The sequence below is a fragment of the Blastococcus tunisiensis genome, from assembly GCF_900112815.1.
In the GTDB taxonomy this organism is placed as follows: domain Bacteria; phylum Actinomycetota; class Actinomycetes; order Mycobacteriales; family Geodermatophilaceae; genus Blastococcus_B; species Blastococcus_B tunisiensis.
The window spans coordinates 178,596-235,507 of record NZ_FOND01000006.1 but is presented as its reverse complement, the minus strand read 5'-3'; the positions used below and the strand labels follow the sequence as shown (position 1 = coordinate 235,507).

Sequence of the window (56,912 nt, the reverse complement as noted above, 5' to 3'; positions counted from 1 at the left end):
GGCGTCGACCTCGATCCCGGCGAGCGGGGTGGCCGCGCTCTGCACCGCCTCGAGCGACAGCAGCTCGGTGGAGTCGGCGATGTCGGTGAAGGAGTGCCGCGAGCCCAGGACGCGGATGCGCTCCGCCGCCGACACGATCTCCTGCACCTGCTCCAGGGACGTCGGCCGGTGCAGCCGTTCGGCCCGGTACACGTGGTTGCCGGCCCAGTTCGTTCCCACGGTCATCGCTCAGGTCCCGCAGTAGGTCCGGTAGGCGCCGAAGTCCGCCGGCGCCGGCGCGGCGTACCGCTCGAGGCCGGGCCGCTCGTCGTACGGCGCGGTCACCGCGTCGAGCAGCCGGCCGAGCGGGCCGAGGTCCCCGCCGGTGGCCGCGTCGAGCGCCTCCTCGACCAGGTGGTTGCGCGGGATGTAGACGGGGTTGACGCGGTCCATCGCCGCGGCGTCCGGCTCCAGCGCGAGCCACCGCTGCAGCCAGCCGTCGAACGCGGCGAGGTCGAGCACCAGGTTGCGCGCGGGTTCGGCCTCGCCGCGCGCGGCCCGGCCGAGGGCGCGGAAGAACGAGGTCAGGTCGACGTGGCCCAGCTGGAGCTGGGCGAGCAGGTCATCGACCAGCGGGGCGGCGACGTCGTCGGCCAGGCCCTCGGGCAGCCCCAGCTTGGCCCGCATGCCGGCCGACCAGGCGGCGTCGTAGGCCGGCCGGAAGGTTCTCAGCGACTCCACGGCGAGCGCGACCGCGCGGTCCTGGTCGTCGGAGATCAGCGGGAGCAGCGTCTCGGCGAACCGCGCGAGGTTCCACTCGGCGGCCAGGGGCTGGTTGCGGTAGCGGTAGCGCCCGCCGGAGTCGATCGAGCTGTAGACCGCGTCGGCGTCGTAGGCGTCGACGAACGCGCAGGGCCCGTAGTCGATCGTCTCCCCGGAGATCGTCATGTTGTCGGTGTTCATGACGCCGTGCACGAACCCCACCGTCATCCACCGGGCGACCAGCGACGCCTGGGCGGCGGCGACCCCCTCGAAGAGGGCCAGGTAGGGCTGCTCGGCGGCCGCGGCGGCCGGGTGGTGCCGGGCGATGGCGTGGTCGGCCAGGCGCCGCAGCAGGTCGGCGTCGCCGGTCGCCCGGGCGTACTGGAAGCTCCCCACCCGCAGGTGGCTGCTCGCGACCCGGGCGAGGACGGCGCCGGGCAGCAGGGTCTCGCGGCGGACGGGGCGGCCGGTCGCCACCACGGCCAGCGCGCGGGTCGTCGGGATGCCGAGGGCGTGCATCGCCTGGCTGAGCACGTACTCGCGCAGCATCGGGCCGACGGCGGCCAGCCCGTCGCCACCGCGGGCGAACGGGGTGCGCCCCGACCCCTTGAGGTGCAGGTCGCGCAGCTGCCCGTCGGCGGTGAGCTCGCCGAGCAGCAGCGCCCGGCCGTCGCCGAGGCGGGGGGAGTACCCGCCGAACTGGTGCCCGGCGTAGGCCTGGGCCACCGGGGTGGCGCCGTCGGGGACGAGATCGCCGACCAGGAACCGCACCCCGTCGGTCCCGCGCAGCCATGCGGGGTCCAGCCCCAGCTCGGCGGCCAGGGACTCGTCGAGGACGAGCAGCCGCGGATCGGGTGCCGGCTCCGCCCGCCAGGGGAGCGCCAGTTCCGGCAGCTCGCGGGCGAAGCGGTCGTCCAGGGCGACGGGGGACGGCGGGGCGATGCTCACCCCGTCCAGGCTACGAGGGCGGCGGCGACCGGGCAGCTCAGCCGGTGCCCTCCTGGTCGGCCCAGCCCTCCATGGCCTCGGCCCGGAACTGGGCGAGGAACTGGTCGCGGGTGATGCCCCGCCGCTCGGCCTCCCGCTCGCAGAGCATCGCGATGACCAGCGACGACTGACGGACGACGTCGGCCCGCGTGTCCTCGTCCAGGGCGGCGAGCACCCGGGTCCAGGCGGCCCAGTCGCCGTCGCCGGCGGCCTCGGCCATCTCCAGCACGATGCCGAACCGGCGCAGCGACTCCAGGTTCGCCATCAGAGCTCGGCACGGAGGATCGCGGCCGCCTCGGCCAGCGCGCGCATCTTGCCCGCCGCCGACGCCCTGGGGAGGTACTTCAGCCCGCAGTCGCTGGAGAGCATCAGGTGCTCCACGTCGACGGAGTCGAGGGCCCGCCGCACCCGGTCGGCGATCGTCCCCGGCGACTCCACCTCCGGCGTCGACAGGTCGAGTACCCCCAGCGCGATGCCCTTCCCCCGCAGGGGCCGGAGCGTCGCCGGGTCCAGGTGCGACTGCGCCGTCTCGACCGAGACCGCGTCGGCCGGGGTGTCGGCCAGCTCCGGGAGGAACGAGTAGCCCTCCGGGCGCTCGGCCACCATGGCGGCGTAGCCGAAGCAGAGGTGCACGTGCACCGGTCCGGCGGCGCCGGTGAGCGCCCGCGTCACCGCCTCGGCCCCGTACTTCCGGGCGACGTCCGGGCGGGCCTGCAGCCACGGCTCGTCGATCTGCACGATGTCGGCCCCCGCGGCGAACAGGTCGGCGATCTCCTCGCGCACGACGTCGGCGTAGGCCAGCGCGAGCTCCCGGTCGTCGGCGTAGTGGTCGTTCTGCGCCTGCTGGGCCATGGTGAACGGCCCGGGGACGGTGATCTTGACGGCGCGGTCGGTGTGCCCGCGGAGGAACCGGACGTCGTCGGCCTGCACCGGCGCCGGCCGGCGGATCACACCGGTCACCCGCGGCACCGGGATGTCGATGCCCGAGCGGTTGCGCACGGTGCCCGGGGAGTCGAGGTCGAGGCCCTCGAGCGCGGTGGCGAAGTGGTTGGAGTAGGACTCCCGGCGGATCTCGCCGTCGGTGACGACGTCCAGCCCGGCCTCCTCCTGGCTGCGCAGGGCCACCAGCGTGGCGTCGTCCTGGGCTTCGCGCAGCAGTTCCGCCGGGACGCGCCACAGCTCCGCGGCGCGCACGCGCGGCGGGAACTGGTGGCCGAGCCGGTCGCGATCGATCAGCCAGTTGGGCTGGGGGAGGCTCCCGACGACCATCGTGGGCAGCGGCGGCAGCGACGTCATCGGCCTGGGCATGCCCGCAAGGTAGCGCGCCGCGCCGAGGGCCGATCCGGGTGGCTCAGCGTCCGGCGGGCACGTCGAGGGCCAGGTCGGCGAGCCTCAGCTCGGCGTACCGGAACTCGCCGTCCGGGAGGTGCCAGACGGCCGCGCCGGCGGTGGGGCGGGGACGCCCGTCGACGACGTCCCAGGCCGGCACCGGCGTGCTCCACGGGGCGCGGACGAGCCCGCCGGGCAGGTCGGCGTAGCGGTCGTCGGTGCGGAAGTCCCGCGGCCTGCCGACGTCGTCCAGCACGACGTCGGCGCCCACCGTGCGTCCGGCGTCGGACACCGAGACGCGGAAGCCGTCGTCGCCCGCCGGCTCCCACGCGACCCGCGGGGTCAGGAGCATGCCGGGAGCCAGCAGGACGGCGTCGTTCAACCAGGTGACCAGCTCACTGGTGTCGAACTCCGGACCGGAGCCGTCGGCGACGGTCACCAGGTTGAGCAGTTTGCCGAGCATCCGCCCGGTGCCGTACCGGTAGGTGTCCCATCCCCACATGGGCACGACCCGGGCGAACACCAGCCGCATGCGGAACAGGCGGGCCACCTCGATCGCGGAGTTGTACTGCCAGGCGTCGCACGGCATCCAGGGCTGGTCCGGGCCGCGGCGGAACCGGCCGGTGAAGTGCGCCCGGAGCGACCAGGTGCGCGGGCGGCCCACGACGCCCATCGCCCGCAGGTAGCGGGCGGCCGCCGGGGGCAGCCCCGCGAGATCGGCCTCGGTGACCGATGCAGTACCGACGGGCGCGGCCGGCAGCCGGGCGTTCCCGATCGTGCGGGTGAAGGCCCTCGGCGGCCGGACGGCCGCTCTGCGCTCAGGCACCGGCGGGCCCGGCGGCGCCGGCGACCGCGAGCCGCGCATCGGGGAGGGCGCGCAGCAGGCGGGCGAGCAGCCGCCCGCCGATCACACCGAGCACCCCGAAGCCGGCGATCGGCCCGACGACCTGGGGCGCCGTGAAGGAGACCCCCGCCGCGGCCTGCAGCGCGGTGCCCAGCGTGATCGTGGGCAGCAGCAGCACGATGGTCACCAGCAGCGGTGCCGCCAGCAGGTAGCCGAGCGGCTCCCGCCGGTGCACCAGGAGCCCGGCGAGCGCGGCTGCGGGGGCGACCACGCCGAGGTCGAGGGTGTAGGTGACCGGAGTCGTGTAGACGTCGAGCAGGTCGGGGGTGGTGTTCCGCAGCAGCGCGGTGAGCACCGGCTGCAGCCAGACGACGGCGGTCACGGCCGCGGAGACGAACAGGAACCGGCAGAGCGTCCGGTGCGGCACGTCCGGGTCGGCGACGACGGCGGCCAGCGCGGTGCGATCGACCGCGGCCAGGGCGGCGACGAAGCCGAACAGCGTCGTCGACAGCAGCGTCACGTAGGCCAGGTACAGCGGGTTGTAGGCCACCCCGAACGCGTAGCTGGCGTAGACGTAGAGGAGGTAGCCGAGCGTTCCGGCGAGCAGCACCGAGCCGCGCGGCGACCCCCGGCGGTGGCTCACCCAGGCCGCGACGAGCAGCGGTACGCCGAACGCGGCCACCACCGCGTCCACCGCGGTGTTGCCGGCGGCGGTGAACACGGTGTCGTACCGGTACAGGCCGTCCCCGGCCAGCTGCGCGGTCTGACCGCGCGGGGTCACGACCGGCACCGGGCGCCCCGCCGGACGCCACGCCAGGCCCACGGCGGCGACACCTGCCGAGACCGCGGCGATCAGGCCGGGTAGCCGGTGCAGTGTCCCGCGCACGTGTGCCTCCCTCGTCGTCGGGCTGCGGTCGGGGACAACAGCATCGCCGGGCCCCAGCCCGAGGACCCCGGTCGGAGGGCCGTCGGACGAGGGACCTCCGACCCCGGTGGGGCGGAGGGCTCTGCGGCGACGCTGGAAGCCCACGTCGAGCGGAACCGGGGGGCACCATGCGCGAGACAGCACCGTTCCCGGAGGCGGGAGGGCAACGGGCTGAGGTCCTGGCCTTCGCGCCGCCCTACGAGCGGGACGGGGCGGCGGTCATCACCGCCACGGCCGCGCGCAGTCACACGGCCACGAACGGCAGCGCTGACGGGTTCGACGCCCGGATGGCCGGGGCCCGCCCGATGGGCGCCTTCGTCGTCCGGGACGGCCGCGTCCGGTGGCACCCGGTGATCGACCTGACGAGGGTGATCACCACCGCCGAGCTCGTCGTGGGCGGCGTGCTCGTCGCCCGGCGGCTCGCGGCCCGGCCGAGCGCCGCGAAGGCACGGGTGACGATGGGACCTGGCGGCTGGGTGAGCATGAAGGGCGGCGTCATGGCCGTGCGCCCCGCGGAGCGCGGCTGGCGGAGGAAGCGGTCAGCCGCGGCGCCGGCCGGTGCGCCGGCCCGCCGCCCGTGGTGGGCCCGACTGCTCGCCGCCACCACCCTGGAGTCGATCCTCGGCTGATCCTCCGGCGACGCGCACGGGATCCACGCCGTCGAGGGTGCCGCGCGTCGAGAGCACCGCGAAGCGGGCGAAGAGCTCCTCGGCGTACCAGCCCTCCCGCCCGGTGCGCGCGAGGACCGCCGCATGGGGGGCGCGGTCGTAGGCGAACCGGTTCAGCGCGGCCGAGGAGTCCCAGACGCTGAAGGTGCCCTGCAGGCCGATCGGCGCCTCGCCGATGCCCAGTGCCAGGCGCAGCCCCGGTGCCCGGTGGAGGTCTGCCGAGACGGGCGGGACCGCCGCCCAGAACCGCGCCGCCCGGTGGAGCACCAGGCGGGCCCGGGTCACCGCCGCGACCGGGCCCTCGTGGGTGGCCGGTGCGGGACGGCCGAAGGGTTCCTGCCCCGACCACCGGCCGCGGGCCGAGAGCGGGCGCAGCCGGGCCGTCCACTCCTCATCGGCGAATCGCCGCCATCCGCCCACGACGGCACCCCCGTCGAAGGCCGCTGCGGCGGCGTCCTCCTCCCAGGTGGCCAGGAGGCCCCAGCGCCGCGGATCGGCGTCCAGCGGTGTGAAGGTGCGGCCGCTGCCCGTCCCCAGCAGCTTGGCGAAGCGCAGCCCCGGGGTGCGCCACAGTCGCCTGCGGTCGGCGGCCATGTGCCAGACCGCCCGCGGGACGGTGGCGCCCCGGACGCCCCAGAGGTGCACGGTGACGATCACGACGGCGATGCTCCCGGACCGGGGCGCCCCCGGGGCTCAGGAGGGGCGCCGGCCCCAGCGGAAGTAGGCCAGGGGCCCGAAGAAGTTGATCGCGATCAGGAGCGCCCAGCGGGTCTTGCTGCCGTTCACCTGCGCGGCCGGCCGCGTCGCCAGGTCCGCCCAGGCCGTCGCGGCGAGGGACAGCTGGACCGAGGCCAGCGTGAGGACGGCCGTCTGCTGGCGCCCGGTCAGGTCGCTCCATCGTCGTCGCGTCATGCGCTCATCCTCCGTGTCCTCCCCGGAACCGGCGTGCCAGGCCTGCGTAGAGCACGGCCTGGGGCACGTTGGCGAACCAGTAGGGCGGGGCGATCGCCGGGCTGATGCCGACGACGAACACGGTGGCCGCCCACAGGCCCGCCTCCTGGTGTCGCCGGCTCAGCAGCAGGGTCGCCACGCCCGCTTCCGCGACGGCGGTTCCGCCGACCACCCACGGGGCCACCGGCACGAGGCGGCGCAGCACCGCGCGATAGGGCGGGAGCCACGCGCCGTCGCGGCACCACTCCAGGAAGGGCGTCGCGTGGCGCAGCGTCCCGACGGCGTTCCCGGCCGCGCAGGCGACGAAGAAGACGCCGGCCGCCCGGGTGCCGAACCGGACGGCCCGGGGGACCGGCGCGGCCCGGGGGACCGGCGCGGCCCGGGGGACCGGCGCGGCCCGGGGGGCCCGCGCAACCGTTCGGGTCACCCCGCCCGCCCGTTCCCGCGGGCCGCCTCGAGCAGGACGCTGCGCTCCGCGGCCGCCAGGGCTCGCCGGGTCGCGGGGACCGCCGCCGGCTCCACGGAGACCGAGGTGATCCCGGCCCGGACCAGGTGCTCGACGAAGGCCGGGCGCTGCGACGGCGCCTGCCCGCACAGCGACGACGGGACGCCCATCCGGCGGGCGGTGGCGATCACCTGGTCGATGACGGCGAGCACGGCCGGGTCGGCCTCGTCGAACAGCTCGGCGAGGTCGGCGGAGTCGCGGTCCACCCCGAGCACCAGCTGGGTCAGGTCGTTGCTGCCGATGGACACCCCGTCCACGCCCAGCCCGATGTACTCCGGCAGCCAGTGCGCCACCGAGGGCACCTCCGCCATCACCCAGCGGCGCAGCCCGCGCTGCCGGCCGAGGGGCGAGTCGTCGACCAGCGCCAGGCAGGCCTCCAGCTCCCACTTCGTGCGGACGAACGGGATCATCAGGCCCACACCGGGGAACTCCTCCCGCACCCGGGCCAGGGCGGCGAGCTCGAGCCGGAAGAACGACGGGTCCGAGACGTACCGGTAGCAGCCGCGGTAGCCGATCATCGGGTTGTCCTCGACCGGCTCGAAGTCCTCGCCGCCGGCCAGCCCGCGGAACTCGTTGCTCCGCAGGTCCGCGGCCCGGTAGGTCACCGGTCGAGGGGAGAAGGCCCGGGCGATCGTGCCGATCGAGTCGGCCAGGTCCGTGACGACCTGCTCGGAGTCCCCGGCAGCGATCAAGGAGGAGGGATGGCGGCCGCGCAGTGCCCGGGTCAGGAGCAGCTCGGCCCGGAGGAGCCCGACGCCGTCGACCGGCAGCGCCGCGACGGCGTCCGCCTGGGCGGGGTCGGCGAGGTTGACGTGCAGTCCGGTGCCGATCGTCTCGACCGCCGCGGGAGCGGTGTCCGGCCCGCCGACCTGGACGGTGGCGACCGGCCCCGGGGTGGTCTCCCGGCGCCCGGCCCAGATCCGACCGGTGTTGCCGTCGACGGTCACCTCCTCGCCGTCGGTCAGGGTGCGGGTCCCGTTCCGCGTCCCGACGACGGCCGGGACGCCGAGCTCACGGGCCACGATGGCCGCGTGGCAGGTGACGCCGCCGTGGTCGGTGACCAGGGCCGCGGCACGGCGCACCGCAGGCATCCAGTCGGGATTGGTGAGCGGAGCCACCAGGACCTCGCCGTCGACCATCCGGACACCTTCCGACGGCGAGTGCAGGACCCGCACCCGCCCTGTGGCCCGTCCCGGCGAGGCCGCCAGCCCGCGGAGCAGGGGCTCCGACGTCTCGGAGGCGGGCGCCGCTGCGGCAGGTGCGGACTCCCCGCCGGCGAGCAGGGTGGTGATGGGGCGCGTCTGGACGAGCGACAGCGTGCCGCCGGTGAGGACCCACTCCACGTCCTGCGGGCAGCCGTAGTGCTCCTGGACCCGCAGCACCAGCGCCGCGATCCGCTCGGCCTCCTCCCGGCTGAGCACCGGTCCGGCCTCGCCCTCGCCGATCGGCAGGACCCGGTCGCCCCCGCCCGGGGCGGCCACGATCTTCTGGTTCTGGGTGCCCCGGTGCGCGTCGAGCAGCCGCGGGCCGGCGGCGTCGAGCACGTACGTGTCGGGCTCCGTCCGGCCGCTCACGACCACCTCGCCCTGGCCCCAGGCGGCCTCCACCATCACCCGGTCGCGCCGCCCGCTGACCGGGTCGGCGGTGAACGCGACGCCGGCCTTCTCCGCCGGGGCCATCAGCTGGACGACGACGGCGATGTCGGGGAGGTCGTCCTTGCCGTGCTCGGCCCGGTAGGCGACGACCCGCGGGGTGAACGCCGACGCCCAGCACTCGGTCACGGCGTCGAGGAGCGGCTCCGCGCCTCGGACGTTGGTGAAGGTGGCGTTCATCCCGGCGTAGGAGGTGTCGGCGCTGTCCTCGCCCACGGCCGACGAGCGCACCGCGACAGCGGCGTCCGGGCCCAGCAGCGCGTACTCCGCGCGGATGCCCTCGGCGACGTCGGCGGGCATGCCCGCCTGACGGATGCTCGCCTGCAGCCGCTGGCAGGCGGTGGCGAGCCGGTCCTCCGTCGCGCCGGAGGCCCGCTCCCGTGCCGCGGCGAGGGCCGCCTCGTTCAGCTCGACGACCGCGGCGCGCACGGGGTCGAGCGCGCGCCGGAACGACGCGGCCAGGACGACGAAGCCACCGGGCACCGGGAAGCCGGCGCCGGCCATCTCGCCGAGGTTGGCCCCCTTGCCGCCCGCCCGGTCGACGTCCGCCGTTCCCAGACCGTCCAGCCGGGCGACGTACTCGGGGGCGCCGGGCGGCGACGCGTCGCTGTCCAGGGCCGGGGAGCGGGGGCTCGGGGTGGGCCGCGTGGTGGTGTCGGTCATCGGTGCTCCTCGGTCGGGTGGCGATCAGGGTGCGCGGTGCGGCCGGCCCGCACCCGGGCCGCGGGTCCCGGGGGTGGGGCGACCTTCGGCCTGTTCGTGCCGGGTCAGGCGGAGTGCGCCATCGAGCGGCCGGACGGCACCGGCCGGCGCAGGGCGGCGACCTCGCCGAGCGCCCAGGTGGCGACGATCGCCACCACGAAGAGGGCCAGGAGGGCCTCGCTGGTCTCGGCCACCAGGGCCGCGATGCCGAGACCCAGGGCGACGATCCCGGTCCCGAGCGCGGCCCGGTGCGCCGGATCCGGGGCGAGGACCGCCCGGCCGGCGACCGCGGCGGCGGCCAGCCCGAGGATCAGCCCGACGGCGGCCATGCCTCGCGGATCCTGGACGAAGGGCATCTCACCCCACGCGAGATAGCCCAGGTACGGCAGCACGATCGCCGCCACCAGCAGCGTCGCGACGATGTTCCTCGCGGTCAGTCTCATGGCCGTGCTCCTTCGCTCGGTGAGGTCGTTCCGGACACGGCCGAGCCTTCCGGATCCGAGCCGCTGCGGGACCGGGCCCGAGGTCCTCCCGGTGCGGGCCGGAGGGCGTGTGCCACGGAGGTCCGACGGCGGGCCGTGGACTCCTCCCGGGGCGAGGCCTCGCGGACCCGTCGACCGCCTAGGGTCGCGCGATGAGCGATCTCGACATCGTCCTCGACGGCCGCACGGTGCGGGTGCGCGACGCCGGCGACCGCGGCGGGTCCCCGATCGTCTACTTCCACGGGACGCCGGGGTCGCGCCGCGACGTCGTCTTCGGGGACGAGGTGGCGTCGGAACTGGGCGTCCGCGTGGTGAGCGTCGACCGGCCGGGCTACGGCGGATCGGATCTGGCGCCGTTCAGCCTCCGCAGCGTGGCGCGTGACGCCGGGGCGATCGCCGACCGGCTGGGGCTCGGACGGTTCGCCGCACTGGGCTGGTCCGGCGGCGGGCCCTTCGCCCTGGCCTCCGCGGCCGTGCTGGGCGAGCGGGTCACCGGCGTCGGCGTGGCCGGGGGAACGGCACCGTTCCAGCTGCGGCCCGGCGCGATGGCGGCGTTCACCGACGACGACCGCCGGGCGCTGTCGTTCCTCCCCGGTGACCCCGCCCGCGCGGCCGAGCAGTTCCGCGTCGGCAACGAGGAGATGCTGCAGCTCATGGTGTCGGTCCGGGACGACGAGCAGGCGCCGTGGATCGACTGGCTGTGGGGAACCAGCGATCCCGACGTGGTCTCCGACCCGCTGCTGCGACGCACCCTCTTCTCCGTGCTGCACGAAGGGCTGCGTCAGGGCCCCATGGGCGTGGCCTGGGACAACGTCGCCTGGACCGGCCCGTGGGACGTCGAGCTGGCGGACGTCCGGTGCCCGGTGGAGCTCTGGTACGGGGAGAAGGACGAGATGGTGCCGCCGGCCGACGGGGAGTGGCTCCGTGACCACCTGCCCGATGCGCGGCTGGTCACGTACGCGGGCGAGGGTCACCTGGTACCGATGCGGCACTGGGCGGAGATCGTGGGGTCCCTGTCGGCCTAGTACCGCGACGGGCAACCTTCGCCTGCAGGCGCCCACGCCCAGGAACATCGTGCGCAAGTCGGCAGCTTCCCTGCCGGGAACTGCTGACCAGCGCACATTGTTCGGCCGCGGCAGACGCGTCCCGCAGGGGCGAACGTTGGCAGCCGGGGCACTGGTCCTAGTCGGGCCGTCGGTGGCGCAGCGGCACCTCGAGGGTGCCCCGCGGATCGAGCCGGAACTCCTTGTCGCGGACCCGTACCGGTAGGACGGTCGCACGGGTCGCGGTCCCGCCGACGGTCAGCGTCTGGTGGTCGATCACCACCTCGATCTCGGTGTGCCGGCGGTAGCGCAGACGGAACCGCATCCGCCGCAGCGCATCGGGCAGGAAGGGGTCGAACCCGAGCAGGTCCTCCCGGGTCTCCAGACCGGTGAACCCTCGCTCCAGCAGGTCCACGGTGCCCGCCATGGCGCCCAGGTGGACGCCCTCGCCCGTGGTCCCGCCCTGCACGTCGGCGATGTCGCTCTCGAGCGCCTCCAGGAAGTAGTCCCAGGCCCGGCGCCGGTCCGCCCGGGCGAGCACCCAGGAGTGCACCACCTTCGACAGCGTCGACCCGTGGCTGGTGCGCTCGAGGTAGTACGCGATCGTCCGCGGGATGGTCCGCCGGTCGTGCCGGTAGCCGAGCCGGTCCAGGAGCGCGTACAGCTCGTCGGCGGTGAGCAGCTGGAAGAGCATGAGGACGTCGGCCTGCTTGGACAGCTTGTACCGGTTGGTCGAGTCGCCCTCGGCCTCCAGGATCCGGTCGAGCCGGCTGATGTCCCCGTACCGCGCCCGGTAGCCGGCCCAGTCGAACTCCGCCAGCTCGTCGTAGCCGCGGAACTGGAGCAGCACGCCGTCGTCGGTCCAGCACAGCCGGAGCTTCCGGCTGACGTGCTGCCATCTCTCGAGGTCCGCGCGGCGGATGTCGAGCGTGTCGAGCAGCTCGTGCCGTCGTCCCGGCGGGAGGACCTCGAGGCACTCCAGCGCCCGGCTCAGCGCCCAGGCGGCCATCACGTTGGTGTAGGCGTTGTCGTCCAGCCCCGGCTCGTCGCGGGACGGGAGGGCGTCGTGGTACTCGTCGGGCCCCATCACGCCGCAGATGTCGAACCGGTCGTCGACCGGGTCGTAGGTGGCCAGGTCGCCCCAGAACGCGGCGATCGACAGCAGCAGCTCGGCCCCGTGCTCGGTGAGGAAGTCGGTGTCGCCGGTGGCCTCGTAGTAGCGCCAGGTGTTGTAGGCGACGGCCAGGCCGATGTGCCGCTGGAGGTGGGAGTTGTCCGGGAGCCAGCGGCCCGACCGGGGGTTGAGGTGCAGGACCTGCGACTCCTCGCGTCCGGTCGACCCGCTCTGCCACGGGAACATGGCGCCCCGGTGACCGGCCGCGCGTGCGGCGGCGCGTGCCTGGGGAAGCCGTCGCCACCGGTACAGCAGCATGGACCGGGCGACCTCCGGCAGCCGCAGGTGCAGGAACGGCAGCACGAACATCTCGTCCCAGAACACGTGCCCCCGGTAGGCCTCGCCGTGCAGGCCGCGGGCCGGGATCCCGGCGTCGAGGTCGACGCTGTGCGGCGAGACGGTCTGCAGCAGGTGGAACACGTGCAGCCGCAGGACCAGTGACGCGCGCGCCGGTCCCTCGATCTCGACGTCGCAGCGGAACCACAGGTGGTCCCAGGCGAGTTCGTGGCGGGCCAGGACGTCGGCGAAGGTCCCGGCGCGGTCGAGCTCGTCGATCGCCGCCTCGCCGGGCTCCCCGACGCCGGGGTCGCGCGACGTCCAGAGGGAGACGAGCTTCTCCACGGTGGCGGGCCGGCCGGGCTCCATGGCGAGCGCCAGCTCGACGGCGGCGACGCCGGGCTCGTCGACCGGCACGGCGACCGCCGGCCGCGCCGTTCCCTCGACGAGCACCCGATGCTGGGCGGCCATCCCGATCCGGATCCTCGACTGCCGGGTCTCCGCCGTCAGGGTGAGGAGCTGGTCGTGCACGCACGGCTCGACCGCTGAGAGGTGCCGGCCGTCGAGGCCCCGGTACCGGGCCACGCCGTCGTTGGTGACCGTGCCGTCCAGGCCGGACCGGACGGTCAGCCGGCCCGACCAGTTCTCGGCGAGGACGGTGCAGTCCAGCGCCGCGAGGCACGGGTCGGACATGGAGACCAGCCGCCGCTGGGCGACCCTGGTCCGCCGCCCCTCGGGGTCCTCGATCCGGAAGCGGCGGGTCAGGACGCCCCGGCGCAGGTCGAGCTCCTGCACGTACCCGGTCACCGTGAGGGCGCAGAGGTCCAGCCAGGGGCCGTCCTCGACGCGGAAGGTCAGCGACTGCCAGTCGGGCAGGTTCACGATGCTCTCGTTCGAGATCCGGTGCCCGTCGACCTCGTCGGTCAGCCGGTCGAACACGCCGGCGACGTAGGTGCCGGGGTAGGAGCCGTCGCCCGCCCGCCGCTCGGGTGCCGCGGCGCGGGTGGCGAACCTGCCGTTGCCCAAGGCACACAGCGTCTCGCGGAGCGCCTCCGCCGCCGGGTCCCACCCCTCGTAGCGGAGCAGCCAGCCGTTCATCGGCCCCGGCCGCCGACCGCGCACCACCGCGCACTCCGGTCCGGCCCGACGTGCATGGCGGCTCCCGTCCCCATCGACCGGGTCAGCCTGCCCGGGGGCCCGGGGAGCGGGCCAGGGAGACGGTCCTCCTCTCCCGGGGACGTAGGTCCCTGCGCGCGGGGCACGGACCTTGGACCCCGGTCTTCCGGCCGACCGGCCGTGCCCCCGGCCGGCCCCGTGCCGTGGACTGGCCTCCTACGACGAAACCCCCGACGATCCCGACGACGACACGGAGACGCTCATGAAGGCACTGGTCTACTACGGTCCGGGCAAGCGCGCCTGGGAGGACGTCCCGGACCCCGAGGTCATCGATCCGGAGGACGCCGTCGTCCGGGTCGACGCGTTCACCATCTGCGGCACCGACCTGCACATCCTGCGCGGCGACGTCCCCGAGGTGCAGCCGGGCCGGGTGCTCGGCCACGAGGCCGTCGGGACGGTGACCTCCGTGGGCGCCGGCGTCCGCACCGTGCGGGCGGGGGACCGGGTGCTCATGTCGTGCATCAGCTCCTGCGGCCGCTGCCGGTTCTGCCGGGAGGGCCGCTACGGCCAGTGCCTGGGCGGCGGCGGCTGGCAGCTCGGGCACCTGATCGACGGCGTCCAGGCCGACGCCGTGCGCATCCCCTTCGCCGACGGCTCGGTGCACGTGCTGCCCGACGGCGTCTCCGACGAGGCGGCGCTCATGCTCGCCGACATCCTGCCCACCTCCTACGAGGTCGGCGCCCTCAACGGCGGCGTGCGTCCTGGCGACACCGTCGTCATCGTCGGTGCGGGTCCGATCGGTCTCGCGGCCGTCCTGTCCGTCGGCCTGTACAGCCCCCTGCAGACGATCGTCGTCGACCCGGTGGAGAGCCGGCGCGCCGCGGCCACCGCCTTCGGCGCCGACCGGGTGCTGTCGCCGGACGACGACGTGGCCGCGGTGGTCCGGGAGCTGACCGGTGGACTCGGGGCCGACGTGGCCATCGAGGCGGTGGGCATCCCGGCCACTTTCGACATGGCCGTCGACGTGGTCCGCCCCGGCGGACGGGTCGCGAACGTGGGCGTGCACGGCAAGCCGACGACGCTGCACCTCGAGGACCTCTGGATCAAGGACGTCACCATCACGACCGGGCTCGTCGACACGACGTCCACGCCGATGCTGCTGTCGATGCTGCAGGCCGGGCGCCTCGACGTGAGCCGGATGGTCACCCACCGCTTCGGTTTCGACGAGGTGCCGCAGGCCTACGACCTGTTCGACGACCCGGTGGGCTCGGGCGCGTTGAAGGTCGCCGTCCTCCGCGGGTGAGCGAGGGATCCCTCAGCGTCCTGCGCCGACCCGCAGGGCGTTGAGGGTCACCATCCGGTCGGCGTCCTCGCCCCAGTCGACCGCCTCCCCGCCCCAGCCCTGCCCGGTCGGTGGGCGCCACCACCGGCGGGCGGCGCGCCAGGTGCCGTCCGCCCTCCGCCGGCCGGTGAGCAGGGCGCGTGCCCGGTCGGTGCGCGGGTCGTCGCCGAACCCGGCCCGGTGCAGGACGAGCAGCGCCTGGAGCACGTCGTAGTGCCAGTACGGCGGGTAGTGCGGGAGGCCGAAGGACGGGTGGATCAGGCGGCCGGTGCCGCGCGACCACAGCAGCTCGTGGCGGAGCAGCAGCTCCGCCGCCGGCCCCACCGCCGCCCCCGCTGCCCGGTCTCCCGTGGCAGCGGCGAACTCGTGCAGCCCCCACAGCGCCGGAAGGGTCTCGTGGAAGGACGAGTGCGTGGCCTCCGGCCGGGGGTCGCAGTTCCACCCGCCGTCGGGCCACTGCCAGGCCACCAGCCGTTCGGCCAGCGTGGCCACCCGGGGGTCGTCGCCGAGACCCAACCGGCAGGCCACCGCGACGGCGTTGCCCTCCTGCGACGCGCACCGGCGCGCCCGGCCGGCGACGACCGGCACCGCCGCCAGGCGACGGGGCTCGGCCCAGTGGCCGAGGAGCCGTTCGCCGGCGGTGACCCCCTCCGGATGCCCCGGCGGCAGGCCGAGCTCGACCAGCGAGACCAGGCGCCAGTGGGCGCCGGTCCACTTGGCGTAGGGGCGACTCGAGGCGGCGGGTTCCAGGATCCCCTCGAGCAGGCCGGTGACCAGGGGACCGGTGAGCGCCGCGCCGGCGGGGACCACCGCGCCCAGGACGTCGCGGCGGCAGAGCGCGCGGACGGCCGGATCGCCGGCGCACAGCCATTCCACGGGTCCCCCGTCCGGGGGCGCCGACGCCCGGGAACAGGGTCGGTCGCGGTCAGCCACGGGGTCGTGGTGCGTCCCCGGACCCGGTGCGCGGAGCGGTCCGTCGCGTCCGGCGGGAGTCCTGCGGCGCCCGGGTGCGGGTGCGCGCCCCGGCGAGGGTGACCAGCTCCGCCATCCCGTCCTCGATGCCCTGCGCGAGCACCTCCACGTCGGCGGCCCCGTCGTAGTCACCGGTGATGCCCACGGTGAGGCTGCCGCAGTAGCTGAAGATGGCCACCCCCAGGCGCAGCCGCGAGGCGATCGGGACGTAGGGGATGATCTCCACCAGCCGGCGGCCCAGGGCGTAGAGCGGCTCCCGGGGGCCCGGCACGTTGGTCGTCACGGTGACGATGGACCGCTGGGGCAGGTGGGCGGCCAGCCGGACCGAGGCGGCGACCGCGGCGAACGGCCCGTACCGCGCCAGCTCCACCACCGCCGCGCCCGCCTCCGCCTCGTGCTCGGCCTTGAGGCGCGCCACCTCCTGGCGGACGGCGGCCAGGCGTTCCTCGGGATCGGCGAGGTGCACCGGCAGCTCGGCCAGGAGCAGCGACACCTGGTTGTCCCGTACGTCCTCCGTCCCGGGCGCGCGGACCGACACCGGGATGAGCGTCCGGACCGCGTGCGCCGTGGGGAGCTCGCCGCGCTCCAGGAGGAGGCGGCGCAGGCCCGCGGTGACGGCGGCCAGTGCCACGTCGTTGAACGTGCCGCCCAGGACGGAGCGGACGGTTCCGACGTCGGCCACCGACGCGCGGGCGAAGGCGAACCGGCGCTCCGCGGAGGGGGGACCCGACAGCGTCGACCGCGTGGCCGGCACGAGGGCCGTGGCGAGGGCGCCCAGGCCGCTGACGGTGTGCCACGCCTGCCGGCCCAGGGCAGCCGGCGACCGTGCCGCGCCGGCCAGGGCTCGAAGGGCGGTGACCGGCAGCCGGGCCGCGTCGAGCGCCGCCGCGGCGGTGAGCCGCAGATCGGAGGGCTCCGGCGCCGGCCGCCACTCGTCGGTGACGGGAGGCCGTGGTTCGGGGGTCGCGTCGAGGACGACGCGGTACAGGTCGGTCCCCGACACGCCGTCGACCATGCAGTGGTGCACCTTGGACACCAGCGCCCAGCGGTCGTCGGACAGCCCCTCCACCAGCCAGTACTCCCACAGGGGGCGGTTGCGGTCGAGCCGGGCCGACATGAGCCGGCCCATCAGCAGCGCCAGCTCCCGGTCACCTCCCGGGGCGGGCAGTGCCGTGCGGCGCAGGTGGTAGTCCAGGTCGAAGGCGCCGCCGTCCACCCAGACCGGCGGACCGAGGTCGAACGGCACCTCTCGGGCCTTCTGCCGGTACCGCGGGATCAGTGGCAGGCGTCCGGTCAGCACGGCCCGGAACTCGGCCGTCGTGGGTGCCGGTCCCTCGAAGACCGCGATGGAGGCGATCGCCAGGGAGGCACCCGGCTCCTCGTCCTCCGCCTGGAGGAAGGCGGCGTCCAGCGGGCTCATCCGGTCCACGCCGGTCACAGCTCCCGCTTGAGGATCTTGCCGGTGGCGTTCATGGGCAGGTGTTCGCGAAACTCCACCGAGCGCGGGTACTTGTAGGAGGCGACCCGCTCCCGGACGTAGCCGACGAGCTCGGCCTCGGTCACGGTGCGGCCGGGCCGCAACGCGACCACGGCCTTGACCTCCTGGCCCAGCCGGTCGTCGGGGATCCCGACGACGGCGGCCTCGGCGACCGCGGGATGGGTGTAGAGGACGTCCTCCACCTCGCGGGGGTAGACGTTCTCGCCGCCGCGGATGATCAGGTCCTTCTTCCGGTCCACGACGAAGAAGAAGCCGTCCCGGTCGACGTAGCCCAGGTCGCCGGTGTGGAACCAGCCGCCGGCCATCGCCTCACGGGTCGCCGCCGGGTTGCCGTGGTAGCCCCGCATGACGTTGACCCCGCGCACCACCAGCTCGCCCACGTGCTCCGGGCCCGGCGGCAGCACCTCACCGTCGGCATCCCACACCTGCACCTCCACGCCGTAGATCGGCTTGCCGACGCTGTAGATCCGGCGCTCCTCCGCGCTCACGTTGAACGTCGTCGTGGACGCCGTCTCCGACAGGCCGTAGCCCTCCAGGACGACGATGCCGAAGGTGCGCTCGACCTCGTCGATGACCTCCGCGGGGATCGGCGCACCACCGGAGACGCCGACCCGGAGCGAGGAGGTGTCGTGGCGGTCGCGGTCGGGGTGGTTGAGCAGCGCGATGTACATCGTCGGCACGCCCTCGAAGACGGTCACCCGGTCGCGCGCGATCACCTCGAGGACCTTCGCCGGATCGAAGCGCGGCACCAGGGACATCGTCGCGGCGAACCGGACGCAGACGTCCAGGATGCTCGACAGCCCGAACACGTGGAAGAGCGGGAGGACGACGAGCACGACGTCCTCGTCCCGGATGCCGAACAGCCGGCCGGGGGTGTCGGCGTTCATGAACAGCTGGAAGTGGGTCAGCTCGGCCCCCTTGGGCCGGCCGGTCGTGCCGGCGGTGTAGACGATGACGGCGGTGTCGCCGGGGTCGGACTGGTGCAGCGGCGGCGGGCCGATGACGGCGGTCTCGAGCAGCTGGCCGAACGCGTGTCCCACGCCCGGGCGAGGCGTGCCCGGGATCGGCAGGACGAAGACCTCCGACACCCCGGCGTCGGCCGCGCCCTTGGCCGCCTCCTCGGCGACCCCGGCCCAGGTGATGAGCAGCCGGGCCCCGGAGTCGGCCAGGACGTAGCCGACCTCGGCCGCCTTGAACAGCAGGTTGACGGGGACTGCGACGCAGCCGGCCTTGAGGATGCCGAAGTAGGCGACCACGAACTCCGGCACGTTGGGCAGCTGCAGGGCCACCGCGTCCCCGGGCCGGAGCCCCCGGCCGACCAGTCCGGCCGCGACGCGGTCGGAGGCGGTGTCCAGCTCGACGTAGCTCACGCTGCCGCCGTCGAACAGGACGGCGGCCTTCTCGGGATGGGTGTTCGCCGACTCGCGCAGCATCATCGCCAGGTTCAGGGACACGTGACCTCCTCGGTCGGACCGGTGCACGGCCCACTGTCGGCGGCGGCACCCGGCGACGCGGCGGCCGGAAGGCCGCTCCGGAAGGGACCTCCGTCCCGCCGGGTGAGCGGTGGACGTAGGACCGGGACGCGCAGGTCCTTGGTCCCTGCCCATCAGGGGCGCTCGCCGTCGACCGTGAGCGGCCAGACCGCGTCGACCGGTGCGGGTCGCCGCGTGCCCTCACCGCCGGCCGGAGGACGGAGAAACCGCAGATGGAGGAGGCAGGCCCGGCCGGGCCCAGGACGCCGACCCGCGTGCTGCTGGCGGACGGCTCCCCGGCGCTGCTGTACCGGCTCGGCCCGAGCGACCTGCCCGACTGCCTCGACCTGCACGACAGGCTGTCGGACCGGGACCGCTATCTCCGGTTCAGCACGCTGCACCCGGCGGACCTGCGCGGCTACCTGGAGCGGACGCTCGGCGGGGCCCACGGCGCCGTCTCGCTCGGTGCCCGGGTGCGCGACCGGCTCGTCGGCGCGGTCCAGTTCGTGCCCGTGGAGGCCGACGTCGCCGAGGTGGCCGCGGTGGTCGACTCCGCGTGGCACTCCCACGGTGTGGGCACGGTCCTGCTCGAGGAGCTGGCGGCCGTGGCGGTCGGTGCGGGCATCCAGCGGCTCGTCGCGGACGTGCTCGCCGAGAACGGGCCGATGACGCGCGTGCTGTCCGACCTCGGCCTGCCCGTGGAGTTCTCCCGCCAGGGGCCGGAGGCACGCATCGAGGTCATGCTGCACGGCGACGAGCGCTACGCGGCGGCCAGCGAGGACCGGCACCGCAGGGCCGCCGCGGCCAGCCTGCGGCCGATCCTCCGGCCGGCCACGGTCGCGGTCGTGGGCGCCGGCCGGGGCGAGGGCTCCGTCGGCCGCGCGGTGCTGCGCAGCCTCCGGGAGGCCGGGTTCGAGGGGGCGGTGGTCGCGGTGAACCCCCACGCGGGGCAGCTCGAGGGCACGCCGTGCTGGCCGTCGATCGCCGCCGTGCCGTGCACGGTCGACCTCGCGGTCGTGACCGTGCCGGCCACCGCGGTCGCCGCCGTCCTCCAGGAGTGCGGGGAGCACGGCGTCCGGGCGGTCGTGCTCATCACGTCCGGGCTCGGCGACGTCCCGGGACTGACCGGGGAGGTCCGGACGCTGGCCGACCGCTACGCGATGCGCGTCGTGGGTCCCAACACGGTGGGCGTCGTCGGGCCGGGGGACGGCGGCCGGCTGGACACCACGTTCACCGACCAGCTGGCCCCGGCCGGCGACATCGGGCTGGTGGCCCAGTCCGGCGGCATCGCCATCGCCACCGTCAGCGAGTGGCGCCGCCTGGGCATGGGGCTGTCGGCCATGGTGGCCATCGGCGACGCGCTGGACGTCGGGGCCCGCGACGTCCTGGCCTGGTTCGACGAGGACCCCGGCACCGCGCTCGTCGTCCTCTACGCCGAGTCCGAGCCGGACCTCCGCGGCCTGATCCGCACCGCGACGCACCTGTCGGCCAGGGTGCCGGTGCTCGCGCTGCCGGCGGGGACCTCGTCGGCGGGGCAGCGGGCCGCCGCGTCGCACACGGCGCGCGCGGCGACCCCGCGGGCGCTCCGGGAGGCGGCCTACGCCTCCGGTGGCATCCAGGTCCTGCCGGACCTCCCCAGCATGGCCACCGCGATCGGGCTGCTCCAGGGCCAGCCCTTGCCCGAGGGGCCGTCCGTCGCCGTCCTGACCAACGTCGGCGGGGGAGGGGTGCTGGCCGCGGACGCCTGCACCGCAGCCGGCCTCACGGTCGACCCGCTGTCCGCGGGCCTCCAGGCCCGGCTGCGCGCCGTGCTGCCGCCGCTGGCGAGCGTGGGCAACCCCGTCGACGCCGGTGCGGCGGTGGGCGCGGACGCCTTCGCCGCGGCCCTCGGCTGCCTGCTGGACAGCCCCGAGGTGGGCGCCGTCCTCACCGTCACCGCCCCGACCGCGGTGAGCGATCCCGCCGTCGGTGTCCCGGCCGCGGCCGCGGCGGCCGCCGTGCGGGGGACGGCGACGGCGCTGATCGACGTGCAACTGGTCCGGCCGACCACGGTGGAGCGGATCGAGCTCGCCGGTGCGCCGCCCGGCCGGTTCCTCGTGTCGGTGAACGAGCCGGGGCTGGCCGCCCGTGCCCTCGGCGTCGCGGTGCGGCGGCGGGCGTGGCTGTCCCGGCGCCCCGGACCGCCGACCGTCCCGGAGGACATCGACATCCACCGCGCGCACCAGGTGGTCGCCGCTGCGCGGACCCGCCTGCCGTCCGGCGGCTGGCTGCTGCCGCTGGAGGTGGATGCGCTCTGCCGCGCGGCGGGCATCCCGGCGGTGCCGATCACCTGGGTCACCACCGCGGAGGAGGCGATCGCCGCGGTCCGGCGGACGCGCGGACCGGTCGCGCTCAAGGGGGTGGTGGACGGCGTCGTGCACAAGGGGGACGCCGGGCTGCTCCGGCTGCCGGTCACCGACGCGGGAGAGGCGGGCCGGACGGTCGCCGAGTGGGCCGGCCGGGCCGGACCGCGGTGGGTCGGGGCCGTCGTCCAGCCCCTGGTGGCGCCCGGGGACGAGCTCCTGGTCGGCGCCGTCCGCGACCCCTCGGCGGGACCGGTCGTCGCCCTCGGCCCCGGGGGCCGGGCGACCGACGCACTCGGTCACCGGGTGCACCGGCTGGCGCCGCCCACGGACGCCGACGTGGACGACATGCTCGTCGCGACCGAGCTGTTCGGGACCGGCCACGGGCGATCGCTCGACCTGGCCGGCATCCGCGACTGCGTCCGGCGGGTGGCCTGGCTGGCCGACGCGCTGCCGGAGATCGTGGAGATCGACGTCAACCCGCTCGTCGTGACCCCGGAGAGCAGCGTCGCGCTGGACGTGCGGGTCAGGGTCGCGCCCCGCGACGGGTGAGCGCCGGGCGCCAGGGCAGGAGGCCCTCTGCCCGTCCCCGCCCGGGACCTCGTGCCCTGGGGCGCGGCGGAACGACCTCGACAGGCTGCCGGGGTGACGCCTGGCTCCGCTCCTCCCCGGTCCGGGCGGCAGGCCTCGCCCCGCTCCGCGACCGTCCTGCCGCACGCTCCGTGGATGCGGGCCCCCACCGAGGTGCTGGCCGAGCTCGGGGTCGATCCCGGCACCGGCCTCGACGACGCGACCGCGGCCGCCCGGCTGGCCGCCGACGGCCCGAACGAGGTGCAGACCCGCCGGCCGGTCCCGCTGCTGAGGTCGGTGCTCGGGCAGCTGACCGACACGCTGATCCTGGTGCTCCTCGGCGCCGCCGTCCTGACGGCGGTGATCGGCGACTTCATCGACTGCGCGGTGATCCTCCTGGTCGTCGTGGTCAACACCACGCTGGGCGTCGTCCAGGAGCGCAAGGCGCTGCGGGCGGTCCGGGGGCTGGACGCGCTGGTCGCGCCCAGCGCCCGGGTGCAGCGGCAGGGCCGGGACGTGTGGATCCCCACCCGCGACCTGGTCCGCGGCGACGTCCTGCGCCTGGCCGCCGGCGACGTGGTGGGCGCCGATGCCCGGCTCCTGCACGGCACCGGGCTGCAGGTCGACGAGGCACTCCTGACCGGTGAGTCCCTACCCGTCGAGCGCACGGCAGAGGCGGTCTCCCCGGAGGAGGGGCCGCTGGGCGACCGCGCGGGCATGGTGCACGCAGGCAGCCGGGTCGTGCGGGGGAGCGGCGAGGCCGTCGTCGTCGCGACCGGCGGGACCAGCGCCCTCGGGCGGGTGGCGGTGCTCGTCCAGGAGGAGGCGTCCCCGGACACGCCCCTGCAGCGGCGGCTCGACCGGCTGGGCCGCCAGATCGCGATCGGTGTCGCGCTGGCCTGCCTGGTGTTCGTCGCGTCCGGCCTGCTGCGCGGGCAGCCGTGGGGTACGACGGCCGTGGCGGCCGCGGCCCTCGCGGCCGCCGCGGTGCCGGACTCCCTGCCCGCCGTCGTCACGCTGGCACTGGCGGGCGGGGCGGCCCGGATGACCCGCCGGGGCGCCATCGCGCGGACGCTGCCGTCCGTGGAGACCCTGGGCTCGGTCACCCTGCTCGCCACGGACAAGACGGGCACGCTGACCCGCGGGGCCATGGTGGCCGACCGGGCCTGGACCCCGGCCGACGGCGACGTGCCTCTCGGCGGGCCGGTGCCCGCGGCGACCCGCGCTCTGCTCGAGGCCGCCGCGCTCTGCAACGACGCCGACCCGAGCGGGGCGGGCGAGGCCGGTGAGGCCGGTTCGGCCGACACCGAGACCTCGCTGGTGAGGGTCGCCCTGGCCGCGGGGATCGACGTCGCGGCGGTGCGCGCCGCGTGCCCACGGCTGCGCGAGGAGCCGTTCGACGCGCAGACCCGGCGGATGCGCACGGAGCACCGGACGCCGGCCGGACGCACGACGGCCGTCACCAAGGGGGCTCCGGAGGTCCTGCTGTCCGGCCTCGACGGAGCGGAGGAGGCGGATGCGGTGGCCGGGCGTTGGGCAGGCGAGGGCCGCCGGGTGCTGGCCGTCGCCCAGGACGGCCGCCTGTCCGGGCTGATCGCGCTGGACGATCCGGTCCGGCCGGAGGCCGCCGCTGCCATCGCCTCGTGCCACCGCGCCGGGATCCGCCCGGTCCTGGTGACCGGCGACCACGCGGGAACCGCGGAGGCGGTCGCGCGCGCCGTCGGCCTCGTCGACGACCGGCATCCGGTGGAGGCGAACGTGCTGGCCCGGGTGGAGCCGGAGGGCAAGCTCCGGCTGGTGCTCGGCTGGCAGGCCGAGGGGCACGTGGTGGCCATGACCGGGGACGGCGTGAACGACGCGCCGGCGCTGCGGGCCGCCGACATCGGGGTGGCGATGGGGCAGCGCGGCACCGAGGTGGCCAAGGAGGCCGCCGACCTGGTCCTCGCCGACGACAGCCTGGCCACCGTGACCGCGGCCATCGGCGAGGGCCGGCGGGTGTACGACAACGTGCGGCGCTTCGTCGGCTACGGCATCGCCGGCGGCGTCAGCGAGGTGCTCGTCATGTTGTTGGGACCGTTCTTCGGGCTGGCGCTCCCGCTGCTGCCCGCGCAGGTGCTGTGGGTCAACCTGCTCACGCACGGGCCGGTCGGCGTGGCGATGGGCGCCGAGCCCGCCGCTCCGGACGTGCTCACCCGGCCACCGCGCCGGCCCACCGACGGGGTGTTCGACCGTCCGCTCGTGTGGCAGGTGGCGGGTCTGGCCACGGCGATCGCGGTCGTCTGCCTGGGGGTGGCCGGGTGGTCCCGGTCGACGGACGGCCCGTGGCAGACGCAGCTGTTCGTCACGCTGACCGCCGCCCAGCTCGTCCTCGCGCTCGCCCTGCGGCCGCCGGGGGCGTGGCGCCGGGGGTTCTCCGACGGCGGGGGATGGCTGCCGGCCGCGGCGGTGGGCAACGTGCTGCTCCTGCTGGGTGGCGTCTACCTGCCCGGCCTCTCCGACCTGCTGCGCACGGACGCCCTGTCGGTGGCCGAGTTCGGCGTCGCCGTCACCGCCGCGCTGATCCCCTCCGGCCTGTACCTGCTCGTCCGGCGGCTGCACCGACGCTGACGGGACGGTGCGGGCAGTGCCTATCGCGGCGAGGCGTCGAGACGGTCGATCGTGTCGGTGACGGGGCGACGGCCGGTCGGCGGCACGGGTGTGGCGCTGATCGGCGCCCACCCCATCCGGAGCAGCAGCTGGGGAGATGCCGTCCCGCCGAGCACCGAGGACCGGAGCTCCGCGCGCGTGGCGGCCACCTCGAGGGGCTGGCTGACCGGATCGGTGGCCAGCCCGAAGCGGGTGGCCGCCAGCAGCACGGCGCTGAGCGCCTCACCGGCCCGGAGCTGGTCGAGCGGGTCGTCCCCTGCCGTGGACAGCAGCGCGAGGACCGTGCCGTCGGACTCGTGGCGCCCCAGCACGCTCTGCTCCTGGCCGCCGGCGGCGAAGTGCCGGACGGGGACGGTTCCCTCCGGTGCCGCGGGGACGTTGGCGGCGGGAACCCCCTCGCGGGCGCCACGGCTGCGGCCGGTCCACTCCGCCGTCTCCTCCGCCAGGTCCGGGGTGAGGGCCTGCTGGACGGCGGCGTGCTCGACGAGGCGGGCGACGGCGTACCGGTGCGAGTCGCGTTCCAGGACGTCCAGCCGGGCGCCCTGGCGGTCCGCGTCGTGCACGAGCACGTCGAGCATCTGGGACGGCACCGGCCAGGAGGAGAACATCCGCCGGTCGCTGCGCCGCGTCTCGATCGCCCGCGCGAGAGCCAGGTCGTCGGGGGAGGGAACGCCCGAGAGCACCTCCACCGCCGCGAGGTGGTCCGGGAGCGCCGGGTTGGGGAGGCGGTGGACGGTGGTCGCCAGGCCGGCTGCCAGGAGGGCGACGCGGAGGTGGTGCAGGGCCGCGCCGCAGCTGAGCCGCAGGTCCCGGCCCTCGGGATCGGTCGCCGGCAGGGCGCGGGAGGGGTCGGCGAACAGGTGGATCGACGCCGGCTCGATCCGCCACCGCCAGGGCTGGGAGTTGTGCACCGACGGCGCCCGGTTGGCCAGGGCGATCGCCGCGCGGGCAGTGGTGCGGTCCAGGGAAGCGGTCAGCACGGCGTCTCCTCGTGTCGCGTGGTCAGGTGCCGAGCATCCGGTCACCGGCCACGCCCGTGGAGTGGCCGAGGTCCCCGCCCGACGGGTCCGTCGGCCCTCCTCGCCATCCGGGGTGCACCGCATCCGCCACCGGACCATCAGCTCGGGGCGCGCTCCTGCCGGTCGCCGCGCCCGGCCAGGTCGGTGCCGATGTCGCGGGCCCAGGCGTCGATCGCCGGCCAGTCGCGGTGGTCGCCGTCCCGGCCGCCGATGAGCCGCCAGAAGAGGCGTCCCCAGAGGGCCAGCCCGGCCATCCGCACGACGCCCGCGAAGAGCCGGTGCTCCCTGTTCCGGAATTCCGGCGGGAATCCGCGCTCCACGCGGGCGACCTCCCCGGCGGCGAGGCGGCGGGTGAGGGGGCCGGCCGGCTGCACGCCGCCGACGCTGAAGAACCACGTCGGCACCGTGCTGCTCATCCGGTGCACGAAGTCGACGGCGGGCGGCAGCCAGGCCATGTCGTGGACGGCGCTGCCGAGCACGACCGCGTCGTAGCGGTCCGGTGCGAGGTCCGGCCCGACCGGACGGCAGTCCACCTCGCGGCCGGCGCCGCGCAGGCCGGTGGCGATCCGCTCGGCCACGCCGGCCGTGGAACCGTTCGCGGTGGCATAGCCGACCAGCACGCGGGTGGTCTCCTCCATGCGGCCGAGGGTGCCGTGGAGCACGGGGACGGGAGAGGGTCCGAGTACCCGGTCGAGAGGGCCGGACGTCGCCCGTGCGGGGCCTGGTGCGTGAGGCCGACCGGCCCGGCGGTTCGGGACCTTGGTCCTGCGGCGCGCGGATCGCCCACCACCTAGCCTGGCGCCGAGGGCCCCTCCCGGCGGCTCCGCACGGACGCCGCGACTCTGCGGCCACGACGCGCTGGACGGATCTCGGTGACCTCGGAGCAGCAGGACTCGATCACGGTGTTCCTCCTCGACGACCACGAGGTGGTACGCAGGGGAGTGGCCGACGTGCTCGAGAGCGACCCGTCGATCACCGTCATCGGCGAGGCCAAGAACGCCTCCGAGGCCCTCGCACGGGTGCCGGCCCTCCGTCCCGACGTGGCGGTGCTCGACGTCCGGCTGCCCGACGGGGACGGGGTGAGCGTCTGCCGCGAGCTCCGCTCCCGCATGCCCGACCTGAAGGTCATCATGCTGACCAGCTACAGCGACGACGAGGCGCTGTTCGAGGCGATCATGGCCGGCGCCTCCGGCTACCTGCTCAAGCAGATCCTGGGCACGGACCTGGTCTCCGCCGTCCGCACGGTCGCCGCGGGCGGGTCGCTGCTGGACCCGACGGCGACCACGGCCGTGCTGGAGCGCATGCGCCGGGCGGCGGAACCGGCGGGGCCGCTGGCCAAGCTGAGCGAGCAGGAGCGGACCGTGCTGGAGCTGATCGGCGAGGGGCTGACCAACCGCCAGATCGGCGAGCGGATGTTCCTGGCGGAGAAGACCGTCAAGAACTACGTCTCCCACCTGCTGGCCAAGCTCGGGCTGGAGCGGCGCACCCAGGCGGCCGTGCTCGCCACCGAGCTGCGCGGACCGGCCCCCGCCCCCCGTCGCGGCTGACACCGCCGAGCCCGGGTCAGCGCAGCGGCGCGTGCCAGCGCAGCCGGGTTCCCCCATCGGGCAGCGGCTCCACGGTCGCGTCCCCGCCCCGCCGGCGGGCGCGCTGCTCCAGGTTGCGCAGCCCGCTGCGGGCGGCCCGCTCGTCGATGCCCTGCCCGTCGTCGACCACCTCGACGACGACGTCGTCGGCCACGTCCAGGGTGACCGTCACGTGCCGGCCGCCGGAGTGCCGGGCCGCGTTGCTGACCGCCTCGCGGACGACCGCCTCCACGTCGGCGGCCAGCTCACCGGTGACCAGGCTGTCCACGGCGCCGGACATCCGGACCGTGGGCTGCAGGACGTCGCGGGCCGTCGCGGTCACGATGTCCAGGATGCGCCGGCGGAGGCTCTCCTCCCTCTCCACCGAGTCGGTGGTGTGCAGGTCGAAGATCGTCGTCCGGATGTCGCGCACGGTCTCGTCCAGCTGTCCCACGACCCCCTGCACCCGGTGCCGCACCTCCGCGTCGCTCACCCGGGGGAGCACCGACTGCAGGGCCAGGCCGGCGGCGAACACCCGCTGGATGACCAGGTCGTGCAGGTCCCGGGCGATGCGGTCGCGGTCCTCGTAGACGTCCAGCTGGCGGGCGAGGCGCTGACGCGCCGCGTTGTCCAGGGCTGCGGAGGCCTGGTCGGCGAAGGCGGCGATCAGCGGCGCCACGGTGTCGTCGAAGGGCTCGCCGCCCGCGTAGCGGGCCACGATCACGACGGCGTCCTCGGTGTGCGACATCCGCAGCGGGATGCCGAGGCAGTGCCCCCAGGCGATGTGGTCGTTCACGCCCTCGTAGGGCAGCCCGCTGAGGTCGACCGCCACCACCTCCTCAGCGGCCTCCAGGGCCTCGAGCACGGGGCTCCCGGTGGCCGCGAGCCGCGTACCGGTCAGGTCGTGGAGGTCTGCACCCAGGTGCGCGACGACGGTGTAGCAGGCGTCCTCGGGGTCCGGGCCGAGGGCCAGCAGGGTGGCGTCAGCGCCGGTGAGGGTGGCCACCTGGTCCGCGATCAACCGGAGAGCCTCGTCCGGTGAGGCTGTTCCGAGGAGAGCCGCCCGGACGTCGGAGACCGCCGTCAGCCACCGGCGCCGTTCCTCGCCCTCCTCGTACAGGCGGGCGTTGTCGATCGCGATCCCGGCCGCCCCGGCCAGCGCGGTGAGCACGGCCTCGTCCTCGGCGGTGAACTCCCCGTGCCGCTTCTCGGTCATGTAAAGGTTGCCGAATACCTCACCACGCACCAGGACGGGGACCCCGAGGAAGCTGTGCATCGCCGGGTGACCCGGCGGGAAACCGACGGACGACGGGTGCCGGCCGAGGTCCGGGATGCGCAACGGGTACGGCTCGGTGATCAGCTGCCCGAGCACCCCCTTGCCCTCGGGGAGCGACCCGAGCCGCCGCGCGGTCTCCTCGTCGATGCCGACGTGGATGAAGGCGGCGAGCCCGCTGCCGCCCCGTGCGAGCACCCCCAGGGCGCCGTACCGGGCGTCCACCAGATCGGCCGCCGCGGTGACGATCCGGCGGAGGGTGGTGTCCAGGTCGAGACCGGTCGAGACGCTCAGGAAGGCGTCGAGCAGGTTCTGCACCCGCGACTGGGTGCGGGCGACGACGGAGAGCCGGTCCTGCACCTCGTCGAGCAGCTCGGTCAGTCGCATGCCCGACAGCGCCGTCGCCGCGCTCGTCGGGGTCTCCGTCCTCTCCCGACCACGAGACGTCATGCCGGGTCACCCCCTCGGATCCGGAGCCTGTCACGTACCGCTCGCCAAGGGTAGGGAGGCGCCGCTCCGACGGGGGAGTCCTCGCTCACCCGTCGATCGGGCCGCCGACATCGACGGCCATGCCGGCACCGCCGTCGGCGTCCGTCGGCCGGCGGTTCGGGATGTCGACGCGCGTGGGGCTGCTGGGCAGGCCGGCCGGATCGCCCAGCCGCCACCCGCGCAGGAGACCCAGCTGCACCACGATCGAGCGTCCCGGCCCGGGCGCGCCCGGGCCCCCCTGCCGCCCCCCACGCGGGCCATCGGGAACCACGTGCGCCGGGCCGACGACCGTCACGCCCCAGCCGGTTCGGGTCAGGTCGTCGTAGGAGTCGACGGCGAAGGCCACCACCGAACGGCGGACGGCGTCGAGCACCCGATTCCCCTCCCGTGCGGGGATGCGGATGCAGTCGTCCACCACGGAGAACGGGACGGGGAGGATCGCCGGCAGCGCCGCGTCGGTGAAGCCGAGTCGCCCCACACGGACGGTGCCGAGGAGCCGGCGGCACTCGGCGTCGCCGAGGACCTCGAGGAACCGGTCCTCGTCGTTCGTCGACACACGGGCTCCTGGGCTGGGTGGGGACGGTCCTGTGTCCAGGATCGCCGGGGCGGGGCCGGGGGACCGACGGACGGAGGTCCCGGATCCTCCGGCGCAGTGCCCGACCGGTCCGGGACCTCCAGCCACCGGCCCGCGTGCACGGCGCCGCCGAGCACCACCGCGTCGAACAGGGCGGGGTCGGGGCGCTGAGCCACGTGGACGGGCACCGCAACCACCCCGGCGGCCTGGCCGGCCGCGCACTCGCCGAGCGCCTGCGCGAGTGCCGTCCCGATCTCGGCGGTGCGCCCGTGCCGGCCGGCGACGACCACCAGGACCCGGACCGGTCTGCCGGTCATCGTGGTGCTCCGGACAGGGGGACGACCGCCACCGGGCAGGTCGCCCGGTGGAGCACGGCGTGCGTCGTCGACCCCAGTTCCACCCGGCGGCGGTGCCCGACGACGACCAGCTGGGCGGTCATCCCGGCCGACAGCACCGCTCTGGCGGGCCGGTCACGGACGACCACCTCCCGGACGACGACGTCGGGTGCCTTCTCCCGCCAGCCCGCCAGCGTCTCGCTCAGGGCGACCTGCTCGTCCGCGGCGACGCCCGCCCGGTCGACCAGCGGGCCCATCGACCGGAACGCCGTCTCCAGGACGGCGTCCTGCCAGGCGTGGACCGCGACCAGGTCGGTGCCACGGGCGGCGGCCGCGCCGAAGGCGAACTCCAGCACCTCCGCGTCGCCCCGGCCGGTCTCCACCCCGACCACGACCGATCGCCGGTCGGGCACGAGGGCGGCCGTCTCGTCCGGGAGGACGATCACCGGGCAGCGGGCGTGCGCCACCAGCCCGTACGCGGTGGAGCCGACGAGGAGGCCCGTCACCCCACCGATCCCGCGGCTGCCGAGGACCACCAGCTGCGCATCGGCCGACGCCGTCAGGAGGACGGTCAGCGGGTCGCCTTCCTCGACGGACGTCTGGATCTCCAGGTCCGCCGCGTCGACGGCGTCCGCCGCCCAGCGGGTCACCGTCGCACTGCCCGCACGCAGCCGGCCGGCGGTGTCCAGGTCGGTCGGCCGGACGGCCAGGCTGTCGAAGAGCCAGGACATGCCGTGCACGATCCGCAGCGGCACCCGGCGGCGTCGCGCCTCTTCCGCGGCGAAGCGGGTCGCCCGCAGCGACGCCTCCGAGGAGTCGACGCCGACGACCACCGGCCGGTGCGGATCGGGCGTCATGATGGATCCATCCGTCTGCCGCGTGCCGGTCTCAGGCGGATGCGTCGACGTCGAGGGCCTGCGCGCCGCGCTCGTCGGCGACCGCTTCGGTGCCGTGGAGCACCCGGACGCCGATCACGCCGGCGACGGTGTGGGCCAGGGCGCGCAGGGCGCGGTCCTCCACCTCGACGGGGACGTCCGGTGTGCCACGGGTCCGGCGGACGGTGGCCATGCCCTCGGTGACCCGGACGTCCCAGGCGCCGGGCTCGCCGGTGTAGCCCTCGACGAGCCGCAGCACGTCCTGGCGCAGGACGTCGTCCGAGCGCACGAGGGCCCGCAGCAGATCGCGTCGGCTGACGATGCCGGCCAGGCGGCCGTGCTCGAGCACGGGGACGCTGCGCAGCCGGTCGTCGACGAACAAGCGGGCGATGTCGGAGATGTCGGCCGTCGCGTCCACCGTGCGGACGCCCTCGGTCATCACGCCGCGGACCAGCAGCGGGGGTGGGACGTCCTCGCCGGCCTCGTCCCGCCGGAGGTGCAGACGCGGATCGGGGGGCAGCCGGTCGGCGAGCACGTCCGCCTCCGCGACGATCCCGACCAGCCGGTCGTCGTCGGCCACCACCGGCACGGCGGCGAAACCGCGTTCGGCCATGAGTTCGGCCGCGTACTTGGCGGACGTGTCCGGTCCGACCGTGACCACCTCGCGGGTCATGACGTCTCTGGCCTGCACAGCGCCTCCTCCGGTGGTGCCTGGGACCCGACGCTAGGTCCGGGTCCCCGGTGGTCCCCAGGGCCACCGGGCGCGCGGAGCAGGGACCTCCGTCCCTGGGGGCGGTGTGCCCGCGAGGGCTGGGGGCCCTAGGTCCCTCAGGAGGGGACCCCTGGCCCCTGCTGCGGCGGCGGTGGACCGCCACGGTGGGCAAGAGCCCGGTCGACGGCCAGGGCCATGACTCGAGGAGCAGGGATGAACGGGTCCGAGGGCACGGCGGCGGGCGAACGACCGACGGTGGTCGTGGGGGTGGACGGATCGGACGCCTCGCGGCAGGTGCTCGCCCATGCACTGGCCGCCGCCGCCCGGCGGGGTGCCGACCTGGAGGTCGTCTCCAGCGTCGGGGTGAACCTCTACGAGCTCGGTGGGGCACCGCTGGTGACGCCGGACATCGGTCAGGTCAGGGACGAGGCACTGGAGCAGGTGCGGACGCTGCTGGACGAGGTCCGGGGTGACGCCGACGTCTCGGCAGTCCCCGGCATCGGCGAGGTCGGGGTCCGGTTCGTGGTCTCCGAGCGCCCGCCCGCGCCGGAACTCGTCGATCGATCGCGGGACGCATCGCTGCTCGTGGTGGGCAACCGTGGTCGCGGCGCCGCCCGCAGTGCGCTGCTCGGCTCCGTCGCCCTGCACTGCGCCACGCACGCGGCCTGCCCGGTGGTGGTCGTGCACTCCTCGCCGGTGGCGGCGGACCGCCCGCCGCGGGTGGTGGTCGGAGTGGACGGTTCGGCCGGGTCCAGGGTGGCGTTGGTGGCGGCGATCGAGGAGGCCACCCGTCTCGACGGCGTCGTCGAGGTCGTGAGCAGCTTCCAGGTCACCGACCTCTGGAGCGATCTGTCCTCCGTGGTCGTCCCCTCCTCGGACAAGGTGCGCGCGCGCATCGCCGGCCATGCCCGGGAGCAGGTGGCCGCCGTGCTCGGGGAGAACCCGGCCACCGACGGGGCCCCGGAGATCCGCTTCGAGGTGCACGAGGGAGCCGCGGGCGAGGTGCTGATCCGGCAGTCGCGCGGGGCGGCCGTGCTCGTCGTCGGCAGTCGCGGCCGCGGAGCGTTCCGTTCCCTGCTGCTGGGCTCCATCGCGCTCGACTGCGCGGTGCACGCCCCCTGCCCGGTCATGGTCGTCCGTCCGCTCGCCGGCCCCGCGGCCCCTCGGCCGCGGTCGGAGTCCGCGATGGCCGACCACTGACCCGGAGCCGTCGCTCCCCGTGGTCCCGGGGGACGAGCTGGTCCCCGTTCCCGACCTCGGCTACACGCGGGGCATCACCGTCGACGCCGCGGCCGAGGCCGTCTGGCCGTGGGTGGCGCAGATCGGCCAGGGCCGGGGCGGGTTCTACAGCTACGACGGGCTGGAGAACCTGTTCGGCTGCGACATCCACAGCGCGACCGCGTGCTGCCCGAGCACCAGCGGGTCGTGGCCGGTGACGTCGTCCGGCCGGCTCCGGGGAGAGCACCGTCGTTCCGGGTGCACGAGGTCCGGCCATCCGCCGCGCTCGTCCTGGTCAGCGCCGGGCCGTCGGGCACCGGCCGGCCGGCTCCCGCGCCCGTCGTCACCTGGCAGTGGGTACTGCGGCCCGTGGACGGCGGCCGGCGCACCCGGCTGCTCGTCCGGCAGCGGTTGAGCCGTCCTCGGGGGCAGCACGTGTTCCGGCGCCTGGTGGAGCCGGTCGGTCTCGGGATGGAGCGGCGGATGGTCCGCGGGATCCGGGAGCGCGCCGAGCGCGGATGACGACCGCAGCGGGCGGTGCGGTCAGACCCACGTCGTGCCACCTCGGCCGTCGGACACGGGATGGCGGGGGCCTGCCGAGGAGGCGGGCGGCTCCTGGTCCGGTCCGGGGCGCGGCGGCTGCCAGCTGTCCGTGACCGCGTCGGACCGCGGCCTCCGGGGTGTTCTCCCGGTGGGCTCCGCCCGGCCGATCCGCAGCAGCATCTGCGGGTGGGCGTCCCACCTCAGTGCCGCCCGGAGCTGCGTCCGGGTGACGGGGACCTCGATGGCCTGGGTGATCGGGCCGGCCACCCAGCCGAGCCGGGTCAGCTCCAGCAGCACCCGCTGCAGCGCCTCGCCGGACCGCAGCCAGGCCTTCGGGTCGTCGTCCCTCGTCGCCAGCAGGACCAGCGTCTGGCCGGGGGCGCCGGAGGCAGCCCGGGGCGGCAGGGCGCCGGTGCCCCCGGTGTCGAAGTCGCGGATAGGCACGGCGTCGGGCGGGGCCCCGCCGGAGCGCGGGACCACCTCGCCGGGCACGCCTTCCCCGGACGACGCCGCCCGCGTCGTCCAGTGCCGCAGCTCGGCCCGGTAGGCCGGGGAGGCGTTCTGCACCGCGTCGGCCTGCCGGGTGAGACGCGCGACCAGCTGCCGCTGCGCCTCGCTCACGACCGGGACCAGGGTGGTGTCCTCCGCCGCGGCCGCGCTCGTGAGGTGCCGGAGGACGTCCTCCGGCACCGGGCCGGGCGCGAAGCGCCGGCGGTTGGTCCGGCGCTCCGCCACAGCGGGCGCGAGGGCCGCCAGCTCCCGGTCGATCCGACCGGTGACGGGACGGAGGACGGCGACCAGGTCCGGGTCGCCGTGGCGCGGGAAGCGATCCACCTCCACCGCCCAGTCCTCGGCGGCCAGCGCCACCCGTGCGGTGAGCAGGGCGGCGCCCACGCTCTGGAACATCGCCCGACCCTGCGGGTCCAGGGCGGTCAGCTGGCGGGTCCGGTCGACCCGGAGGTCCATGCGGTCCGGGTGCATCCCGAGCCGCCACGGCTGGGTGTTGTGCACCGAGGGCGCCCGGACGGCGAGGTCGGCGGCGTGCTCGAGCGCCCGGATGCAGGGATCGGGCGGGGTCGGCGGTGCGCCGGCGGCCGGGGGTGGAGCGGCATGGCTCATGAGGTGCTCCTCGCTCGGGGATCCGCCCGAGCGTCCGCGCCGGGAGCGGTGACGGCGCGGGTCCCCGGTCACGCGCCGTGGAGACCTTCGCCCCTGCATGCGACTCCCCTGACAGGACAGGCTCGGGACGAGACCGGCGGGCACCGCGGCGACCGCCGCGCCGCCACCGGTCGGGAGGAGGCCGTCGTGCCCGACGACCCGACGTACCCGGTGCGCGTGGACGCCAGCCCGGACCCCTCGCCGTCCCGCGGCCTGTGGCTGGTGAAGTGGCTGCTGCTGCTGCCGCACTACGTCGTGCTGACGTTCCTGTGGATCGCCTTCGTGGTGGTGACCGTCGTGGCGTTCGTCGCGATCCTCGTCACCGGCCGCTATCCCCGGGTGCTCTTCGACTTCAGCGTCGGCGTCCTCCGCTGGAGCTGGCGGGTGCACTACTACGGCTACGCGGCGCTCGGCACCGATCGCTACCCGCCCTTCACGCTGGCCGACGTCCCCGACTACCCCGCGCACCTGGACGTCGCCTACCCGGAGCGGCTCTCGCGCGGGCTGGTGCTGGTCAAGTGGTGGCTGCTGGCACTGCCGCACTATCTGGTGGTGGCCGTCTTCGCCGGTGGCGGCGTGTGGCTGACCACCCGGGGCGGCGACGGGGGCGGGTACGACGACGGCTGGGGCGCGGGCGGCCTCATCGGGCTCCTCGTGCTCGTCGCCGGCATCGTGCTGCTGTTCACCGGCCGCTATCCGCGCGGTCTCTACGACTTCGTCCTCGGCATGGACCGCTGGGTGATCCGGGTGGCCGCGTACGCGGGCCTGATGACCGACCGCTACCCGCCGTTCCGCATGGACATGGGCGGCCGTGACCCGGGTTCCCGCCCGGCGCCGCCGGTTCCCCCGGCCCCGGTCGGGGGAGCGACGGCCGCGGGGACGGGGACGGCGGCCGGCGGGTGGACCGGGGGCCGGACCGTGGCCGTGGTGATGGGTTCGGTCCTCCTGTTCCTGTCCACGGGCCTGCTGGCCGGCGGCGGCGCGCTCCTGTGGGCCGACCGGACCCAGCGCGACGACGGCTACGTGATGAGCGGATGGGCCGACCTGAGCTCGCCGCGGCACGCGGTCGCCGGCGAGGGCGTGGAGCTCGAGACGGGCGGGTCGGACTGGGTGATCGACGACTTCCTCGGCACCGCGCGCCTGGAGGTGCGGTCCGACGACGGGCGCGACCTGTTCGTCGGGGTCGCGCGCACCAGGGACGCCGACGAGTACCTGGATGGCGTGGGTCACGGACGCCTCGCCGAGCTCGGGCCGGGCTGGGACGGCCGGCGGACGGGGCCGGCCACGATGGACGACGTCGCCGGCGGGCCACCGGCGGTGCCGCCCGGCGAGAGCGACATCTGGGTGGCGCAGTCCACCGGCCCGGGGACGCAGGTGCTCGACTGGCGGCCGGCCGACGGCACCTGGACGGTCGTGGTGATGCGGGCCGACGGCGCGCGCGGCATCGACGCGGAGGCACGCGTCGGGGCCACCGCGCCGGGGCTGCCCTGGCTGGCCGGGGGGCTGCTGGGCACCGGCGCGCTCCTGGCCCTGGCCGGCGGTCTGCTCGTGGTCCTGGCGGTCCACCGGGCGCGGCAGGGCCCGCCGGCCGGGGGCATCCCGGCGCAGCGGACCCCGCCACCCTCGCCGGCCGGGGCCTACGACGCCCCGGTGGCCGGATCGCGCCCCGGCGACCCGACCTGACCGCGGGAGGCCGACCAGCGCCGTCGCCGCCCGCCGGGACCAACGTCCCGGCGGGCGGGGGCCGTCCGCCCGCCTCCGCCGGGCGCCGCCGAGATCGTGGTGCGCGGCCGCACCGACCAGCGACGCGAGGAGACCACCGTGCAGAAGGCCAGCGAGACCGACCCTCGCGTTGACGCCGGACCCGCGCTGGAGCGGCGCGTCGTCGTGGGCGTGGACGGGTCGCACGGGGGGCGGCTCGCGCTCGCCTGGGCGCTGTCGGCAGCCGCGGCCCGGGGCGCGGACCTGGAGGTGGTGAGCGCCTTCCCCGTGGGCGTCTTCTGGCTCGACCCCTATCTAGTCGACGACCGGCGGATCGAGGACGTCCGCCGGGACACCGAGGCCCGCGTGCGGGCCCTCGTGGCGGAGGTCCGGGACGACCCCGCGGTGTCGGCCGTCCCAGGCACCGCCGAGGTCCGGGTGTGGGTCGTGGCCTCGCCGGGACCTGCGGCGCCGGCGTTGGTCCACCGCGCCGACGGAGCAGAGCTCCTGGTGGTCGGCAGCCGCGGGCGGGGAGGTCTCCGCAGCACGCTCCTGGGGTCGGTGGCGCTGCACTGCGCCGTGCACGCCGGCTGCCCGGTCGCCGTCGTGCACCCCGCCTCCGGCAGCGCCCCCGCGGGCGCGGCCGCCCGCCGGGTGGTCGTGGGACTGGACGACTCGCTGCACGCCCGGGAGGCCCTCCTCGCCGCCGTCGACGAGGCCGCACGCCGGGGCGCCCGCGTGGAGGCCGTCCTGGCCTACGAGACGCCCAACTACTGGAGCGACATGTATGCGGTGATGACGTCACCGCCCGGGCGGACCCGTGACCAGGCGCTCGAACGCGCCGAGACCGTCGTCGCCGAGGTCCTGGGCGGGGACGCCGGGACGGTGGACGTGGTGGTTGCGGACGGCCCGCCCGGGGAGGTCCTGGTGGGGTCGGCGGCCGGAGCGGAGCTGCTGGTCGTCGGCAGCCGGAGCCGGAGCATCCTGCAGGGCGTGGTGCTCGGGTCGGTGGCGCTGCACTGTGTGGTCCACGCACCCTGCCCGGTGCTCGTGGTGCGGCCCGCGCCGGAGCCGGACCAGGTCCGTCCCGAAGCGGCGGCCGATCCCGCCGCCCACGGCTGACGCGGGGAGGGCGGGTGCGCGCCTGGGTGGTCGGCACACCGGGGCCGGTCGACAGCGGCCCGCTGCGCCCCGTCGAGCGCCCGGTGCCGGCACCCGGCCCGGGCCAGGTCCGCGTGCGGGTCAGCTGCTGCGGCGTCTGCCGCACCGACCTGCACCTGGCCGAGGGCGATCTCGTGCCGCGGCGGGCACAGGTCACCCCCGGTCACGAGGTCGTCGGCTCCGTCGACGCCGTCGGTCCGGGCGCGCACCGCTTCGCCCCGGGGGAGCGGGTCGGCGTGGCCTGGCTCGGGCGCACCGACGGCAGCTGCCGGTTCTGCCGGCGCGGGGACGAGAACCTGTGCACCGACCCGGTCTTCACCGGCTGGGACGTCGACGGCGGGTACGCCGACGCGTGCCTGGTCGACGAGCGCTTCGCCTACCGGCTGCCGGAGGGCCTGACCGACGAACAGGCGGCGCCGCTGCTCTGCGCGGGCATCATCGGCTACCGGGCGCTGCGGTGCGCCGACGTCCCGCCGGGCGGCCGGCTCGGCATCTACGGCTTCGGTGGCAGCGCGCACCTGACCGCGCAGCTGGCGCTGGCACAGGGCCTGGAGGTGCACGTCCTCACCCGGGGTGAGCACAACCGCGAGCTGGCTCGGTCGCTCGGCGTCGACTCGGTGACCGGCGCGGCCGGAGACTCCCCGGTGCCGCTGGACGGCGCGATCCTCTTCGCCCCTGCCGGCGAGCTCGTCCCGGTGGCTCTCCGCTCCCTCGACCGCGGGGGCACCCTGGCGGTGGCCGGGATCTGGCTGTCCGACGTCCCGCGGCTGGACTACGCCGCCGAGCTGTTCCAGGAACGCCGGCTGCGCAGCGTCACGGCGAACACCCGACACGACGGCGAGCAGTTCCTCCGCCTGGCCGCCAGGCTGGGGGTCCGCGCCACCACGGTCGCCTATCCGATGGACGCGGCGCCGGACGCGCTGGCCGACCTGGCGCACGGCCGCTTCGGCGGGGCCGCGGTCCTCCTCAACTGACGGCCGCCCGCCGCCCGCGGAGGACGGCGGCCAGTCCCTTGTGCAGCCCGTCCGCGGCCAGGACGGCGGGGATCGCGGCCGCGGCGACGAGCAGGCCGAGCAGTGGCGGCGGGCTCATCCCGAGCAGATCGGCGACCGGCGGCGCGAGCAGCATCGCCGCCAGGACCAGCACCTCGATCGCCACGGCCCCCAGCAGCAGCCGGTTGCTACGCCAGTCCAGCCGCCAGGCCGGGCGGGTGCCGCTCCGGCAGGCGAACGCGTTGGCCAGCTGCCCGAGAACGACGGCGGTGAACGCGGCGCCGGAGGCCGTGGCCAGGAGGGCGGCGTCCGCGGCCGCCCCGTAGGTCCACCCGCCGCTCACCAGGACGACGAGGAACGCGGTCATCGCCACGGTGGCCTCCGCCGGTCCGAGCACGCCGAGCGCCCGGCGCAGGAGCCGCCCGTCGAGGAGCCGGCGGCGCGGCGGCGGCCCGTCCAGGACGTGCGGCGAGGCCGGCTCCGCACCCAGGGCGAGCGCGGGGAGGAGATCGGTCGCGATGTCGATGGCGAGCACCTGGAGCACCCCGAGGGCGAGCGGGATGCCGCCGCCGGTGAGCGAGAAGACCAGGAACGGCGCGAGCTCGGCCACGTTGTCGGTGAGGTGGTAGGTCAGGAACCGGCGGATGTTGGCGAAGGTCGCCCGGCCCTGGCGGACGGCGATCACGATGGTCGCGAAGTGGTCGTCGAGGAGGACGAGATCGGCGGCCTGCCGTGCGACGTCCGTGCCGCCGGCGCCCATCGCCACGCCGATGTCGGCCGCCCGCAGCGCGGGGCCGTCGTTCACGCCGTCGCCGGTCATCCCCACCACGTGGCCACGGGCCTGCAGCGCCTGGGCGATGCGCAGCTTGTCCTCCGGGGCGACGCGGCAGACGACGACGCCGTCCCGGTCCAGCAGGGTACCGAGCTCGTCGGGGGACTCGGGGAGGTCGGCGCCCTCGACGACCACGGCGTCCTCCCGCCAGAGACCGACCTCCTCGGCGATGGCCCGGCCGGTGGCGCCGGAGTCGCCGGTGATCATCGCGACGGAGATGCCGGCCCTGCGGCAGTCGGCGAGCGCCTCGCGAACACCGGGCCTCGGTGGGTCCTCGAGCCCGACGATGCCCAGCAGTTCCAGTTCCTGCTCCGCCTCGTCGGCATCCGCGTCGTCGGGGAGCGGGCCCGGCCGGCGGGCGACGGCCAGGACGCGGAGCCCCCGGGCGGCCATCCCGGCGGCGACCCCGCCGGCATCGGCGGGGCCGGTGCAGCGGGCCAGGACGCTGTCGGGGGCGCCCTTGACGCTGAGGACCCCGTCGACCCAGACCGACATGCGGCGGCGGCGCGGGTCGAAGGCGAACCGCCGGACCCCGGCGGGTGCGCCGGTGGCCGTACCGGGGACGCCCAGCCGCTGGGCGAACGCATCCAGCGCTGCCTCCATGGGGTCGCCGACCGCCTGCCAGGCCGCACCGGTGCGTTCGATCCGGCCGGTGGAGCACACCGCCGCGGCGCGCGCCACCTCGCGGGCCGCGTCCACCGCCCGGGGACTCCCGTCGAGTTGCGCGGTGGGCTCGTAGCCGATGCCGTGGACGGCGACGGTTCCCGCCGGTGCCCACACCTCGACGACGGCCATGCGGTTCTGGGTGAGCGTCCCGGTCTTGTCGGTGCAGATGAACGTCGTCGACCCGAGCGTCTCCACCGACTCCAGTCGCCGCACCAGTGCCTTGTCGCGGGCCAGCAGCTGGGCGCCGCGGGCCAGCGACAGCGTGACCGTGGGCAGCAGCCCCTCCGGAACCAGGGCCACCGTCACACCCACGGCGAAGAGGAAGCCGTCACCGGCCGGCAGCCCGAGCAGGAAGCCGGCCGCGAAGCAGGCCAGGCCGAGCCCGATCGCGAGTGCGGTCACCGTGCGCACGACCCGGTGCAGCTCGCGGGAGAGCGGCGTCCTCGCGCGTTCGACCGTCCGGGTCATGAGGGCGATGGAGGCCAGCCGGGTGTCGCGGCCGACGGCCGTGACCGTGGCGGCGCCCTCTCCCTCGACGACGAAGCAGCCGGCGAAGGCCGGCTCGCCCCGCTCCTTGGCCACCGGCTCGCTCTCGCCGGTCAGGGTCGACTCGTCCACCCGCAGGCCGTGCACGTCCACGACCTGCACGTCGGCCGCCAGCCGGTCACCGGCCTCGAGGAGGACCAGGTCGCCCACCACCAGGTCGACGGCGTCGATCTGCTGCCGGAGCCCGTCCCGCACGACGGTGACCCGGTGGGGGACCAGGCTGCGCAGCGCGTCCGCGGCCCGGTCGGCGCGGTACTCCTGGACGAAGGCGAAGACGCCGTTCAGCACGACGACGACGACGATGGCGATGCCGAGCTGGGGCAGGCCGCCGACGACGGCGAGCCCGGCGGCCGCCCAGAGCAGCAGGGCGAAGAAGTGCACCAGTTGGGCGACGAGCAGCCGCACCGGCGACGGCGCGGGCGGCTCCGGCAGCCGGTTCCCGCCGGGTGGGCGGCGGGCGGCGGCCTCGGCCGAGCCGAGGCCGCGCTCCGTCGTCGCGGTCACGGCGGTCCGGGCGGTTGCGCCCCCCGCATCAGGATCTCCTCGCGCACGAGCCGGCTGAGTGGTCCGTAGGCCCACCACCAGTGCAGCTGCAGCGCCAGGCCCCAGGCCGCCAGGGAGAGCAGCGGCCACGGGAACCAGGTTCCGGAGGCGAGCCCGGCGACCAGCCACACCACGACCAGGACCGCGTTGACCACGGCGTACACCAGCAGGTGCACGGTGACGTGCCGACGACGGGCCAGGACGGTCTGCACCGCGGCGGTCAGGTGCGGCGGTCGGTGCGCCGCCGTCGGCGGTCGGGTGCCGGAGGCGTCGGGGGTGGGCATCCGGGCAACTCCAGGTCCGCTGACGGGGTGCGGTCACCAGGGACCGGTCGCCGTCCAGCGTGGCCGCCCGGTCCGGGTGCAGCGGGGTGCGGGAGGTCCCTACCTGCGCATCGGGTGGTCCCTGGCCGGGACGACCTTCGGCCCTGCCCCGCACCTCCGGTACGTGGCCACGGTGGTCCCAGCGGACAGGGGCCGGCGCGGACGAGGGGAGACCCACATGAGGACAGCGCGGAGGGACCGGCCGGTACGGATCCGGGCGGCCACGGCCGGAGGGCTGGCCGTGGGGTCGACGGCGGTGGGTGCGCTGGCCGTCGGGTCGCTGGTGATCGGCTCCCTGGCGGTCGGGATGCTGGCGGTCGGGCGGCTCGTGATCGGCCGAGCGGAGATCAAGCACCTGCGCATCGCTCACCTCGAGGTCGACGAGCTCACGGTGACCCGCTGGCAGGGGCCGTCGCCCGCGGGCGCGGCACCGGATTCCCCCTGACGGCACGGTCCCGCCCATCGAGCGGGCGACGTCCGCGGACCTGGTCATGCGGGCGATGGACGCCCGGAGCCCGGTACCGCAGAACGTCGGTGCCCTCCTGGTGATCGGTGGTGCGGCGACCGATCTGCCGGAGCTCGAGCGGGTGCTCGTGGCGCGTGCCGCGGCCGTCCCCCGGCTGCGGCAGCGGCTCGTGCCGCTGCCGCCCGGCTGCGGCAGGCCCCTCTGGCTGGAGTCGGCGGACTTCGACGCCGCCGCGCACGTCCGGCACGTCCGGTGCCCGGAGCCAGGGGACGAACGGGCGCTGCTCGACCTGGTCGCCTCCGTCGTCGCCGAACGCCTGCCCACCCGGCGCCCGCTGTGGTCCGCCGTGTTCGTGTCCGGTCTCCCGGCCGGCCGCATCGGCCTGGTGCTGGTGGTCCACCACGTCCTCGCCGACGGTCTGGGCGGTCTGGCCGTGCTGGTCCGCCTCCTCGATCGCGGCCCGGGCGTCGTGGAGCCCATCGCGTCCCGGCGGGCGGCGGGCGCCCGGCCGTCCTGGCGCCGGCTGGCCGCGGACGCCCTGCGAACCGAGCTGGCCGCGCTCCGCCGGTTGCCTGCCGCCTGGCGGGACCTGCGCCGTGCCACCCGAGCCGGGGGCGGGCTGCGGTCGGCACCCGCGGCTCCGTGCTCGCTGCTGGCGCGCACGGGTGGCCGGCCCGTCCTCGCCGTCGTCCGGGCGGACCTGGCCGGGTTGCGGACGGTCGCGCACCGGCACGGGGGCACGGGCAACGACGCGGTCCTCGGTGCGGTCGGTGGTGCCCTGCACACGGTGCTGGCGCGGCGGGGCGAAGCGGTCCGCACTTTCCGCGTGGCGGTCATGGTGTCGGCCCGGCGGGCGGCCGATCCCACGGAGCTCGGCAACCGGGTCACCCCGCTGCTGGTGGACGTGCCGGGTGACGGCTCGCCGGAGGACCGGCTGCGCCGGATCGCCGGCACGGTGGGCCGCGCACGCGAGCAGGCCACGGGGCCCGCAGTGGTGAGCGTCCTGGGACCGGTGTTCCGGTGGGCGGCGCGCCTGGGCCTCTACCGGATGTACATGACCCGGCAGCGCCGGCTGCACACGCTGGTCTCGACCGTGCGTGGACCGGTCGAGCCGGCCACCCTGGGCGGGCTGCCGGTGTCGGCGATCGTGCCGGTCGCCCTGGGGGAGCCCGGCAACGTCACGGTGAGCTTCGTGGTGCTCTCCTACGCCGGCACCCTCACGGTGACGGTGACGGTGACGGCCGACGCGTCCGTGGACGACCTGCCGGTGCTGGCCGCCAGCCTGCAGGCCGAACTCGACGCCCTGGTCAGCGCGGGAACAGCTCGTCGAGGGTGACGAAGCCGTAGCCCGCGGCCCGCATCCGCTCGATCGTCCCGGGGAGCGCGTCGGCATCCAGCGTCGAGCCGTCGTCCGGGTTCGACCCGATGTGCATCAGCACGATGGCACCGGGACCCAGGGCTGCCATGGCGCGGTCGGTCACCTGCTGGGCGGTCTGGCCGGCACCGGTGCCCTTCCAGCCGAGCGTGTCGACCGTCCACCGCACAGCGACGTAGCCGAGGCCGTTCACCACCCCGATGGTGCGGGCGTCGCGGTCGCCGAACGGGAAGCGGAACAGCGACCGTGGGTCGGAACCGGCCGCCCGGATCTGCTCTTCCGCGCCCAGCACCTCGCTGGCGATCGCCTCGTCGGAGAGCTCCGTGAAGTTCGGATGGGTCGCGGAGTGGTTCCCGATGCGATGACCGGCAGCTCGGATCTCGGCGGCCCGGACGGGATTCGTCCGTGCCCACGCCCCGGTGAGGAAGAAGGTGGCCGGCACGTCCTCGGCGGCCAGGGTCGACAGGATGCTGGGCAGGCCGGCCGAGTTGGCTCCGGCGTCGAACGTGAGTGCGACCACCCGTCGGGTCGTGGGGATCACCTCGACGTCCCGGCCGCGCAGCCCGTCGGGGACGGCGGACGGCGTGGTGGATCCGGGGGTCGGGCCGCTCGAGGGAGCCGGCGCGGAGGACGTCGGCGAGGCGGACGTCGGTGCGGAGGACGTCGGCGAGGCGGACGTGGGCGAGGCGGACGTCGGTGTTCCCGCGGCCCGGCCGTCCTCCCGCCCCCCACCGCAGCCCACCAGTGTCAGGACCAGGACGGCCGCCACCGCCGCCGCCGGACCCACGCGTCGCGCCACGCCCGCCATGCCGACTCCTCACGTCGTGCACAGCACAGCGCCGGACCGGCCAGGGGGCCACCGCCGCAGGACATCGGCCCGTCGGGACCAAGGGCATCGCCGGCAGGGCGGTCAGCCTCCCGGGAGGGCCCGCCCGCCGCGGAGCGCGACGGGCGCGCGCAGCGGAGGCCCGGCGGTGGAGGGCACGCCCACCAGCAGGTTGAGGAGAGCTCCTGCCGCCGCTCCGGCGGCCGCGCCGCCGAGGACGTCGAGCGGGGCGTGGCCACCGAGGTACGCGCGGGCCACCGAGTTGAGCAGGGCCAGCGCCACCACCACCAGGAGCCAGCGGCGGCGCAGGTACGGGGCGAGCAGGACGACGATCCCGAACGCGACGACGGCGTGGCCCGACGGGAAGGACAGGCCGGCCGACGGGACGTCGCGGAGGACGGCTCCCGGGATCGTGGTGCCGGGGCGTTCGCGCTGCACCAGGACCTTCAGGAGCTCCCGTTCCACGACCAGCTTGAGCGGGACCAGCAGGGCGAGCGCCAGCGCCAGCCGCCACCGCCGCAGGAGCAGCGCAACGGCGGCCACGAGCAGCGGCATCCCGAGCACACCGAGGATCTGGAAGCTCCACAGCGGCCACTGCAGGGTGTCCGGCCAGCCGTTCACGGCGGTGAACACCCGTCGCTCGAGAGCGCCGACCGTTCCCGGGGCCACCGCCCAGGCGCAGAGCCCGGTGGCCGCGGCCGCCACTGCCGCCGTGCGCACGTCGGCCCACCGCCGCCGGTAGCCCCTGCTCACGCCGCGGCTCCGACCGGGACGACGGGTTCCCCAACCCGCCCCACACCACGCCGCCAGAGCAGCCAGGCCGCGAGCCCGAGCGGGATGGGGAGGAACCAGGTGAGGAGCCGGAACAGCAGGACCGCACCGGCCGCCGCCCCGGGACCGACGCCCACGGCCGTGAGCCCCGCGACGTAGCTCAGCTCGGCGACACCGAGGGCCCCCGGCGTGATCGGCACCATCGTCACGAGGCGGGTGACGGAGAAGACCGCCAGGACGACGATCCAGTGCAGCTCCGCGCCCTGCCCGTCCACCGTGCGCAGGCAGGTCAGCAGCAGCAGGAACAGCACCACGTGGCTGACGACGGCAGCGGCGCTCATCAGCAGCCAGCGGTTCCTCAGCAGCTGCACCGAGTCGGTGCGGAAGCGTTCGGTGCGTTCGACCCAGTCCGACGGTCCGGACCGGTTGCGCCGGCGGGCGACCGTCGTGGCCACTCGCTGGGCCGCGGCGGCGAGGACGGCACCGGCCCGGCGGTGGGTCAGCCCGGCCACCAGCGCGGCCACCGCGATCAGCAGGAGGACGCTGCCGAGGACGGCCGCCACGGTCAGCCCGGGGTGCGGGTCGCGCACGAGGACGAGGCCGCCGAGGGCGAGCGCCGGCATCGCCAGTTTGACCAGGTTGTTCCATACCCCGGTGAGGGCCACCGCGCGGGCGATGACGGCGGGGGAGAAGCCGAAGGAGTGGTGCATCGCCGCGGTCGTCCCGACACCGAAGGCGAAGCCCACCGGCACGGTGTTGGAGATGGCCGTCGAGGCCTGGTCGGCCAGGAGCGCCCGCCACCAGGTGAGTCCCGGCACGGCCGCCACCCAGAGCGGCGCGTAGGACACCAGGTTCAGCGCCCCGACGGCGACCACCAGCGCCGTCTCCGCCCAGGTGAGCGCGCGCACCAGCTCCCAGGCGCGGCCGTAGTCGGCGATCTGCGGCAGGACCCCGGCGAAGATGGCCACGACCACCCCGACGGTGAGCACCAGCCGCCCCAGTCGGCCGGAAACGTTCCGGCGCAGGGCGCCGTCCGGGGCGAGCGGACGGGTCACGTCAGGTGACGGTGCTCGAACCGGACGGAGAGGAGCGAACCCAGACCGGCCGGGATCCAGAAGGTCAGCAACCGGAAGGCGAGCACCCCTGCACAGGCGCTGGCCAGCGGCGCCCCCAGCGAGAGGAGGGCCAGCAGGAGGGAGACGTCGGCGGCACCGGGCATGCCGGTGACCGGGAACACCGACCACAGCAGGTGCAGCGCGCCGTAGACGGTGGTGGTCGCCAGCAGCGCCACGTCACCGCCCACGGCGTGCACCGTCGCGGCGAGGACTGCGGCTTCCAGGGCCACGCCCGCCGTCGCCCATCCCAGCTGCGGCCACCAGTTCCAGGCCGGAGCCGGACGACCGGGCCGCCACGCGAGGGCGTCGCGCAGCGTCCGGGTCACCTGCCGCGGTGGCTCCGCGCCCCCCTGCGGGGCGGTCGCGGCACCGTGCCGACCGGCCAGCTCCTGGCCGGTGAGGACGAGCGCCCACGCAGCCAGCCCGAGCAGGACGGCCGGGACGAGCGCCTCCGGACTGCGCCAGCCGGTGAGCCGTCCCTCGACGACGGCGAGGACCAAGGTGACCAGGGCGACGACGAGGGCGGCAGCGATCGCCCCGGCGACGAACCGGTCCGTGGCCCGGCGGGCTTCCTCGGGGACCACGCCGGCGCGCTCCAGGAACCGGGCCGCCGAGCGCCGCCATCCGATTCGCCCGTGCAGCAGCGAGGCCCCGTCCGCGGCCATCGTCGCGCCGACGGTGCGGCCCAGCGCCAGCCGGCGGTCGACGGTGAGCAGTGCAGCGGCCGCCATCGCGACACGGGCCAGCACCGCCAGGGCGAGCGCGCCGCCCAGCCAGCGCCAGCCGCCCTCCTCGACGGACCCGAGCACCGCGGACGCCCCGGCCAGGAGGGGCATCCCGACGAGGACGAGGACGACACCGGTCCCGACCGCCGTCCGGGCCACGGCGCCGGGCGGCCCGAACTCCGGGCGGTCCGGGTCCGGAAGCTGCAGCCGTCGCCGGACCTCGCGGCGCAGCGCCCGGAGCCGGCCGGGCCGGGTGCGCATCCCGTCCCGGGTGACCGAGGAGAGAGTCAGCGGCGCGAGCCCCGGCAGCGCGGCCGCGACCGCGCCCGCCCCCAGACCGTCGATGGCGGACCCGACGACCAGCTCCGGCTCGACGTGCAGCGCCAGGGAGGCCATGAGCTCGGCCGCGTCGCCGTCCAGCGACTGCTCGTCGGCGCCCGTCTGCGCGTTGCCGAAGTCGACGATCCAGGGGGCGCCGCTGCCGTCGACGAGCACGCTGGAGGCCACCAGGTCGTGGTGGGCGATGCGGGCGGCCCGGAGGCGGGCGACCTGCTGCCACACCGCCCCGAGCAGGTCCGGCGTGATCTCCGCGGGCAGGAGGTCGTCCAGCGGCCGCCCGGGGACGTGCTCCTGGACCACGACGCCGCCCCGGTCGGTGCCCCGGGCCAGCACCACGGCCGGAACCCGAACCCCGCGCTCCCGCGCGGTCATGGCCGCCACCGCCTCGTGCTCCGCCTGCTGGCCCAGCGGCGCGACGGCGTCCGCGTCCTTGATGTCGCGCACGGCGATCACCCGCCAGAGCCGGTAGAGCCAGTCCCGCTCGAACCGGTCGGGGTCGAGCGCCTTGACGTAGAGCCGCCGCCCGTCGTCGTCCACCGCGACGAACGGGTGCGAGCTGCGGGCGACCACGTCGGCGGGGCGGAGGTCACGCACGGGGAGGCCGAAGCGCTGCAGCATCCCCGCGATCCGGGCCGGCTCCGGCTCCCAGCGCGGCACTCCGAACAGGTAGTGCACGAGGGAGCCGATCGCCCAGCCCACCGCCGCTCCGCCGAGGATGTCCAGCGGGAGGTGCGCGCCGACGTAGACCCGGGCGATCGCCACCGTCCAGGCCAGCGCCCACGCCATCCGCCGCCCGCGACGGGAGAGGTAGGGCACCGCGGCCGTCGCCAGGGCCGCCGCCACGGCGGCGTGACCGGAGATGAAGCCGATCCCGCTGACGTTGCCGTCGAGCAGGTTCGCCTCGACCAGCCCCACCGGCCGTTCGCGCCCGACGACGCTCTTGACCAGGTCGGCGGCGAGGTAGGCGAGCAGCCCCGCCACCAGCATGTCGCGGGCCATGCGGAAGCGCCGGGTCAGCGCGGCGACGCCGGCGACGACCGGCACGGCGACGACGTTGCCGAGCTGCATGACGGCCCAGACGATCGGGAAGACGATCTCGGGCAGGTCGTTGACGATCCGGAACAGGTCCCGCTCGAGCACCGGCAGTTCGCCGCGCTGCGCGATGAGGAACCCGACGCCGAAGATCGCCAGCCCCAGCGCGACCCGGACCAGGTCGACGGGATGCCGCTGCACCCTCGGCACGCGGTGCCGGCGCTCGGCACCGGGCTGCGCGGTCGCCGGAGGAGTCACCTCTTCGATCGTCACCGTGCCAGTCCACTTCCTGCCGGGGCGACCAGGGAGGGTCTTCCGACCCGGGCGGGAAGGCACCCGGTCCCGGCGCACCACGGAGGCTACTGACCGGCTCACCAGGGCGCACCCCTCGTGCGCGCACCGCGGGAACCGTCGGGCGGCGGACCGGGCACAAGGTCATCCCGTCCTCGAGACCTTGGCCCGCGGCGGGCACGGGCGACCGTCGACATCGTCGGTCCCAGTCCCCGGTGTCGCCGGGCCGGCCAGCGAGGAGCAGCCATGCACGAGGAGTTTCCGTCCGGGCGCACGGCCGAGGACCGGCGGCTCGCCGATGGCGGCGGGCGGCACGTCGTGGTCGGGGTCGACGGCTCGCCGGGCAGCCGGGAGGCACTCGCGTACGGGTTGACGGCCGCGGCCCGGCGAGGGGTGGACGTGGAGGTGGTCGCGACGTACCCGCTGCCGCTCCCGTGGGCCGGCGGGACGCCCGCGGTGGTGCCTGACCCGGCAGCCCTCCGGCAGGGTCTCGAGGCCGCCGTCCGGGAGATCGTCGCCGACGTCCAGCGGGGCCCGTCGGGGGTCCCGGCCGCCGACGGCGGTGCGCCGCGGATCCTGGTCTCCGTCTCCGAGGGCCCGGCCGCGCCGGTGCTCGTCGAGCGCTCGCGGCACGCGGACCTGCTCGTGGTGGGCAGCCGCGGGCGGGGGGCGGTGCGGAGCGCGGTGCTCGGCTCGGTGGCGCTGCAGTGCGTGGCCGGGGCCGCGTGCCCGGTGCTCGTCGTGCCGTCGCCTGCGGCGGAACGGCCCGCCGGGCCACCGCTCGTGGTGGTCGGCATCGACGGCTCCGCCCACGCCCGGGCCGCCCTCCGGGTCGCGATCACCGAAGCGCGACGGCTGGGCGCCGCCGTGGAGGCCGTCGCCGCCTACGACCCCGGTGGCAGGTGGACCGAGCTCGACGAGAGCGTGGCCCCGAGCTTCGAGGGCATCCGGGCCGACGTGGAGCACGGCGCCGCCGCGATGGTCGACGAGGCGCTCGCCGACGATCGAGCCGCCGGCGGCGGGTCGGCCCCCGACGTGCGGGTGGCCGTCGTCGAGGGGATCCCGGCGGAGGTGCTGGTCAGCTGGTCCCACGGCGCGGAGCTGCTCGTGGTGGGCAGCCGTGGTCGCGGGGGGATCCGCGGGCTGCTGCTGGGGTCGGTGGCCCTGCGCTGCCTGGTCTCCTCGGCCTGCCCCGTCCTCGTCGTGCCGCCCGGGGCCGACCGGCCGGCGGAGGCTCCCGGGCACGTGCGGCCTGCAGTCGCCGCGTCCTGACGGCCGCCGGCGCGGCCGGCAGACCGCTGGCAGGACCTCCGTCCCGGCGGGCAAGGCCGCTCGTCCCGGGACCCGGCCCTGCCCGCTGGCAGGACCTCCGTCCCGGCGGGCAGGGCCGCTCGTCCCGGGACCCGACCCCGCCCGTGAGGCAGGATCGCGGGGGTCCGGTGCTCACCGGGAGACCGGTACCGGGAGGACGACGTGGACACCCCGCCCCGCGGCACGTTCGTGCGCGCTTCGGACGTCCGGCGCCCGCCGTGGTCGGCCGCCGTGGCGCGGCGCCGTCCGTCCGGCCAGGAGCCGGTCCCGACCGGGCGTGACCGGCGCCTGCTGGCGGTGTGGTCGGCCGTCCTCGTCGCGTCGATCGTCGCCCTCGTGCTGCTCCGGGTGGTCACCGAGCAGACGAGCGCCGTGCAGACCGTCGACCGCGCCGTCGGTGACCTGCTGCGTGGTGGGGACCTGCCGACGCTGGCCAGGGAACTCGACGGGATCGCGGACATGGCGGAGTACCGCGTCATCTGGGTGCCGGCCGCCGTCGTGCTGGCGTGGTTCGCCCGGTGGCGGCACCTGGTCGTGTACCTCGGCACGGTGTCGGTCGTCGCGGCGGCGGCGCAGGTGATCGCGGGCGACGGTGCGTTCGTCCGGGCGGTACGGCGCGGGGTGACCGGCTCCGACGACGCCGTCGTCGTTCCGGCCTGGCCGGTGATCGTCGTGTCGGCGCTGGTCGCCGCGACGGTCCTGGTGCTCGCTCCGCCCGGCCGCTGGCGCCGGGTCGCGGGTGCGGCGGGGGTGCTGGCCGTCGTCGCCGTCGCCGCCGACCGGGTGGCGATGAGCCTGGACAGCGCCACCGCGACGGTGGTCAGCGCCGGACTGGGGTGCAGTACCGCGGCGCTCGCCTTCGCCCTCTTCGCGCCGGAACGCGAGTTCCCCGTCGTCTACCACCGCCAGGTGCGGGCCCACCTGCGCCTCGACGCCGCACGCAAGGGCCGGATCGTCGCCGCGGTGCGCGACCAGCTCGGCATCCCGCTCCGCGACATCGACCCGTACCGGCTCGACGGGTCCGCCGGGTCCACCCCGTGCCGGCTGGTCGTCGCCGACGGCGCTCCCGGTGTGCTGTTCGGCAAGCTGTACGCGACCACGCACCTGCGGTCGGACCGGTGGTACAAGTACGTGCGCGTGCTCCGGTACGGCCGGCTGGAGGACGAGGCCCCGTTCTCCTCCGTCCGCCGCCTGGTCGAGCACGAGGACTACATGCTCCGGCTGCTGCGCGACGGCGGTGTGCAGGTACCCGAGCCCGGGGGAGTGGTCGAGGTGGTCGCCGGCCGGGAGTACCTGCTGGTGACCGAGCTGGTCCCGGACTCGGTGGAGATCCTCGAGTCCGGGGTGTCCGACGCCGTGATCGACGACGCCCTGCTGCAGATCCACCGGCTGTGGCAGGCCGGCGCCGCGCACCGCGACATCAAGCCCTCGAACGTCCTGGTCCAGGGGAGCCGGGTGGTCCTGATCGACGTCTCCTTCGGCGAGCTGCGCCCGTCGCGGTGGCGGCAGGCCGTCGACCTGGCCAACATGATGCTGATCCTGGCGCTGGTGGCCGGGCCCGAGCGCGTGCTGGCCCGGGCGGGTCGGCTCTTCGCGGCGGAGGACCTGGCCGAGGCCTTCGCGGCGACTAGTTCGCTGACGGTGCCCCGCCAGCTGCGCCGCCTGCTCGACGCCCACCACCGTGACCTGCCGGCCGAGTTCCGCCGCTCGCTGCCGGCGCACCCGCGGATCAGCATGCAGAGCTGGAGCCTGCTCCGCGTGCTGCTGGCCGTGGGCGCCGTCGTGGGCATCGTGCTGGCGCTGCTCGTCGTGGGGCTGAACCTGCGGGCCGGTGGCCTCCTGTGACCACCACCGAGGACGCCGCCGGCGGGCGGCCCGGCCCGGCCTCACGGGCGATGTTGCCGCAGCGGCCCGTGACGGCGCCGGAGGGCCTGACCGCCGCGGCCGTGCGGGAGCGGATCGCGGCGGGGCGGACCAACGTCACCTCGGTCCGCACGAGCCGGACCCTGGCGGAGATCGTGCGGGCCAACGTCTTCACCTTCTTCAACGGGCTGCTCGCGGCGCTGTGGGTGGTCGCCGCGCTCACCGGCCGCTGGCAGAACGCCACCTTCGGGGGCGTGGTGGTCGCCAACGCCGCGATCGGGATCGTCCAGGAGCTGCGGGCCAAGCGGACCCTCGACCGGCTCGCCGTGCTCAACGCCCCCCGGGCCCGGGTCGTCCGGGACGGGATCGAGCGCGAGTTCCCCGTGGCTGAGGTGGTGCTCGACGACCTGCTCGTCCTGGCCGCCGGGGACCAGGTGCCGGCCGACGGCGTGGTGCTGGACTCGGCCGGTCTGGCGGTGGACGAATCACTGCTCACGGGTGAGGCCGACGCCGTCGCCAAGGACGCCGGGGACGACGTGTGGTCCGGCTCGATCGTGGTGGCCGGCCAGGCAACGGTCCAGGCGGTCGCGGTCGGGGACTCCGCCTACGCGACCCGGCTGTCGACGGAGGCCCGCCGGTTCACCATCACCTTCTCCGAGCTCGTGTCGAGCACGAACCGGCTGCTGCGCGCGATCGCGGTCGTGCTGGTGGTCGTCGGGCCGCTGGTGCTGTGGAGCCAGTTCCGCACGACCGAGAACGAGGGGTGGCGGGAGGCGGTGACCGGCACGGTCGCCGCGCTCGTCGGCATGATCCCGGAGGGGCTCGTCCTCCTCACGACGCTGGCCTTCATGGTCGCGACGCTCAGCCTGGCCCGCCGCCAGGTGCTCGTCCAGGAGCTCCCGGCGGTCGAGGGCCTGGCCCGGGTGGACGTCGTCTGCCTGGACAAGACCGGCACGCTCACCTACGGCGACGTCCGGTTCGACCGGCTGGAGCGGCTCGACGGGAGTGCCGTCCCGGAGGGCCAGGTCCGCGGGGCCCTCGGCCTGCTCGCCGGGTCGGACAGCGCCAACGCCACCGCGGCCGCGCTCGCCGCGGCGTTCCCGTCCCCGGACGGGGCGCCCGTCGACACGGTGCCGTTCTCGTCGGCGCGCAAGTGGTCCGCCGTCCGGACCACGACCGGGTCCACCTGGGTGCTGGGTGCACCCGAGATGTTGCTGCCGGTCCCAGCGCCCGGGGCCACGGGGCAGGCACGAACCCGCTCGGACGCCCTGGCGGCGGAGGGCCGCCGGGTCCTCCTGCTCGCCTGCTCGAAGCAGGCGCCGGCCGTGCTCGACGGCGACGCCGTGCTGCCGGCCGGCCTCGAGCCCGTCGCCCTGGTCGTCCTCGCCGAACGCATCCGCGAGGACGCCGCGGACGTGCTCGGCTTCTTCACCGAGCAGGGGGTGGCGCTCAAGGTCATCTCCGGGGACAACCCGCGGACGGTCGGCGTCGTGGCGGCGAGCGTGGGGGTCCCGGGCGTCACCGGGGCGGCGGACGCCGTCGACGCCCGGACGCTGCCCGAGGACCTCGAGGCGCTGGCGGAGGCCATGGAGGCGCACAGCGTCTTCGGTCGCGTCACCCCGCACCAGAAGCGGGCGATGGTGGCCGCCCTGCAGCGGCGCGGCCACGTGGTCGCGATGACGGGGGACGGGGTCAACGACGCACTGGCGCTGAAGGACGCCGACATCGGCGTGGCCATGGGCAACGGATCACCGGCCACCCGTGCGGTCGCCCAGCTGGTCCTGCTCGACGGGCGGTTCGCCCACCTCCCGGCCGCCGTGGCGGAGGGGCGCCGGGTCATCGCCAACATCGAGCGCGCGGCCAGCCTGTTCCTGGTCAAGAACGTGTACTCGGTCGTGCTGGCCCTGATCACCGTCGCCACGCTGAGCGCCTATCCGCTCGAGCCGATCCAGCTCACCCTCATCTCGATCGTGACGATCGGGGTGCCCGGCTTCTTCCTGGCGCTCGGCCCCAACCGGCGCCGGTACGTCCCCGGCTTCCTCGCCCGGGTGCTGCGGTTCTCCCTGCCGGCCGGGGCGACCATCGGCGTCGCCGCGTACGCCGGCTACGCGCTGTCCAGGGCCCTCGACCCGGGCGACGGGGTCGCGGGGGCGCGGACGACGGCGACCGTCGTGGTGCTCATGGTCGCGCTGTGGACGCTGGTGATCCTCGCCCGCCCGCTGGTGGCCTGGAAGCTGGCGCTGATCGGGACCATGGCCGGGATCGTCCTCCTGGTGCTGCTGGTGCCGGCGATCGGCAGCGGGATCGTGCTGCTCGAGGTGACGCCCCGCACTCTGCTGCTCGCGGTGCCCATCGGGGTCGCGGGCGCGCTCGTCGTGGAGGCCGCCGAGCGCGTCACGGCTACCGTGGCGGACCGGCGCGCCGGTGCGCCGGTCGGCGGCCACGGCTGAGGCCCGAGACTCAGCCGGCCACGCAGGGGACGGTCACGAGCGTCCGGGGTTCGGCAACCCCGGGACCGGAGAGGTAGGACTCCCAGGCGTCGCCCGCCGGACGGTAGCCGTGCGCGGTCATCCACGCCGCGACGGCGTCGCAGGTCTCGTCCACCGTCTCGTAGGAGCCCCGGTGCACCGCGGTGGCGGCGAGGCCTTCCGGCAGCTCTGCCGGCATGACGGACCCGATCGGGTCGACGGGCGCGCTGGAGGGAAACCCGGCCTCGACGTCGAAGCCGTCGCCGGTCGGCCGGTACCGGGCGAACGGTGGCCCGGCAGGCTCCCGGTGCTGGCGCTCCAGGAGCTCCAGCACGTCGGTGAACGCGGTGCCCAGGAAACCGGCGATCTCCGGGACGGTGACGTGGCCGCGGACGACGGCCGCCGGAGTCCGTACCCGCTCGATGAGTTCGATCGGAACGGTCGTCATGCCGGTGCTGTCCTTCTCGCGGGGAGCGGGTGGGACCCGGTGCGCCGACCCCTGGTCGCGCGCGACAGGTGGTGCCCGCCCGTCCGTGGGCCGGGCGGGCGGGACGTCAGCCCTTGCTGATGGCGATCTTCGTGGGGGCCGGCGGTGCCGGCGGCTCCGGGACGGGGACGCGGACCTCGAGGATGCCGTCCTTGTAGGTGGCCGTGACGTCGTCCGCGGAGACGCCGTCGGGGATCGGCAGGCTCCGGGTGAACCTCCCGTAGCGGAGCTCGTGCCGGGTGTAACCCTTGTCCTCGGTGTCCTTCTCGACCCGGCGCTCGGCGTCGATGCGCAGCATCCCGTCGGTGACGGTGAGCTCGACGTCCTCGTCCGGGTCGATGCCCGCGAGTTCCGCCCGGATGACCTGGGTGTCGCCGTCGCGGTACTCGTCGACGCCGATCACGTCCTCACCACGCGTCTCCCAGGCCATGCCCGGGGTGCGGTTCATCGGCAGGGTCCGCATCCACTCGTCGAACATCCGGTCCAACCGGCTGAAGGGTGATGCCGGGATCCCGCTCTTCTCGCGTCGCTGCAGGCTGCTCATGGGTCCTCCTCCTGGTGGGTGGGTCACCACCGTCGTCCGGTCCCGTCGCGCCGCGAAGTGCGGTTGGTCCCCGATACGGGGGGCTGTGCGGCCCGGGACCCTCGTCGTCGGCGCCGGCTCAGTCACCGACGACGGCCACGGGGCACCGGGCGTAGTGGGCGACCGCATGGCTCACGCTGCCGAGCCGGGCACCGGTCCGGGCCCGGCCGTGGCGGCCGACCACCAGGAGCGCCGCGCCCCGTGCCCGCTCCAGGAGCAGCCGGGCCGGGTGGTCGGCCGCCGTCACCGCGTGGACGTGGACGCCCCGGTGCCGGTGCGCGGCCTCCTCGATCCGTGCCGCGAGGAACGCCGCGGCGCGTTCGGCAAGCTCGTCGGGATCGAGGTCGACACCACCGGCCAGGGCGGCGAGCGGGATGTCCGACCACGTGTGGACGGCGACGACGTCGTGACCTCGCCGGGCCGCGAGCTCGAATCCGACGCGGACGGCCTCCTCCGCGCCCGGCGATCCGTCGACCCCGATGACCACCGGTGCGGGACCGCGCGTCGGACGGTCGCGGACGACGACCACCGGGATGGTCACGGTGCGGAGCAGCTCGTCCGCACTGGAGCCGAGCAGCACCTGCGGGGTGTCGGTCTGGCCGGAGGCGCCCAGGACGAGGAGGTCCGCGTCGGCGGCGGTCCCCCTCAGCAACGCGAGGGCGTCGCCGACGACGACGCTCCCGTCGATGTCGGCGCCCGGCGCCTCCTGACGACAGCGATCGACGGTGAGGGCGACAGCCGCCGTCGCCGCCCGTCGGGCGCGGTCGACGTCGAGCGCTGCCGGGGGGAGGCCCAGGCCGGCGAGCTCCCGGCGCGGCCAGTGCAGCACGTGCAGCAGGCGCAGCGGCCGTCCCGAGCCGGCGACCTCGTGGGCCGCCCAGTGCGCAGCGTCGCGGGCCGGCACCGACCCGTCGAAGGCCACCACCACCGAACCTGGGGGGATCGACACCTCGGGGGGCGCGGCCTCCGGACGGGGAGCCGCCGTGCCCGTGCGGCTGCCTGAGCGCTCCATGCCCACAGCGTTCTTCCCCGACCGGCTTCCGAGGAGGGGCCGGAAGTCCCGGGCCGGGTGGCCGAGGGCCCGGAGCCGCCGCTCCGACGGTGGTCCCGCCCCCGCGGGACCTTGCGCACTCGCCGGGCCGCCGGCCGGTCGCCAGCGTGGACACCACGAACAGCCCTCCAGGAGGCGACATGACCGTCAACGGCCCGGCGACGCCGGCGGACCGACCGCGCCGCCGCACGACCCCGAGCGGCGACCCCCTCGGCATGACCGAGGCCGAGAAGCTCGCCGCCGAGTGGGAGGCCAGGCACGACGTCGCCTCCCGTGGCCGGCGGAGCGCGCCCGATGTGGTGCAGCACTACGTCGCCCACGAACGGCTGGTGGAGAGCAGCGGGCGCACCCCGCCTCCTCCCCGGCCTCGTCAGGACGAGGCAGCGGTCGGCGAGTCGTCCGAGACCGCACGTCCGACGGCCGAGGCCCCGCGCGCGCCGTCGCGGTGGCGGCACCCGTTCCTCTGGGCGGGGCGGCGCGGCCGCTGATACCAGCGGCCGCAGTGACCCGCTCCGCCGTCAGCCGCCGTCAGCCGGCGCGGACCGTGCCGCATGCGGTCGCTGCGGGACGATGGTCGCGTCGGGACCCGGGAACACCACGCTCCGCCGGTCGTCGTCCAGCCAGTGGACGAGGTAGGGCGGTGAGCCGTCGGCGTGCAGCAGCTCGTCGATCCGCCCCTCCCGGACCGGTGCGTCCAGTGTCCGCCCGTGCACCACGATCCAGTGTCCGACCTGCGCGCGCACGGTGTCCTCCTCGTCGCCCGGCCGGCCCCGGTGCGGAGCGCTGCCCGCCGCGGGCTTCCTCGACCGACGCTAGGGCGGCCGGGGACGGGTCTGCAGGGCCTGTCGGCCGCTCGGGCGGAGTCCAAGGTCATGCCGGCGCCGGGAGACCGGCAGCCGCTGGGTCAGCGGGGGTGGACCACGTCCAGCACGACCCGGGTGGGGCTCTCGAGCAGGTACACGCGGAACGGCGTCCGCTCCGTCGCTCCGACGAAGGCCACCGACGTCCCCTCGAAGGTGGTGTCCCAGACGACCTCGGTCACGACCTCCGTCCCCTGCCCGGGGATCGGCGCGGAGCCGTCGACCTCGTCGATGCCCGTCTCGGTCGGGTAGCCGACCCCGCTGAGCGTGACCTGGAGGATCGCGTCGCCCTCGACCGGGACGGTGTTCCCACTGCCCTGGCTCCTGGCCTCGGGGACGAACCGGACGTCCCACCCGGGGGTGCCGGTCCCCGCCACGTCGAAGACCACCCGGTCGAAGCCGTCGTGCCGGCCGGTCCGGATGTCGGTCACGGTGACGAAGGAGTCCGCGGACGCCTGCCCGGTGTCCGGCTCGGTGTTCGCCGGGAACGGTGGGGCATCGGTGCTGTCGTCGCCGCCGGTGGCCGGGGTCCCGCTCCCGGCGGCGCCGGACGTCGTCGCGGGTGCCGAGCTCGACGTCGCCGAACT

General features: G+C 75.7%; 50 protein-coding genes (2 of these 50 cut by a window edge). 17 read left to right on the top strand and 33 right to left on the bottom strand.

Going from position 1 to position 56,912, the window contains the following annotated elements:
- The 6 genes in view from BM142_RS10270 to BM142_RS10245 are tightly spaced (at most 43 nt apart) and all read right to left on the bottom strand, a layout consistent with a single transcriptional unit that may run on beyond the window.
- Positions 1-225: the beginning of an FAD-binding protein gene (locus tag BM142_RS10270; RefSeq protein WP_092197036.1), read on the bottom strand. It extends 1,044 nt beyond the left edge of the window; only the first 225 of its 1,269 coding nucleotides appear in the window; the start codon lies at positions 223-225; the stop codon falls past the left edge of the window.
- Between the two features lie 3 nt (positions 226-228).
- On the bottom strand, positions 229-1,689 hold the full coding sequence (locus BM142_RS10265; protein ID WP_092197032.1) for a protein adenylyltransferase SelO: 1,461 nt from the start codon (positions 1,687-1,689) through the stop codon (positions 229-231).
- Between the two features lie 37 nt (positions 1,690-1,726).
- A complete protein-coding gene (locus tag BM142_RS10260; RefSeq protein WP_092197029.1) occupies positions 1,727-1,993 on the bottom strand; it encodes a hypothetical protein in 267 nt (88 codons plus the stop codon).
- Positions 1,993-3,036, bottom strand: a complete 1,044-nt coding sequence (locus BM142_RS10255; protein ID WP_092197026.1) for a uroporphyrinogen decarboxylase family protein — start codon at positions 3,034-3,036, stop codon at positions 1,993-1,995. Before BM142_RS10255 ends, BM142_RS10260 begins: the two co-directional genes overlap by 1 nt.
- A gap of 43 nt (positions 3,037-3,079) precedes the next feature.
- Positions 3,080-3,883 carry a DUF6544 family protein gene (locus tag BM142_RS10250; protein ID WP_139228834.1) on the bottom strand — a complete coding sequence of 268 codons (804 nt, stop codon included), beginning with the start codon at positions 3,881-3,883 and terminating at the stop codon, positions 3,080-3,082.
- On the bottom strand, positions 3,876-4,787 hold the full coding sequence (locus tag BM142_RS10245) for a hypothetical protein (protein ID WP_092197020.1): 912 nt from the start codon (positions 4,785-4,787) through the stop codon (positions 3,876-3,878). Before BM142_RS10245 ends, BM142_RS10250 begins: the two co-directional genes overlap by 8 nt.
- A 167-nt stretch (positions 4,788-4,954) precedes the next feature.
- On the opposite strand from BM142_RS10245, the gene BM142_RS24155 reads away from it, so the two are divergent.
- Positions 4,955-5,455: a type 2 periplasmic-binding domain-containing protein gene (locus BM142_RS24155; protein ID WP_139228833.1), complete on the top strand. Its 501-nt coding sequence runs from the start codon at positions 4,955-4,957 to the stop codon at positions 5,453-5,455.
- Here BM142_RS24155 and BM142_RS10235 read toward each other — a convergent pair.
- The 5 genes from BM142_RS10235 to BM142_RS10215 all read right to left on the bottom strand — a co-directional run bounded on the left by BM142_RS10235 (position 5,366) and on the right by BM142_RS10215 (position 9,747).
- Positions 5,366-6,151 carry a monooxygenase gene (locus BM142_RS10235; RefSeq protein ID WP_217640662.1) on the bottom strand — a complete coding sequence of 262 codons (786 nt, stop codon included), beginning with the start codon at positions 6,149-6,151 and terminating at the stop codon, positions 5,366-5,368. The two genes, BM142_RS24155 and BM142_RS10235, sit on opposite strands and share 90 nt — an antisense overlap.
- A gap of 36 nt (positions 6,152-6,187) precedes the next feature.
- Positions 6,188-6,406, bottom strand: coding sequence for a PLDc N-terminal domain-containing protein (locus tag BM142_RS10230; RefSeq protein WP_092197014.1), 219 nt, complete (start codon positions 6,404-6,406; stop codon positions 6,188-6,190).
- Positions 6,407-6,410: 4 nt separating this feature from the next.
- The gene (locus BM142_RS10225; RefSeq protein ID WP_092197011.1) at positions 6,411-6,872 is read right to left on the bottom strand and encodes a hypothetical protein; all 462 of its coding nucleotides are present in this window, start codon (positions 6,870-6,872) and stop codon (positions 6,411-6,413) included.
- Positions 6,869-9,265: a phosphoenolpyruvate synthase gene (gene ppsA, locus BM142_RS10220; RefSeq protein WP_092197008.1), complete on the bottom strand. Its 2,397-nt coding sequence runs from the start codon at positions 9,263-9,265 to the stop codon at positions 6,869-6,871. Before ppsA ends, BM142_RS10225 begins: the two co-directional genes overlap by 4 nt.
- 104 nt (positions 9,266-9,369) lie before the next feature.
- Positions 9,370-9,747, bottom strand: coding sequence for a hypothetical protein (locus BM142_RS10215; protein ID WP_092197005.1), 378 nt, complete (start codon positions 9,745-9,747; stop codon positions 9,370-9,372).
- Between the two features lie 191 nt (positions 9,748-9,938).
- On the opposite strand from BM142_RS10215, the gene BM142_RS10210 reads away from it, so the two are divergent.
- Positions 9,939-10,811 (top strand): alpha/beta fold hydrolase, encoded by an 873-nt coding sequence (locus BM142_RS10210; RefSeq protein WP_092197002.1) that lies wholly within the window; start codon positions 9,939-9,941, stop codon positions 10,809-10,811.
- A gap of 157 nt (positions 10,812-10,968) precedes the next feature.
- Here BM142_RS10210 and BM142_RS10205 read toward each other — a convergent pair whose 3' ends face one another.
- On the bottom strand, positions 10,969-13,404 hold the full coding sequence (locus tag BM142_RS10205; RefSeq protein WP_217640661.1) for a glycoside hydrolase family 65 protein: 2,436 nt from the start codon (positions 13,402-13,404) through the stop codon (positions 10,969-10,971).
- A 253-nt stretch (positions 13,405-13,657) separates the two neighbouring features.
- Between BM142_RS10205 and BM142_RS10200 the strand changes: the two genes are divergently transcribed.
- A complete protein-coding gene (locus tag BM142_RS10200) occupies positions 13,658-14,698 on the top strand; it encodes a zinc-binding dehydrogenase (protein ID WP_092197148.1) in 1,041 nt (346 codons plus the stop codon).
- 12 nt (positions 14,699-14,710) lie between these two features.
- Here BM142_RS10200 and BM142_RS10195 read toward each other — a convergent pair whose 3' ends face one another.
- The 3 genes from BM142_RS10195 to BM142_RS10185 are packed head-to-tail and all read right to left on the bottom strand — an operon-like array spanning position 14,711 to position 18,661.
- Positions 14,711-15,613, bottom strand: a complete 903-nt coding sequence (locus tag BM142_RS10195) for a hypothetical protein (RefSeq protein ID WP_092196996.1) — start codon at positions 15,611-15,613, stop codon at positions 14,711-14,713.
- Positions 15,614-15,662: 49 nt separating this feature from the next.
- The gene (locus BM142_RS10190; protein WP_254790751.1) at positions 15,663-17,129 is read right to left on the bottom strand and encodes a WS/DGAT/MGAT family O-acyltransferase; all 1,467 of its coding nucleotides are present in this window, start codon (positions 17,127-17,129) and stop codon (positions 15,663-15,665) included.
- A gap of 14 nt (positions 17,130-17,143) precedes the next feature.
- Positions 17,144-18,661: a long-chain-fatty-acid--CoA ligase gene (locus tag BM142_RS10185; RefSeq protein ID WP_092196991.1), complete on the bottom strand. Its 1,518-nt coding sequence runs from the start codon at positions 18,659-18,661 to the stop codon at positions 17,144-17,146.
- 251 nt (positions 18,662-18,912) lie between these two features.
- On the opposite strand from BM142_RS10185, the gene BM142_RS10180 reads away from it, so the two are divergent.
- Positions 18,913-21,573, top strand: coding sequence for a GNAT family N-acetyltransferase (locus BM142_RS10180; protein WP_092196988.1), 2,661 nt, complete (start codon positions 18,913-18,915; stop codon positions 21,571-21,573).
- 174 nt (positions 21,574-21,747) lie between these two features.
- On the top strand, positions 21,748-24,198 hold the full coding sequence (locus BM142_RS10175; RefSeq protein WP_092196985.1) for a cation-translocating P-type ATPase: 2,451 nt from the start codon (positions 21,748-21,750) through the stop codon (positions 24,196-24,198).
- 20 nt (positions 24,199-24,218) lie between these two features.
- Here BM142_RS10175 and BM142_RS10170 read toward each other — a convergent pair whose 3' ends face one another.
- On the bottom strand, positions 24,219-25,217 hold the full coding sequence (locus BM142_RS10170; protein WP_092196982.1) for an Acg family FMN-binding oxidoreductase: 999 nt from the start codon (positions 25,215-25,217) through the stop codon (positions 24,219-24,221).
- Between the two features lie 137 nt (positions 25,218-25,354).
- Positions 25,355-25,894, bottom strand: coding sequence for a flavodoxin domain-containing protein (locus BM142_RS10165; protein ID WP_092197141.1), 540 nt, complete (start codon positions 25,892-25,894; stop codon positions 25,355-25,357).
- Between the two features lie 234 nt (positions 25,895-26,128).
- Between BM142_RS10165 and BM142_RS10160 the strand changes: the two genes are divergently transcribed.
- A complete protein-coding gene (locus BM142_RS10160; RefSeq protein ID WP_092196979.1) occupies positions 26,129-26,803 on the top strand; it encodes a response regulator in 675 nt (224 codons plus the stop codon).
- 16 nt (positions 26,804-26,819) lie between these two features.
- Here BM142_RS10160 and BM142_RS10155 read toward each other — a convergent pair whose 3' ends face one another.
- The 4 genes from BM142_RS10155 to BM142_RS10140 form a co-directional block, all read right to left on the bottom strand.
- Positions 26,820-28,544: a GAF domain-containing sensor histidine kinase gene (locus tag BM142_RS10155; RefSeq protein WP_092196976.1), complete on the bottom strand. Its 1,725-nt coding sequence runs from the start codon at positions 28,542-28,544 to the stop codon at positions 26,820-26,822.
- Positions 28,545-28,629: 85 nt separating this feature from the next.
- Positions 28,630-29,139 (bottom strand): pyridoxamine 5'-phosphate oxidase family protein, encoded by a 510-nt coding sequence (locus BM142_RS10150; RefSeq protein WP_175527207.1) that lies wholly within the window; start codon positions 29,137-29,139, stop codon positions 28,630-28,632.
- A 331-nt stretch (positions 29,140-29,470) separates the two neighbouring features.
- Positions 29,471-30,349 carry a universal stress protein gene (locus tag BM142_RS10145; RefSeq protein WP_092196970.1) on the bottom strand — a complete coding sequence of 293 codons (879 nt, stop codon included), beginning with the start codon at positions 30,347-30,349 and terminating at the stop codon, positions 29,471-29,473.
- 31 nt (positions 30,350-30,380) lie between these two features.
- The gene (locus BM142_RS10140; RefSeq protein ID WP_139228831.1) at positions 30,381-31,058 is read right to left on the bottom strand and encodes a CBS domain-containing protein; all 678 of its coding nucleotides are present in this window, start codon (positions 31,056-31,058) and stop codon (positions 30,381-30,383) included.
- Positions 31,059-31,292: 234 nt separating this feature from the next.
- Between BM142_RS10140 and BM142_RS10135 the strand changes: the two genes are divergently transcribed.
- Together BM142_RS10135 and BM142_RS10130 are read left to right on the top strand one after the other, a co-directional pair.
- The gene (locus tag BM142_RS10135) at positions 31,293-32,279 is read left to right on the top strand and encodes a universal stress protein (RefSeq protein ID WP_175527206.1); all 987 of its coding nucleotides are present in this window, start codon (positions 31,293-31,295) and stop codon (positions 32,277-32,279) included.
- 201 nt (positions 32,280-32,480) lie between these two features.
- The gene (locus BM142_RS10130) at positions 32,481-32,819 is read left to right on the top strand and encodes a hypothetical protein (protein ID WP_092196961.1); all 339 of its coding nucleotides are present in this window, start codon (positions 32,481-32,483) and stop codon (positions 32,817-32,819) included.
- Between the two features lie 21 nt (positions 32,820-32,840).
- On the opposite strand, the gene BM142_RS10125 is transcribed toward BM142_RS10130, so the two are convergent.
- On the bottom strand, positions 32,841-33,959 hold the full coding sequence (locus BM142_RS10125; protein ID WP_139228830.1) for an Acg family FMN-binding oxidoreductase: 1,119 nt from the start codon (positions 33,957-33,959) through the stop codon (positions 32,841-32,843).
- A 186-nt stretch (positions 33,960-34,145) separates the two neighbouring features.
- Here BM142_RS10125 and BM142_RS25155 point away from each other — a divergent pair, with 186 nt between their 5' ends.
- The 3 genes from BM142_RS25155 (at position 34,146) to BM142_RS10110 (ending at position 37,834) form a co-directional block, all read left to right on the top strand.
- Positions 34,146-35,681, top strand: a complete 1,536-nt coding sequence (locus tag BM142_RS25155; RefSeq protein ID WP_254790742.1) for a DUF4389 domain-containing protein — start codon at positions 34,146-34,148, stop codon at positions 35,679-35,681.
- 138 nt (positions 35,682-35,819) lie between these two features.
- Complete coding sequence (locus BM142_RS10115) at positions 35,820-36,821, top strand: universal stress protein (RefSeq protein WP_139228829.1); 1,002 nt, start codon at positions 35,820-35,822, stop codon at positions 36,819-36,821.
- A gap of 14 nt (positions 36,822-36,835) precedes the next feature.
- Positions 36,836-37,834, top strand: a complete 999-nt coding sequence (locus tag BM142_RS10110) for a zinc-dependent alcohol dehydrogenase family protein (protein WP_092196955.1) — start codon at positions 36,836-36,838, stop codon at positions 37,832-37,834.
- On the opposite strand, the gene BM142_RS10105 is transcribed toward BM142_RS10110, so the two are convergent.
- The gene (locus tag BM142_RS10105) at positions 37,827-40,400 is read right to left on the bottom strand and encodes a cation-translocating P-type ATPase (RefSeq protein ID WP_175527205.1); all 2,574 of its coding nucleotides are present in this window, start codon (positions 40,398-40,400) and stop codon (positions 37,827-37,829) included. The two genes, BM142_RS10110 and BM142_RS10105, sit on opposite strands and share 8 nt — an antisense overlap.
- On the bottom strand, positions 40,397-40,723 hold the full coding sequence (locus BM142_RS10100; protein ID WP_092196949.1) for a 2TM domain-containing protein: 327 nt from the start codon (positions 40,721-40,723) through the stop codon (positions 40,397-40,399). Before BM142_RS10100 ends, BM142_RS10105 begins: the two co-directional genes overlap by 4 nt.
- A 217-nt stretch (positions 40,724-40,940) precedes the next feature.
- Between BM142_RS10100 and BM142_RS10095 the strand changes: the two genes are divergently transcribed.
- A complete protein-coding gene (locus BM142_RS10095) occupies positions 40,941-41,207 on the top strand; it encodes a hypothetical protein (RefSeq protein ID WP_139228828.1) in 267 nt (88 codons plus the stop codon).
- A gap of 46 nt (positions 41,208-41,253) precedes the next feature.
- Positions 41,254-42,564: a wax ester/triacylglycerol synthase domain-containing protein gene (locus tag BM142_RS10090; protein WP_092196942.1), complete on the top strand. Its 1,311-nt coding sequence runs from the start codon at positions 41,254-41,256 to the stop codon at positions 42,562-42,564.
- Here the strand turns inward: BM142_RS10090 and BM142_RS10085 are convergent.
- From BM142_RS10085 to BM142_RS10070, 4 genes are all read right to left on the bottom strand, one after another.
- Positions 42,536-43,411 (bottom strand): polysaccharide deacetylase family protein, encoded by an 876-nt coding sequence (locus BM142_RS10085; RefSeq protein ID WP_092196939.1) that lies wholly within the window; start codon positions 43,409-43,411, stop codon positions 42,536-42,538. The two genes, BM142_RS10090 and BM142_RS10085, sit on opposite strands and share 29 nt — an antisense overlap.
- Before the next feature lie 102 nt (positions 43,412-43,513).
- On the bottom strand, positions 43,514-44,182 hold the full coding sequence (locus BM142_RS10080) for a phosphatase PAP2 family protein (protein WP_092196936.1): 669 nt from the start codon (positions 44,180-44,182) through the stop codon (positions 43,514-43,516).
- Complete coding sequence (locus BM142_RS10075; RefSeq protein ID WP_175527204.1) at positions 44,179-45,255, bottom strand: lysylphosphatidylglycerol synthase transmembrane domain-containing protein; 1,077 nt, start codon at positions 45,253-45,255, stop codon at positions 44,179-44,181. Before BM142_RS10075 ends, BM142_RS10080 begins: the two co-directional genes overlap by 4 nt.
- The gene (locus BM142_RS10070; RefSeq protein WP_139228827.1) at positions 45,252-47,669 is read right to left on the bottom strand and encodes a phosphatase PAP2 family protein; all 2,418 of its coding nucleotides are present in this window, start codon (positions 47,667-47,669) and stop codon (positions 45,252-45,254) included. The genes BM142_RS10075 and BM142_RS10070 overlap by 4 nt, the downstream gene beginning before the upstream one ends.
- 279 nt (positions 47,670-47,948) lie before the next feature.
- Here BM142_RS10070 and BM142_RS10065 point away from each other — a divergent pair, with 279 nt between their 5' ends.
- The 3 genes from BM142_RS10065 (at position 47,949) to BM142_RS10055 (ending at position 53,326) form a co-directional block, all read left to right on the top strand.
- On the top strand, positions 47,949-48,974 hold the full coding sequence (locus BM142_RS10065; RefSeq protein WP_092196929.1) for a universal stress protein: 1,026 nt from the start codon (positions 47,949-47,951) through the stop codon (positions 48,972-48,974).
- A 201-nt stretch (positions 48,975-49,175) separates the two neighbouring features.
- The gene (locus tag BM142_RS10060; RefSeq protein ID WP_092196927.1) at positions 49,176-50,858 is read left to right on the top strand and encodes an RIO1 family regulatory kinase/ATPase domain-containing protein; all 1,683 of its coding nucleotides are present in this window, start codon (positions 49,176-49,178) and stop codon (positions 50,856-50,858) included.
- On the top strand, positions 50,855-53,326 hold the full coding sequence (locus BM142_RS10055; RefSeq protein ID WP_217640660.1) for a cation-translocating P-type ATPase: 2,472 nt from the start codon (positions 50,855-50,857) through the stop codon (positions 53,324-53,326). The genes BM142_RS10060 and BM142_RS10055 overlap by 4 nt, the downstream gene beginning before the upstream one ends.
- A gap of 10 nt (positions 53,327-53,336) precedes the next feature.
- Here BM142_RS10055 and BM142_RS10050 read toward each other — a convergent pair whose 3' ends face one another.
- From BM142_RS10050 to BM142_RS10040, 3 genes are all read right to left on the bottom strand, one after another.
- Entirely contained in the window at positions 53,337-53,792 is a 456-nt protein-coding gene (locus BM142_RS10050; protein WP_092196924.1) for a GyrI-like domain-containing protein, read from the bottom strand.
- A gap of 106 nt (positions 53,793-53,898) precedes the next feature.
- Positions 53,899-54,375 carry an Hsp20/alpha crystallin family protein gene (locus BM142_RS10045; protein ID WP_175527203.1) on the bottom strand — a complete coding sequence of 159 codons (477 nt, stop codon included), beginning with the start codon at positions 54,373-54,375 and terminating at the stop codon, positions 53,899-53,901.
- Positions 54,376-54,493: 118 nt separating this feature from the next.
- Complete coding sequence (locus BM142_RS10040; RefSeq protein ID WP_139228826.1) at positions 54,494-55,426, bottom strand: universal stress protein; 933 nt, start codon at positions 55,424-55,426, stop codon at positions 54,494-54,496.
- Between the two features lie 179 nt (positions 55,427-55,605).
- On the opposite strand from BM142_RS10040, the gene BM142_RS10035 reads away from it, so the two are divergent.
- A complete protein-coding gene (locus BM142_RS10035; RefSeq protein ID WP_092196917.1) occupies positions 55,606-55,953 on the top strand; it encodes a hypothetical protein in 348 nt (115 codons plus the stop codon).
- Between the two features lie 30 nt (positions 55,954-55,983).
- On the opposite strand, the gene BM142_RS10030 is transcribed toward BM142_RS10035, so the two are convergent.
- Positions 55,984-56,208 (bottom strand): DUF1918 domain-containing protein, encoded by a 225-nt coding sequence (locus BM142_RS10030; RefSeq protein WP_092196913.1) that lies wholly within the window; start codon positions 56,206-56,208, stop codon positions 55,984-55,986.
- A gap of 161 nt (positions 56,209-56,369) precedes the next feature.
- Positions 56,370-56,912: the 3' portion of an AMIN-like domain-containing (lipo)protein gene (locus tag BM142_RS10025; RefSeq protein WP_092196911.1), read on the bottom strand. Its footprint extends 114 nt past the window's final position; 543 of the gene's 657 nt are visible here — the last part of the coding sequence; its start codon lies beyond the right edge, outside the window — the gene reads right to left on this strand; its stop codon occupies positions 56,370-56,372.

What these genes read in the sequence shown, in the direction of transcription:
- BM142_RS10085 (WP_092196939.1), bottom strand. Translation starts at nt 43,411, where the DNA reads ATGGCGGGCGTGGCGCGACGCGTGGGTCCGGCGGCGGCGGTGGCGGCC.
- BM142_RS10095 (WP_139228828.1), top strand. Translation starts at nt 40,941, where the DNA reads ATGAGGACAGCGCGGAGGGACCGGCCGGTACGGATCCGGGCGGCCACG.
- BM142_RS10050 (WP_092196924.1), bottom strand. Translation starts at nt 53,792, where the DNA reads ATGACGACCGTTCCGATCGAACTCATCGAGCGGGTACGGACTCCGGCG.
- BM142_RS10260 (WP_092197029.1), bottom strand. Translation starts at nt 1,993, where the DNA reads ATGGCGAACCTGGAGTCGCTGCGCCGGTTCGGCATCGTGCTGGAGATG.
- BM142_RS10155 (WP_092196976.1), bottom strand. Translation starts at nt 28,544, where the DNA reads ATGACGTCTCGTGGTCGGGAGAGGACGGAGACCCCGACGAGCGCGGCG.
- BM142_RS10100 (WP_092196949.1), bottom strand. Translation starts at nt 40,723, where the DNA reads ATGCCCACCCCCGACGCCTCCGGCACCCGACCGCCGACGGCGGCGCAC.
- BM142_RS10200 (WP_092197148.1), top strand. Translation starts at nt 13,658, where the DNA reads ATGAAGGCACTGGTCTACTACGGTCCGGGCAAGCGCGCCTGGGAGGAC.
- BM142_RS10190 (WP_254790751.1), bottom strand. Translation starts at nt 17,129, where the DNA reads ATGAGCCCGCTGGACGCCGCCTTCCTCCAGGCGGAGGACGAGGAGCCG.
- BM142_RS10210 (WP_092197002.1), top strand. Translation starts at nt 9,939, where the DNA reads ATGAGCGATCTCGACATCGTCCTCGACGGCCGCACGGTGCGGGTGCGC.
- BM142_RS24155 (WP_139228833.1), top strand. Translation starts at nt 4,955, where the DNA reads ATGCGCGAGACAGCACCGTTCCCGGAGGCGGGAGGGCAACGGGCTGAG.
- BM142_RS10035 (WP_092196917.1), top strand. Translation starts at nt 55,606, where the DNA reads ATGACCGTCAACGGCCCGGCGACGCCGGCGGACCGACCGCGCCGCCGC.
- BM142_RS10215 (WP_092197005.1), bottom strand. Translation starts at nt 9,747, where the DNA reads ATGAGACTGACCGCGAGGAACATCGTCGCGACGCTGCTGGTGGCGGCG.
- BM142_RS10135 (WP_175527206.1), top strand. Translation starts at nt 31,293, where the DNA reads ATGAACGGGTCCGAGGGCACGGCGGCGGGCGAACGACCGACGGTGGTC.
- BM142_RS10180 (WP_092196988.1), top strand. Translation starts at nt 18,913, where the DNA reads ATGGAGGAGGCAGGCCCGGCCGGGCCCAGGACGCCGACCCGCGTGCTG.
- BM142_RS10255 (WP_092197026.1), bottom strand. Translation starts at nt 3,036, where the DNA reads ATGCCCAGGCCGATGACGTCGCTGCCGCCGCTGCCCACGATGGTCGTC.
- BM142_RS10125 (WP_139228830.1), bottom strand. Translation starts at nt 33,959, where the DNA reads ATGAGCCATGCCGCTCCACCCCCGGCCGCCGGCGCACCGCCGACCCCG.
- ppsA (WP_092197008.1), bottom strand. Translation starts at nt 9,265, where the DNA reads ATGACCGACACCACCACGCGGCCCACCCCGAGCCCCCGCTCCCCGGCC.
- BM142_RS10175 (WP_092196985.1), top strand. Translation starts at nt 21,748, where the DNA reads ATGCGGGCCCCCACCGAGGTGCTGGCCGAGCTCGGGGTCGATCCCGGC.
- BM142_RS10165 (WP_092197141.1), bottom strand. Translation starts at nt 25,894, where the DNA reads ATGGAGGAGACCACCCGCGTGCTGGTCGGCTATGCCACCGCGAACGGT.
- BM142_RS10040 (WP_139228826.1), bottom strand. Translation starts at nt 55,426, where the DNA reads ATGGAGCGCTCAGGCAGCCGCACGGGCACGGCGGCTCCCCGTCCGGAG.
- BM142_RS10045 (WP_175527203.1), bottom strand. Translation starts at nt 54,375, where the DNA reads ATGAGCAGCCTGCAGCGACGCGAGAAGAGCGGGATCCCGGCATCACCC.
- BM142_RS10145 (WP_092196970.1), bottom strand. Translation starts at nt 30,349, where the DNA reads ATGACGCCCGATCCGCACCGGCCGGTGGTCGTCGGCGTCGACTCCTCG.
- BM142_RS10230 (WP_092197014.1), bottom strand. Translation starts at nt 6,406, where the DNA reads ATGACGCGACGACGATGGAGCGACCTGACCGGGCGCCAGCAGACGGCC.
- BM142_RS10090 (WP_092196942.1), top strand. Translation starts at nt 41,254, where the DNA reads ATGCGGGCGATGGACGCCCGGAGCCCGGTACCGCAGAACGTCGGTGCC.
- BM142_RS10065 (WP_092196929.1), top strand. Translation starts at nt 47,949, where the DNA reads ATGCACGAGGAGTTTCCGTCCGGGCGCACGGCCGAGGACCGGCGGCTC.